This window comes from Prosthecobacter sp., from assembly GCF_044227185.1.
Lineage (GTDB): Bacteria > Verrucomicrobiota > Verrucomicrobiia > Verrucomicrobiales > Verrucomicrobiaceae > Prosthecobacter.
The window spans coordinates 230,687-287,446 of sequence record NZ_JBGAFO010000002.1 but is presented as its reverse complement, the minus strand read 5'-3'; the positions used below and the strand labels follow the sequence as shown (position 1 = coordinate 287,446).

Below are 56,760 nucleotides of genomic sequence, written 5' to 3'. Positions count from 1 at the left end.
CTGATGTTTGAAATCGCGGGCGGTTCATCCGGCGACGCCCGCACGCTGGAGCAGATGGCGGATTCGCTGTGCGAGCAGGGAGAGTGGGAGCGTGCCATCAAGCTGCTGGAGCCCGTCCTGCCCCTGCACCCGGCGGACTATCGTCTCCATTACCTGCATGCCGTGGCGCTGGAGGAGAGCGATCACCGCCCCGCCGCGGTCAATGCCTTCATGCACTTGCTCGAAATGCATGAGGAGCTTCCCGCCGTGCTTGCGGCCGCCGCCGCCCGCTCCGCCACGGCACAGCCCGCCAGCTACAGCGGTGAAATACGCGACCTGCCCGCCGGAGCCGCCGAATGGATGCAGCTCCCTCGTGTGGCGCACCAGGCCTATGAGTACCGGCAGAAGCAGATGCGCGGAGGGTATGCGAAGGTCGGCAGCGGCACCTTGTATCTTGGCTCGGGTTTCAATCCCTCGGCCGCGACGTCATTGCCCGCCGGCTGGCTTCAGCAGCCGGCCAATGTCACCAATCTTTCCGCCTTCGCGCTCTATCACCTTGTGGAGATCGGGCAGGGACTGGGGGCGGAGGAGAAAAAAGCCCTCATCGCCGGTCTGGACGCCGCGGGTCTGCGCGACTCCGCCCTGCTGCTGGAGGTGCCGGTATATCAGGGGCAGATGGGCATACCGCTGGACCTGCTGGAGCAGCATCCGCAGCACGCGGCGCTGCATGCCCTGTGGCTCATCAATCAGTCGATGATCACCCCCGACACGCTGCCAGTGCTGCAGCGCTGCATGGACATGTTCAAAACCCGCCATCCGCTGCTGGCCTTCCAGGTGGGCATGCATGCTCTAGTGTTGGATGAAAAGGAGGCCCTGGCTCTTGTCGGCGATGCGCTGCAGGTCGCCGAAAACATCCGTGCGGACGACCCCCACGCCTTGTCGATGCTCCTAAGCGGCCTCACACGCTCCGGCTCGCTGCAGCGCAGCGAGCCTCTGCCAGAGACAGTGATGACGCGGCTTGTCAGCCTGGGACGTCAGTGGTTGAAGGCACCTGGCCGCGTGCTGAGGCCGAACCAAGTGGACTACACCGGCCTGCAGTTCATCCAGGCTGTCAGCACCCTGAAGCGCTGGGATGATCTCGCCGGCGTCCTTGAGGAGGACAATGCACGCATCCTGAAACTCCCTTCCACGCCGCAGCCTGCGGCCATGATGTTTTACTCCGGCGGCTATGGCGGCTACTCCCAGGTGCAGCCCCAGCCGCTGCAGCCTGCATGGAGCGGACTGGACGTCTCCGCCCATCACGCCGCTGTCATCGCCTCGCTGCAAAATGCCAGCGGCGCTTATGCTGCCATGTATCAGAGCGGGATCGAAACAGGCGTGGTGCCAGATGAGCCTGAAATCCGCGCGGGGCTTCTGCGCACTGCGGCACGGCTCACCGTGCCGGGCCTGAAGACCGTCATGAATCTGCGCCTTCATGACATGGCCGCTGTCAACACCGCTGTGGAGACCCTGCTGAAGTCGCCCGGACTGGGGGTGGACCACTGGCTGTTTGCCGCATGGCTTGCCCAATCGCAGGGCAGTTGGGAGAAAACCATTTCTTTCCTGCATGAAGCCTCCAGGCTGAAGGCCGCACCGGCTCAGCGGCGCGGCATCGACAGCGCCATTCTCTACGCCGTCACACGCATTCCGGGGGAAAAGACTCCCGAGGTGCGCTCCGCCGTGCAGGCCTGCATCACCCGCATGCTGGTCGGCTCCATGCAGGTCCAGGAGCGCCAGATTCTGGCCGGCATTGCCACTCAGGCAGGTCTCGCTGAGCAAGCTGCCGAATTGCAGAAAGCCATTGGCACCTCCCGTGTGCCGGTGTCGGCGGCGGCCAGCCCCTATTCGCGCAATGTCGCCTCCCAGCGCGGCTCAAACGCCGCCGCCACCATTCCCCGCCTGCTCTCCACAGGCAGGCAGGATGCCGCCTTTGCAGAGCTCAAACGTCAGATGAAACTCCTCGCCGCCGAGTGGCTTGGTCAAAACTGGAGCGGCGCCATGAACAATGCGCACAACCTCCGTCAGACTCTGGAGTCCAAACAGATCAACATGCGCTTCTTTGAGCAGCTCGAGGCTTCTGCTGGCCCCGGCTGGCATCAGCAGCTCGAGCTCGGCGCGTTTTTTGAGCTGATGGATCAGGACGACCGCGCGCGCGCATGCCTTCAGCGAGTGGTGAAGGACAATCCGCGGTCATGGGTGGCGCATTTGAGGCTGGCGGTGCTGCTCGCCTCGCAGGATCAGTCCTCGGCCTTGAGCCATCTCATGGCCATTCCAGACACCGAGATACGTCAGTTCATCCAGCGCCTCACGTATGAGGCGGGCCGGTCGCACATGGAGTCTTCCTCCTTTGAGCAGCGTCTTGCCTTGATCAGGCTCCTCTCCGTCTGGATCGAGCGGCACTTCAATCCCAAAGTGCGCATGGATCCCATGCTGGCGCAGCTTCTCATGAACCTGCCCCAGCAGGTGCAGCAGGGGGAATGGAATGACCCGCTGCGCTTTCCGGCGCTGTATGATCTCATGAACAGCTTTGGAGAAATCACCCCCGCAGGCAAAAAAGCACAGGCACAGCTCCGCGCCGCTCACGACGAGCTTTGCAAGGCCATGATCCACGTTCCGGTGCTGGCGGAAGGCGGATTCGCTCCTCTTGCAGGTCTCGTCGAGAAAAACCGGGAGCCCCTGGAAGCGCTGGAGCCTCTGGCCCGTGAGGCTTTGGAGCGTCAGGCATGGTCGCGCCGCAGCATGCCTGCGCTCGGCTACTGGTACGGTCGTTCTCAGCGCCGCTTTGCCGGCGGCAATCAGATCGCGCTGCCGCATCCGGAAGATGTCCTGCTGCGCGCGCTCGCCCAGAAGGGGCAGATGGACCGCCTCGAAACAGATCTGCTCCCTTTGATCCAAAACGCCCAGGGCGCCGCCTCGGTGAAACAAACCCGTGCCTACGCCAGCCTCTTCACCTGCACAGAAAAGGATTTTCCCCAGGCTGCGAAGGAGTGGATGCGGAGCCAGGCACCTTACCCCGACTCCAGCAGCGGCCAGGAGATCACACGCATCTGGGCCCAGCGCAAAATCGGCGCCCCGATCCACGACTTCTTCATGGACCGTCTGCGCAATCCGCAGCTCGGCGTCAACACCAATGAACTGGCCGGTTACGTGCAGATTCTCAGCGAAAACGGCCATCAGGACGAAGCCGTCGCCTTTGCGCGCCAGTTGCGCGACCTGTGGCTGGGCAGGGATGTGGAAAAACGTCGGCAGGTGCTGGCAGGTCACTTCAAGGAAATGACGGGCGGGCGCCGCAGCTTTGGCTGGATGGGCATGTCACAGCAGGGGCCACGGCCGGAGATGTATGTCTCCTTCCACAGTGAGCTGCTCAATCAGCGCTGTTTTGTTGCCATCGAGCTGGCGGAGGAGGACCACTTGCTCGACGAGCCCTTGGTCTTTCAACAGCTTTCGCTGGCAAACGATGCATTTGTCAAAGGTTCGTCAGAGAAGTTTCTTGCCTCGCTGGATGCGCTGAAGCTCCTCGCTCCGGCGCCCTCCTGCCGCTTCTGGTTCAGCCAGTCAGACCGGGCTCACACGCATCTGGGGAGAGTCCTGGACAGGCTGGGCAGCTCAAATGCCAAAGAGGAGCGTGAACGCCTGATAAAGTTGATCAATGCCCGGAAGCCGCAGACCTTTGGCGCTGATCTGTTTGTGTCATTCCTGGAGGAAGACTATCAGAAGAGGGCGGTCGTGCTGCCTCAATTTCTGAAACGCCGTGCCGGTGAGCTTTCGCAGCTCTCGGCTCCCGCCAAACGTGAGCTCACGGCTTTCCTGCGCCAGCACGTGCGTGGCTACCCCGGCATCCTTGATGCCGAGACCGCGCGCCTCATCGCGCCGCTTCAGGCCGCCGAGAATTCACAGTCCGAAGAAACGGCCGATCGCATTCTCGCCGCCAGCACCGTGGAGGGGGCGGGCGTCGAGGAGTACCATTTCCCAAGGCAGGTGACGAAGATCATTGCGGAGCTGGCGCGCACCGACCGTGAGAAGGCCGTCAGGCTGCTGGAGCACAGCATCAAACTCATGAAAGGAACGCAGCAGTACCTGCAGTCTCTTCGGCAGCCGGGCAGCGGCAATGCTGTGGCCGAAATGATCAAGGCCATGGGCCGGGCGCCGCAGTTGATGAATGAAGTCGTCGCCCTCGCTGAGAAGGAGCATCTGCCGGAGAGCTGGCTGCGTGAGTTTGGGTATGCCATGGAGCAGGACAACGCCCTGGCGGACAAAGACCACGTCCTCGCGCTGTTCACCAGCACGCCCTTTGTCGCTGAAGCCGGAGCTTTTCGCAGCTTCGCCATCCCTGAAGGCTCCCTCCTTTCACACCTCACCTCCAGTCTGGGCAGCGGCAGTCATAAAGCGGCCCGTGATGCGCTGCAGGCAGACCTCAAGGCCCGCCAGCCGCAAACCTTTGGCGTCAGGCTGTCGCTGGCGCTGATTTCAGGGGCAGGCGCTCAGAGGGACGCCTTTATCAAGGAAAGCTCCGCCGACTTTGCCAGTCTCAATCCTCGGGAGGCCGTCGGTCTGTTGCAGACTTTTGCCTATCGCGAATCCAAGTTCCGGCACCCTGAACAACTGCCAGCGGATCTTCAAGCCGCGCTCGAGCCCCTGCTGAAAGCATGCGCGGCCAGCGATGAGGAGCTGCGCCGTGCCCTGCTCGCCTCGACCACGCCGATGGCTTACAATGACATTGAGGGCCTTGCCGCTCTGCTGCGTCGCATCGCGCAGCGCGACCGTGCTCCTGCCGTGGAGCTCTTTGACAAGGTCACCCTGCTGGTTCTGGCCGGACACCGCGGCCAGAACTACGGCGGCTCAGGCGCCGGCCTCCTCGGTTACTGGCTGCGCGAAGCCGCCGGCATCCCACAGATCTTCAGCCACGCCATGAAGGCGGCTGAAGCTCAGGGCATCCTGGGAGAGCGCGACTGGATGCAGGGGGTCGGCAGTGAGATCACCGAAGACAGCCAGTTGCAGAATGCCGGCACCGTGCGCATGTTCATCGACGGCTCCGCCATGATGGCGGACATCAAGGACTTCCGTTCTTATGTCATGGAGAAGGATGCAGACGGGTCGATCCTGGGCCGCATCGCCCGCTATGTGCGTAGCCGCAAGGAAGTGCAGGCGGAGATCAGCACACATCTGACTCAGCTCAAGCCGGCCACCTTCGGCAGTGAGCTGCTGCTGGCCATGATCCAGGACCAGCCCCAGCCAGCGCTTGTGGGGTTTGTGAAAAAACACACGGCGGAGATTTCCTCCATGCCAGCGGAGCAGAGTGACGGCTTGACGATGGCCCTTGAGCCCGCCCTGACCCCGCTCAGCATCTATGCACGTGGCGTCCCGGCGCTCGAAACCATGCTCAAAACCCAGGCGCAAAAAGCCAGGGACGCCGCGGACACCCTGCTGGCCTTCAAGAACGTGGACAGCCTGCATCGGAACGGCAACAGCGACGAACAGTTTGCGCGTTCACTCGCCCTCATCGCCCAGCATGAGCCTGCACGCGCACGTGAGGTCTTCGCGCACCTGCTCAAGCTTTACGACAGTTATCCCGACACATCCTCCAGCGGAAACCCCGCCTACACTTATCCGGCCCGGTTCTTGTCCGCCCTTTACATCGATCCCGGCTTGTGGCCCTTGCGCTCACGCGAGGCCACGGCGCGCAAACTTTCCTCCGACCGTGACTGGCGCGCCGGCCCCTCCTGCGATTCCTGCTTCAACGGGCATGAGACGGACGCTGTCTTCATCATCGACGCCTGCACCCGGGCCGGCTGGTTTGCTGACGCCGCCGCCTTTGACCCTCTGCCTGGCTGTGGTGGCATGACTCATGAAAGCCTGCTTTCGGCGTTTCTGGACAGCCTCTGGAAATCGAAAAAACGTGAGCCCATCCGCGCCATCCTGCGCAAGCACATCGATGCGCAGACGAAGCCCGCTTTCGGCATGGCCTTCATTCGTGCCATGGTGGATGAAAACAGTCCCGCGGGCATGAAGGCCTTCGCAGACGCGCATGCGGCTGAGTTTGCGCAAGTCCCCAGGCCGGCGCTTTTCGCGCTGTATGACATCGCAGCCAGCCGCTCCGGCGTGCTCGCTGATCCATCCATGCTGCCCGCACCTGTCCGCGAAGCCCTGAAGCCCATCCACGCGGAGCGCATCAAACAGGAGGAATCCTTCCGTGATCAGGTGCTGCAGTCCAGGCCCTTCTCCAGCTTCAAGCTGAGCGAGAACGGCTTCGTCACCGAGTGGCGCAAGGCGCTGGCGGAGCGGCTGCGTGCCAGTGATTGGGATGGCGCGGCGGCCCTCTTCAACAAAGGCATGCAGATCATGGAGGAGCAGCAGCTGGAAAAAGGCTGGGGCAGCGGTGGCAGCAACAACGGCTGGACCCTGCGTTCCGGCCTGCTGGAGGACTTCTGCCAGTCCAGCCTCACCGGCAACGTCGTCGGATTTGCGCTCAAACTCTTTTATGAGGATGAGTCCACACGCCTCCAGCACAGCGGCTGGCATACCAAGTACGGCTGGGGCCGCTGGATGGAGATGCGCTGGACCACTTTTGGCGGACGGGCGGATCCGGGTGCCGCCGCTGATGCCCTGATCAAAGAGCTCACTCCGCTGGTGCCTGCGGAGCGCACCGCGCTTCTGGCCCTGGGATTTCACAATTTCCTCACACGCCTGTGGAAGTCTGATGCGAGTGCCGTCGTCGCCTGGGCCGAGCAGCAGCGGGCTTCTGGCGCGCGGCAGGCGCTGCTGCGTGAACTGGCCACTGCGGGAAGGCTTTATCTGGAGGCGGATCCCTCCGGCATGCCGCCAGATGCCACCTGCGCCATCGGCAGTACTCCGGTGCTGGATCTGCTCTGGAAGCACTACCGCAAAGCCATGACGGATGAAAAGCTGCCGCCACGCGTGCGTGTGGCGCTGGGCCATCATCTCTGCGCCACTTATCCCCTTGCCGTGCCGCCGGAGATCGTGCTGGCCGCCGCTCGCGTGACTGCGAGGGAAAACGAAGTCGTGCATGCCGTGCATGGCTACAATGTGGCGCATATCGGCCGCCGCTTTGCGCTGCTGCCGGTGAATGCCGAGTGGCACGAGATCGCGCAAAACTTCTGGGATGGATGGGTGCGCCGGATGAGCTTCCAGCAGCAGCCCGCCAACCGGGGCCAGTTCTACGGCGTGTACAATGAGCCCTTGTTCGCCATGCTGCAGATCGCGGCGCGTGCCAAAAAAGACGCCTGGATCGACCGTCTGCTCAATGAAGACGCGCCCAGTCTCAAGTCCATGCGCACCACCATCGCGGTTCTGGCTCTCGCCGGCGCCGAAGCCAGGGCCGCCGAACTTCTGAAGAAGCACGCCGCTGAAATGACGGACTGGAACTCCGCCATCTACAGATGGGAGCCCTCCATGCAGCCGCACATTGCCACTCTGGCGAAGGCCTGTGATGATCCCGGCCTCGCATTGTTTGGAGAAGTCATCCTTGCCGAGGCGCAGGACTGGAAGCCCGCCCTGGTCAATGCATTCAAATCTCCCACCACCTTCGAGCAGCGCATCGCCGCCCTGGCTCCCCGCATTGCCTCCACTTCTTTCTCATCGGAGGCCCTGCGCGTCCAGGTGGCCAGCATTGTCGCCAATTATGCTCCGGTGGCCGCCCGCGATCATCTCAAGGACCTGCTGAGCGCCGCCGCGCAAAAGCAGCCCGTCGTCGAGCTCGCGGACATGCAGCGAAACGGAGCACGAATGCACGCCTCCTATGTTCACGGTCTGGTCATTGCCTCCCGTGCGGCCGCAGGTGATGACGGCGCCGCCAGACGCGCCTTTGACGACCTCGCCGAGCTCAAGTCCGACGCCAACAGCCACCTCATCGCCTCCGCCCGCAACGACCTCGCCAGTGCCTTGAATGATGCGGTCACGGAATTCTGGAAGAACGGACAGGCCAGGGAGATCAAGCTCTGGCAGCCCCTGTTCGAGCATCTCCTGCAGCAGCGCGGTCCTGCGGACGACCACAGCGGTTATGCCGCCAGCCTGCTCATGGCCCTGCTGGCTGCCGCGCCGGATGACACGTCGAGCGCCTACAACCAGCAGCTTTCCCAGGAGAAAAAGACCGTGTTTGTGAAGGCGCTCAGCCGGAAAAACACCGTGATCTCCGCCACCGCCGCCCTTGCGGGCCGGGAAGGCTCTCCCGCGCGCCTGCCTGCTGTCCGCCGCGCGCAGTTCGTGATCAATCTTCTCAATAATCCCTTCATAGGCCGCATCGGCCAACCCTTCCAGCTCATGATCCGTGAGCATCGCATCCTTACGCCCCAGGAAGCCACGGCTCACGCCTCCGCCATTGCCCTCGCCTCCCCGCGGGAGGGGCGCACAGCATTGGAGCTGGCTGACTACGCGGTTGAGGCAGGCAAGCCGGATCTCGCCTTTTCGCTGCTGACCAAGGCGGTCACGGACGCCGCGGGCGCCTCATCCACCACCTTCAACATTCTAGTCCGCCGCCTCTGCCTGGAGATCCGCCAGCACAAAAAACAGGAGGCCGCCGAGACGCTGCAGCAGGTGCTCAAGCATGACCTCGCCGCAGGGCGAAAGATGGAGCTGGCGTCCCTTCAAAAACTTGCCGCCGCCATGAAGTGACAGGATGGAATCTCAATCTCGTGAGGGTCGCAGATCGCCCAGCATCTGCGAGACCGGCCTGTCCGACAATCGTTGCGTCTCTGCCTCCATCAGGCGCAGTGGTTTGAGGACACGCGCATCGAGGTCCAGGCTGTGTCCGAACAGGCCGGTCCACAGATCTTCGACATTGAGACGGAAGTGATTCATCTCGCCGTGTTCCGGGAGACGGAAGTATGGTGCGCAATCCAGCAAATCTTCGATCACATCCTCCTCATTCGGATGTCCTCCACAGAGCTGGCGCACCCGGTGAAACGCGCGCAGGTCTTTCGTGGAGAGGCCTTCCTGCTCCGGAGTACGTGAACGGTGTAATTTGCCGATCAACACGTCGCGGACATGAGGCACGATGACTTTCACTCCATGCCGGGTCTCCACATGCGCGCGCTGGAGATAGTGGGCCGTGGTGCGGAAGAAATGACGCGGGCACAATTGCAGTGTGAAGGCAGGGCGCAATCTCCCACCCGCGGCAGCCTCCAGCTTTCGGGCGATTGCACGCAGGTGTGTTGGGTCGCCTGAAACCATGATGTCGGCATCGGCACTGGTAAAAGCATCATCCAGGCAAAGCTGGATGGGGACGGAACCAAACAAGGTCAATGGGTCCGCGAAGCCCGGCAGTTCGGCGTGCAGGCCGGCAAAAAAGGTGTCCAGCACTTGTCCTGCGGCACATGACCAGTTCGGCAGCGGCAGAGGCCAGTTCATGAAGAGATTTTTGCCCTTCGAGGTTCAATCGAAAGCCAGTGCATGGCCTGCCGGACAAGGCGGTCTTCCACGGTGGGATCAGCCGCCAGGCTCCTCGCCACATCGCACCACTTTCGACGCTGTTTTAGTCTCTGGCTCATCAGCACCCGCGCCACCAGGCGCGCCAGGCGCTGTGGTGTGTCCAGGCCTCCTGCGGCTGAAATCCTCTGCAGCCGCTCCAGCACCTGGGCGGCTGCAGACTTTACAGCAGGCTGCTTTTGCATGCGGATAAGTAGCCCCTGAAAACGCTGCCATCAAGCCCGGCTCGGGATGCTGATGCATCAAACCGGGTGCCGGCTAGTGCGCCTGCAGCCAGTTCAAACCCGTGCCGGCTTCGACTTCTGACGGCACGCCTTCCAGGGGCAGTGCGTTTTGCATGGCTTCGAGGATGATGGCTCTCGCCTGCTCCACTTCGCCTTCCGGCATCTCGAAGAGCAGTTCGTCATGCACCTGCAGCAGCATCCGTGTTTGCAGGCCCGCCTTTGTCAGAGCGGCGTCCACGTGGATCATGGCCAGTTTGATCATGTCGGCGGCTGTTCCTTGAATGGGAGTGTTCATGGCCACGCGCTCGGCGGCGCCGCGCACCGTCGCGTTGCTGCTGGTGATGTCGCGGATGATACGACGCCGGCCGGTGAGGGTTTCGACGTACCCGCGTTTCCTCGCGTCTTCGACAACCCTCTCCATGAAGCGCTTCACGCCGGGGAACTGTTTGAAGTAGTTGTCGATGATCGTGGCGGCCTCGCCACGTGGAATGCCCAGGCGCTGGCTGAGGCCAAAGGCGGAGATGCCATAGATGATGCCGAAGTTCACCATCTTCGCCGTGCGCCGCATCTCGGGCAGGACGCCATCGAGCGGCACGCCATACACACGCGCGGCGGTGGCCTGGTGAATGTCAAGGTTGCCGGCAAAGGCTTCGATCATCGCCTTGTCTCCGCTGAGCGCGGCCATCACGCGCAGTTCGATCTGCGAGTAGTCCGCGCTCATCAGCACCCAGCCCTCATGGCCGGGCACGAAGGCCTTGCGGATCTCCCGCCCCAGATCCGTGCGGATGGGAATGTTCTGCAGGTTCGGATTGGTCGAGGCCATGCGGCCCGTTGCGGCCATGAGCTGGTGAAACGTGGTATGCACCCGGCCGGTGACTTTGGAAACCGCATGCGGCAGTGCTTCGACATACGTGCTGTTGAGCTTGGTCACCTCCCGGTAGTCGAGAATGTCCTGAATGATCGGGTGCAGGCCCATCAGGGACTGCAGCACCTGCTCGTTCGTCTGATACTGGCCGGTGGCGGTTTTCTTGGGTTTCTCCAGGAGCTTGAGCCGGTCAAACAAGACCTCCCCGAGCTGCTTCGGGCTGTTCAGGTTGAAGGGGGCGCCAGCGCTCTCCTGGATGCGCCGTTGCAGCTCCTGCGCCTTCTTTTCCAGCTCCAGCCCGTATTCCCGCAGCGCCTGCACATCAATCTTCACCCCCCAGTTCTCCATCTTCGTGAGAACTGGCAGCAGCGGAGACTCCACCTTCTCGAAAACATATTGCTGATCTTTCAATTCAGGACGCATCTTCGTGGCGAGCTGCCACGTCACGTCGGCATCTTCCGCGGCATAGTCCGCCACCTTGCGGGCGTCCTGCGCCGCCACATCGGCCATGGTGGCCTGGCTGAAGAGGTCGTTCTTCTCCGTGCCAATGAGGCTGGTGATGGGAATCGGGGTGTAATGCAGGAAGGATTCCGAAAGATAATCCATCCCGTGGCGCTGCTCCGGGTCGATGAGCGAATGCGCGAGCATGGAGTCGAAAAACGGGCCGCGCACTTCGACGCCGTGCGCCAGCAGCACGCTCAGGTCAAACTTGAGATTGTGGCCGATCTTCTCGACACCTTCGCGGGTGAACACCGCGCGGAATTCTTCCAGCACAGTCTTCGCCGCGGCCTTCTCGCGTGGAAAATGCACGAACCAGCCTTCATGCTCCCGCCATGAAAACGCGATCCCGACGATCTCCGTGTCGCGCGGATCCAGTCCCGTCGTTTCCAGATCGAAACAAAAAGCGCCAAGGGAGGAAAGCTCCGCAAGGAGCTTTTGTCGCTCCTCGGCCGTCTGCACGAGGTGATAGGTGTGGGACGTGTCCTCAATGGTGTTGAGCCTGGCCGGCGGAGGGGCGAGAGCGACTGGAGGCGGTGCGGCAAAGAGATCTTCCGCGGCAGACGTCTGCGCGGGCTGGCCGGCCGCCTGTTCCATTTTGCGGCTGCGCCCGGCTTTGAAGTCGTCGCCGAAAAGACGCCGGCCCAAGGCGTTGAATTCAAACTCGGTGAAAAACGCTTTCAAGGCCTCATCGTTGTGCGGCTTGATGACGAGGTCCGCCACCTGAGGCTCGTATGGGGCGTCATGGAAAATGGTCGCGAGTTTCTTGGAGAGCACCACATCATCCCGGCTCGCTTCGAGCTTCTCCTTCTGCTTGCCTTTGAGCTGCGCGGTGTTCGCCAGCAGATTTTCCACGCTGCCAAACTGCTGGATGAGCGCGGTGGCGGTTTTTTCGCCGAAGCCCTTCACGCCGGGGATGTTGTCCACGGTGTCTCCCATCAGCGCGAGAATGTCGATCACCTGCTCGGGCCGTTCGATGCCCCAGCGCTCGCAGACTTCTTTGACGCCGAGTATCTCCACATCACTGCCCTGGCGGCCGGGCTTGTAGATTTTGACGTGCTCGGAGACGAGCTGGCCAAAGTCCTTGTCCGGCGTGACCATGAAGGTCTCGATGCCTTCCTTCTCCGCACGCTTGGCCATGATGCCGATGATGTCATCCGCCTCATAGCCGTCGCGCACCAGGATGGGCACGTTCATGGCCGCCATCAGGCGTTTGATCTGCGGGATGGCCATGCTGATGTCCTCGGGCATTTCCTCGCGCTGGGCTTTGTAGGCTGGAAACATCTCATGTCGCGGTGTGGGTGCGGCGGTGTCCAGCGCCACGGCCAGATGGGTGGGCTGCTGATTCTTCAGGATGTCGAGCAGCGTGTTGGCAAAGCCGTAGAGCGCGGAGGTGTTCACCCCGTCGCTGGTGCGGATGGGGGCTTTGATGAAGGCGAAGTGCGCGCGGTAGAGCAGCGCCATGCCGTCGAGGAGGAAGAGACGTTGGGACATTTGACCTCAAACTAGGCGGGCAGGGCGGCTGCGCAAATGCTGCTCAAGCCCCCTGCAGCGTGATGGCCGCATCCTCCATCGCGCGGCTTGCCTCAGTCTCGTCGTTCACCACCTGCGTGGCGCCCAGGCGCTTGAGGCGCTCCACGTCCGAGCTGAAGCGCGCCCGCGCCAGCACGGAGATGTCCGGACGGTGCTCGCGGATCATCGCCAGCGCCTGGGCATTGACCGTGGCGTCCGGGAACGTCAGGGCCACCATGCGCGCATGTTTGAGCTGGGTGAGCTCCCAGGTTTCCTCGTGGCTGGCATCGGCAAACAGCACGGCCTGCCCCTGGCGCTTGAGCTTCTGCACTGTCTCGGCGTTCAGTTCCACCACCAGCGTGCGCACACCGGAGTCCAGCAGCGCCTTGTTGAGCTTTTCACCCACCGGTCCGTAGCCGCAGATGATGGCGTGGCCGGTCAGGACGCTGATGCGCTGGCGCAGGTTTCCGGAGTCGATTTTGACGGGCTTGCCACGGCCCCAGCCGCGTTTCACCAGCCAGTCGCCCAGAGGGATGCCGAATTTCAGCAGGGCAGGGAGCAGGCCCATCGAAAGTGCGCAGCCGGCCAGGAGCGTCTGCTGTGTGTCATGGCTCCAAAGATGGGCGCCGCCCGCGTTTTGCAGCAGCACCAGGGAAAATTCGCCAGCGCTGCACAGGCCGATGCCCGCCATCAGCGCCTGCTTGTGCGCGAGGCCGAGATAACGCGCGATGATGGTGATCAGGCACGCCTTGCTGAGCACCAGCGCCGTGGTGAGCAGACAAATTGGCAGCCACAGCGTCATGGCCGTCTTCACATTGATCATCAGTCCGACGGACACAAAGAACAGCGTGAGAAAGAGATCCTTCAGCGGCATCACGTCGGCCAGGATTCGGTGCTTGAAGATGGATTCGCTCACCGCGAGTCCCGCGACAAACGCGCCGAGTGCCAGCCCCAGTCCCAGCAGTCCCCCCACAAAGGCGAGGCCGACACAACTGCCGATGACCGAAAGCGTGAAGAGCTCCCGGCTGCGGGTGCGCGTCACCGCGTTCAGCAGCCAGGGAATGACCCAGCGTGCGGCCACCCCCGCCAGAATCACAAACGCGCCCCCGCGCAAAGCCAGGGAGCCAAGCCTCGGCATCAGCGCCGTGTCCGTGCCCTCATGCGGCAGCAGCAGCGGCAGGAACAAAAAGAACACGATGATGAAAAGGTCCTGAAAAATCGCCACGGCCAGCGACATGCGCGCGCCGGGGCTGGCCTCCAGTCCGAGATCCTGGAAGCTCTTCAGGCTCACCGCCGTGGAGCTCAGGGAAAGCGCCACTGCAAGAATCACTGCCCCCTGCCAGGTGCTGGAATGCAGCGCGCTCGACACCGCCGCTGCCACCAGTGCGCACAGCCCCATCTGCCAGCCTCCGCCCACAAAGGCCAGCCGCCGCAGGAACCGCAGCTCTCCGAGAGAGAACTCCAGCCCGAGCGTGAACATCAGCAGCACCACGCCAAACTCCGCCATCTGCGAGACCTGCACATGCGACTCACCCCCGCCCAGCAGCTCCAGCACGCCCGAGTTCGCAATGAGCACGCCGCAGATAAAATAGCCCGCCAGCATGGACTGGCGCAGGTGCAGCAGCAGCAATGAAACCAGCACCACCCCCGCAAGCATGAGAGCCAGGAGCGCAAACAGAGGCGGGATGGCGGAGGCTGCGATGGTGGGACCGAAAATCATGCGAGATTTTCCCTTCGCAGTTCAGGCACGGCTTATCAAGCCCGGATGCTGCCGCGCGCTTCAAAAAGACCGCGTGAAATGGTGTTAAAGATTTCATTTAACACCACCCCACGCCATGCGGAAAAATCAAATCAGCCCTCCTGCCGTTCGTCGCCGCTGTACTGCAGATTGTAAAGGTTCTGATACACTGCGTTGCGTCCCAGCAGTTCCGCATGCGTGCCGCGGTCAAGGATCCGCCCCTGTTCCATCACAATGATCTGATCCGCCTCCAGAATCGTCGAAAGACGGTGCGCGATGGCCACGACGGTCTTGCCTGTGGAGAGGGTGTGGATGGCGTCCTGGATGATCTTTTCACTCTCCGTATCCAGCGCCGAGGTCGCCTCGTCGAGCAGGAGCACCGGCGCGTCCCGCAGAATCGCCCGGGCGATGGAAATGCGCTGCTTCTGGCCGCCGGAGAGGTTGCACCCGCCTTCGCCCACGACCGCATCATAGCCATTGCTGATCTGCTCGATGAACTCGTGCGCGTGCGCCTTTTTCGCCGCCTCAATGATCTCCGCTTCGCTCGCATCCAGACGGCCATAGCGGATGTTTTCACGGATGGTGTCGTGAAACAGAAACGTGTCCTGGTTGACGATGCCGATGTTCCCGCGCAGCGACCTCTGGGTGAGCGAGCGGATGTCCCGTCCGTCCAGCATGACCGAGCCTTCATCCGGATCGTAAAACCTCAGCAGCAGGGAGAAAAGCGTGCTCTTGCCCGCGCCGCTGCGGCCCACCAGGGCGTAGAATTTGCCGGGTTCGAGATGCAGGTTGATGCCCGCCACCGCGGGGAGCTCCTTCTTTTCGCCGCTGCTTTCACGGTAGTACAGTGCGCAGTTTTGGAACGTGATCTCCCCGCGTGAGCGGCCGGCATCCGCTGCATTGGGTGCATCCTGAATGTCCGGGCTGCGTTCGAGCAGCTCAAACACCATCCCTGCCGCGACGGCGGTCTTTTGCAGCATCATCTGCACACGGCTCAGCTCCTTCACCGGCGGATAGATCTGCGTGAGCGCCATGACGAGCAGGAAAAAATTCTCTGCCTCCAGTCCGCGGTCCCACGCATACACCAGACCTCCCGCAATGCCGAGTGAGGCGATGGTCTCCACGCACGGTCCCACAAACTCGATCGCCTTGGCCCAGCGCACCATGTTGCGCGTCATGCTGGCGTTGGTTTTGTCGAAACGCTGCTCCGCATGCTTTTCCCCGGCATATGCCTTGACCAGCCGGATGCCCGAAAAGGACTCCTGCATGGCCACCATCAGCTCCCGGGAGTCGTATTCTTCACGCGCTCCCGTTTTACGCACCCGCTTGCCGATCCGGATGATCGGCAGCAGACACAGCGGGAACACCACCAGCGACATCAGGGTGAAAATCCAGTCCTGGGCAAACAGCACCACCAGAATGGAGATGATCGTCAGCGGACGCTGCGCCAGAATCTGAACCATCTGCATGGCATTGCGCTGGACCACCGCCGTCTGGCTCGTGACCGTCTGCATCAGCTCGCCGGTCTTGGCGGAGTTGAAAAAGGCCGGGGACTGCCGCATGACGCAGTGAAAGGCCTCGTTGCGAAGCTGATAGGCCACCTTGCTGGTGACCCAGGCCTGCATGTAGCTCGAAAGGTAGCCAAAGAAGCCACGGAGAAAGATCAGCACCGGAATGAAGGAACAGGCCAGCATCACCCCCGTCAGGCCAATGGGCGCGTCGGCATCAAGACCAAAGATTTTTGCCAGATTGACCTCTCCGACCAGAGGGAGGTTCGTGGCCTCCCCCAGCGTCCGCGTCTTGCCCTTCAAAACCAGCGAGAAAATGAGCTGAAAACCAATCAGCATGACACCGTTGAAGACGGCGCTGAGCATTCCCAGCACGATGCTCAGTGCGAAGCGGCCCCGGTAGGGGAGCACGTATTTCCAAATGGAAGTGAGCGTTTTTTTGGCCAGGAGTGCGAACTGCGGATCTGCCAGGTTGTACATGATCGGGTAGGAGTGGCGGGGAAGGGGGCGCTGCGTGTGTGGTTGAATTTACGAGTCGCCCAGGTGTTGACGATAAATGGCATCCAGCCGGTCGAGCATCACCGCCAGGCTGTGATGGTTCGTCACGAGCTGCTGGCCGGCGCTGCACATGGCCTGGGTCCGGGCTTTCTGCTCCAGCGTCTCGCGGATGGCGGCGGCCAGGGCGGCGGCATCATGCGGTGGCACCAGCCGGCCGGTTTCTCCATGGCGGATGATGCTGGGAATCCCGCCCACGTCGCTTGCCACCACGGGAACTCCCATCGCCAGCGCCTGCAGGCCCGACTGCGGAATGGCTTCGTGGAAGGAGGGAATCGCCACGATGTCGAGAGTGCGCATGATTTCAGGCACATCCTCTCGATGGCCCAGAAAGGTGAACTGATCTCCCACGCCAAACTGTGCGACCATCGAGTGAACATACCCCACCGAGGGCCCCTCTCCGGCGATGACACAGTGAACATGAATGCCGTGCTGGGTTTTGAGCAGTTGCACAGCCTCTGCCAGGACTTGAATGCCTTTGGCGGCACGGATCACCGTGATCATGCCGACGCGCGGCGTCTGCGCCGGCCCTGCATGGGTGGAGTAGTCTGCTTTGGGCCCCTCCGGCGTGAAGCGGTCCAGATCCACGCCGGTGGGCAGCGTGGTGATTGCAGCCTGATCCAGCTCAAAGGTGGAAGCCAGGGTGCTGGTGATCCTGGGGCTGGTGGTGATGATGTGCTGGCTCCACTCCTTGTACATCAGGCGGCTGATGGATTTGTTTGGAATGGGTACGTCGAAATGCCGGCTGCGGATGATCAGCGGCACGCGCGCGATGCGTGCCGCAATCGTGACCAGCCACCCGTCCCGCGAGCTGTGCGGATTGGCAATCTCGATCCGGTGCCGGTGCAGCCACCAGGCCAGCTTCAGGATGTGAAAAGGCAGCAGATGGCGCTGGTCAAAGCGCTGCGCCACCACCGGCACACCCGCCTGCTCCGCACGCTGATAGATCTGGCTCTCCATGGGCGCGATCAGCCACACCTCGCTGCCACGGCGGCGGAACCCGTTGATCTCCGCCAGAATGCGGTGTTCCTGCCCGCCCCAGCCAATGGAGGCTTCAGAGTGGGCGATACGCCAGATGCGCTTGGGGGGGATTGAATCTGCCATGAACTCCTGCTGCTCTATTACTCAAGCAGCAGGGAGCCAAATCCTTTTTTCAGGAGCCATGTTCATGCAAACACCGGCTTGGTGTGCGGCAGGGCATTTTTGCCTGAGCGTTCAAGATGCCGCGCATAGATCTCGTCGAGGCGGTCCAGCATGGCGTCCAGACTGTGATGCTTTTCCACCAGCTCGCGTCCGGCAAGGCACATCTTCCGTGTTTGCTCACGCTCATCGATCGCCGCCGCGATGCGCCCGGCCATGGCGTCGGCATTCCCTGCTGGGAAAACGCGCCCGGTGCTGCCATCACGGATGATCTCCGGGATGCCGCCGCAGTCACTGCCCACCACGGCGGTGCCGCTGGCAAGAGCCTGCAGACCGATCTGCGGCACCCCTTCATGCTTGAGGGAGGGGATGCACAGCACATCCAGTGCGCGCAGCACGTCAGGCACGTCCTCACGGTGCCCGGTGAACTTCACGCAGTCTTCCACGCCGTGGCTCCGCGCCATGGCGGCATAGACTTCCACAGGCGCGCCCCCGCCTGTGACCACATACTGAAAGTCGCGGCCTGATTCGCGCAGAAGGCGGGCTGCCTCGAAGAAGGTCTGGTGGCCTTTCCACGAGCGCAGAACGGAGACCATGCCGATTACTGGTGGTGCGCCGGTTCCCCTGAACACCGGCAGGTCGGCCTTGGGACCTCCAGGGTGGAACTGACCCACGTCGATCCCGGTGGGCAGCGTGGTGGCGCGGTTTTCCGCCAGGTCGAAAGTGCTGCGGATGTAGCGGGTGATTTTGTCACTTGTGGTCAGGGCATGATCCGCCATCAGGGTAAACTTGTACCGGCTCACTCTTGGAGTGCGGTCGATCACATCGATGTGCCGGGTGCGGAGCAGCAGCTTGGTGCGCGCCAGCCGTGCAGCCATGCCCACCAGCCAGCCATCGCGTGAACTGTGGGTGTTGACCACCTGAATTCGCTCACGCCTGAGCAGGAGCGCCAGGCGCAGCACATCATAGGCCATCAGCCTGCGGTCATAGGCGCAGGCATGGGTGGTGATGCCTGCCGCCTGCGCCCGCGCCATGATCTGGCTTTGCGGGTGCGCGAGCAAAGACACCGCGCAACCGCGGCGCTGGAATCCGCTCAGCTCCGCCATGACGCGGTGCTCCTGCCCGCCCCAGCCGAGAGAAGCCTCGGAATGGAGGATGCGCCACTGCCGGGGTCTGTTTTCAATCATGGTGTAAAGCATTGATGAATAATTCGCTGCGCGGGGAGGCTCTGCGCGTAGTGAAATGCCAATTAATTCATTAATTTCACCCGTTTTATGGTATGATGCCTAAAACTACAACATCATTGTTTTGTAATGGTGAGTACTGCAATGCTCTTGACTGCGTTTTTTTTGTGCAGCGCAATCGCCGCGCAGTTTTAGGTAATCATCACAGGATGACGAATAGCATATTCGCGTCATGGTAAACGCCTCATCAGGTAGGCTGTTTTCCTTTTTGGAAAAAAAGTTCTGGCATGCTCCCTGCCTTGCCTTCATATCCAATTTTTTCTTCCACCTCCGACCTTCCTACATGACGTCATCCACCATCGGCATCATCGGCCTGGGCTATGTGGGCCTGCCATTGAGCCTTCAGTTTGCCAGAACGGGCAGCACTGTGCTGGGATTCGACATTGATCCCGCCAAAATCAAATCCCTCGAGGCCGGAGAGAGCTACATCCTGCACATCTCCGCGGAGGCCATCCGCACGCAGCGGGATGCCGGGCGTTTTTCCGCCACCACGGACTTTTCCCGGGTGCGTGAATGCGAGGCCATCATCATCTGCGTTCCCACGCCGCTGGCAAAGCACCGCGACCCCGACCTCACCTACGTGCTAAACACCGGCAGGGCCATCGCCCCGCACCTGCAGCCCGGCCAGCTCGTGGTGCTGGAGTCCACCACCTACCCCGGAACGACCGACACCGAGCTGCGCGAGGTGCTGGAGGCGGGATCCACTCTCAAAGCCGGCGTGGACTTTCATCTGGCCTTCTCGCCGGAGCGCGAGGATCCCGGCAATCCTCAGAGTGACGTGGCCGTGATTCCCAAGATCGTCGGCGGTTACACCCCTGAATGCCGCCAGCATGCGCTCAGTGTCTATGGCCGCGCCATCAAAACCCTGGTACCCGTGGAGTCCTGCCGTGTGGCGGAGGCGGTGAAGCTCACCGAAAACATCTTCCGCGCCGTGAACATCGCCATGGTCAACGAGCTCAAGGTCGTCTATGCGGCCATGGGCATCGACATCTGGGACGTCATTGAAGCGGCAAAGACCAAGCCCTTTGGATTCATGCCTTTTTATCCGGGCCCCGGCCTCGGCGGTCATTGCATCCCCATCGATCCCTTCTACCTCACCTGGAAGGCACGTGAGTATGGCCAGGAGACGCGCTTCATCGAACTCGCCGGCGAGGTCAACACCGCCATGCCGGCCTACGTGATCAAGCGCGTGTCAGAGGCCCTGGCCTCCCTGCATCTCACCATCCGGGACAGTCGCATCCTCATGATCGGCATCGCCTACAAGTCGAATGTGGACGACGATCGTGAAAGTCCGGCCTACGTGCTCTGGGACCTTCTGGAGCAGCAGGGCGCGGAGGTGGACTATCACGATCCCCACGTGCCTGTCATCCGCCCTTCGCGGGAGCATGCTCATTTCGCAGGTCGCAAAAGCGTCGCGCTCGCGGCCGCCTCCCTGGCGGATTATGATCTCGTCCTCGTGGCCACCAATCACAAGGCCGTGGATGTGGCGCTCATTGCTGAGCACGCACGGCTCGTGGTGGATTCGCGCAATGCCCTCAGCGCCTTGATGAAGGGAAAACCGAACTATTTCAAAGCATAAGCATGAAAGCTCTCGTCACCGGTGGTGCAGGTTTTATCGGCTCCCACATTTCCGAGGCGCTCTGCCGCAAGGGGGCGGAGGTCATCGTGCTGGACAATCTTTCCCTGGGCAGTCCGGCCAACCTCAACTGGAAGCAGCCGGGCGATAAAATCGACCTCGTCGAGGGAGATGTTCGCGATCCGGCCATCCTGGCCAGGCTCATGCCCGGTGTTGACTGGGTTTTTCATCAGGGGGCGCTTCCCTCGGTGCCGCGCTCGGTCGCCGCTCCTCTGGAGAGCAATGCGAACAATCTCGACGGCACTCTGAATGTCCTCCTCGCCGCCAGGGATGCCGGCGTGAAACGGCTGATGTTTGCCTCCTCCTCCTCCATCTACGGCAACGCGGATGTTCCCGCCAAGCATGAAGGCCTGCCCGTGCAGCCGCTCTCGCCTTACGCGCTGCAAAAGTACGGCGGCGAGCGCTACTGCCAGCTCTTCCATCAGCTCTACGGGTTTGAAACCGTCGCGCTCCGCTACTTCAACATCTTCGGGCCGCGCCAGGCTTTTGATTCACCCTACTCCGGTGTCATTGCAAAATTCTGCACCTGCATGCTGGCCGGCACCGCCCCCGTCATTTTTGGGGACGGCAGCCAGGCGCGTGATTTCACCTTCGTGGCCAATGCCGTTTCCGCCAATCTGCTCGCTGCCGAGGCGCCTGCGGAAAAGGCCGCGGGGAAGGTCTTCAATGTCGCGGCCGGTCACTCCATCGATCTCCTCCGCCTGGTGAAAGACATCAATCACCTCACCGGCCAGCAGTTGCAGCCGCGCTTCGAGCCCGCCCGTGCCGGCGATGTGCTTCATTCGCTGGCGGACATCAGCGCCGCCCGTTCCTGCCTCAACTATGAGGTCCAGGTCGGCTGGGAGGAAGGGCTGCGCCGCACGCTGGAGTTTTACAAAACCACGGCTGACACCTGATTCATTGGGCAGTCTGATCCTCCCATGAAATCCAAAGCCCGCATCATCCTGGACGCCTACAATGGCCTGCTGCGCGCCTGTGGGAACAAGCTGCGGGTGACTCCGGCAGAAAATGCCTCCGGGGTTCTGGAGCGCCGGGTGCTGCTTCCCGCAGGGGAGCAATCCGGCGTGAACCCGCTGGAGCTTCACTTCAACGGCCCGGAAACCGCCAACTGCGACTCCAAATGGCCCAATGCGGAACTGTTTCGGCTCAAGGACGTGTGGCTCACCGGGGATCAGGGGCAGGTGTTCCTGGACGATGGTTCGCTCTTTGACCCCTGGGTGTGGCCTTATGAGCTCAGAGTGCTCAAAATCTACCGGCCTCTGAAACTCGGTGCCAGACGCTGGAGCGGCCCGCCTCTGTTTCACCTGACGGGGAGAAACCACGACAACCGCGGGCACTTCATGATCGAGCATCTGCCTCGGCTGATGGCGGCGCGTGACTATCTCCGATCTCTGCCAGACTACCGCATTCTCACGGCTCCCGGGCATGGGCGCTGGCAGTCACGCTACGTGGAATTTGTGGGTCTGGACCCTGCCAAGGTCATCGAAGGCACGCAGGGCACCATGCGGGTGGACGAGCTGATCTTCGTGCCAAACATGTTTACCGGTGGCGGGCTCTGCGCTCCGCATTTCTATGCGGAGCTTTCCAAATGCGCCGCCACGGCGCCTGTGCCAGACGGGCCGGGCCGCGCGCTGTTCATCACCCGCAAGGACGCCCCGGACAAACAGCTCCTGAATGAAGACCGCATCGTCGAAATCCTGCGCAGCCGCGTGGGTGATGTGGATGTGATCAGCCTGGGAAAATACTCCATGGCGCAGCAGATCGGCATGTTTCGCTCCGCCCCGCTCATCATGGGCCCCATCGGCCAGGGGTTGTGCAATGTGCTTTTCACTCATGATTCACTCTGCGTGATCCTGACGCCCGGCTCGGTCGAGCATCCTGTCCACGGGACCGCTCATGCCTCCCAGCTCGCACGGTTGTGCGGCAGCAGCTCGCTGACTTTTCTTTCGGGTGAAACCCTGCCCTCCAGGGCCAACTGGAGCTTTCCCGAGCAGCGCTTCACCGAATTGCTGGACCAGATGCTTCAGCGCCCGGAGGCCGCCCGGCTCAAACACCCCTGCCGGGAGTGACCGGCCCTCGGCTGTCCGGCCGCGGTCGCACGGCTGCTTGTTGCGAGCGGAAGAATGGATCACGAATTGAGGTTGCCTCGGGGGGGGAGCGGGTCTCTATTCGCCATCCAAATTTCAGTTTTTAATGGAGTCAGACATCCGAGCACTAAAAGAAAAAATCATTCGAGCGGCCAGCGTTTCTGGTGAGGGGCACATCGCCAGTGCTTTTTCCATTCTCGACATCCTCTGGGTGCTGTATCACAGCATCCTCCGCAACGATCCGCGCAACCCGCAGGACCCCATGCGCGACCGCTTTGTGCTCAGCAAGGGACATGCCTCCCTCGGCATCTACGGCATTCTGGCTCAGCGCGGCTTCTTTCCGCTCGAGGAATTAAACACCTTCGCCTCCTCCAGCGGCAGGCTGGGCGGCCACCCTGACTCGCGCAAAGTCCCGGGTGTCGAAGCCTCCACAGGGTCCCTCGGCCACGGCATGCCTATGGCGGCGGGCATGGCGCTCGGATTGAAGATCAATGCCTCCCCCTCGCGCGTTGTCTGCATCGTCGGAGATGGCGAGTGCAATGAGGGCGCCGTCTGGGAGGCCGCCCTCCTGGCCGCCCACCATCAGCTGGGTAATTTCACCTGCATCGTGGATTACAACCACTCCGGAGACCGCGCCCTCATGCTCGGAGACCTCTGCGCCAAGTTCAGCTCCTTCGGCTGGGAGGCCATCGAGATCGATGGTCATGACCACGCCCAGATCAAGGCGGCGCTCGAAGCTCATGGCGGCTCCGTTCCGCGTGCCGTCATTGCGCGCACCATCAAAGGCCGCGGCTGCAAGGAAATGGAACACAACCCGGCCTGGCATCACAAGGCTCCCAAAGCGGACGAACTGGAGGCGCTGCTGGCCCAACTCACATGAGAAAACAGTTTGTCACCACCACGGAGCGTCTGCTGGACGAAGATCCGCGCCTCGTCGTCCTGCTTGGCGACATTGGCGTCTTCGCCTTCCGCAACGCCTTCAAAAAACACCCCCAGCGCGTCATCAACATCGGCATCCTCGAGCAGGCCTCGGTCAGTGTCGCGGCCGGCCTTGCCAAGGAGGGCTTCATTCCTCTGTTTCACAGCATCGCCCCCTTCGTGGTCGAGCGCGCCTTCGAGCAGATCAAGGTGGACTTCGGCTATCAGGAGCTGGGCGGCAACTTCGTCTCCGTGGGCGGTTCCTACGACTACGCCGCGCTGGGCTGCTCCCATCACTGCCCGGGGGATGTGTCCCTCATGCAGGCCGTTCCTGGTGTGGAGATCATCGTGCCGGGGCACCCCGCCGAGCTTGATGCGCTGATGTCGCAGACCTACGCCAGCGGTCATCCCACCTATTACCGCCTCTCGGAGCGCTCGAACCGCAGTGCGCAGCCTGTCACCTTTGGCCAGGCCCAGGTCATCCGCGCAGGCTCGGGCCCCGTGGTCGTCACGGTCGGGCCGTTCCTGGATCGCGTCGTCGAAGCCCTCGAAGGCACCGATGCCACCATCCTCTACTACACCACGCTCACCCCCTTTGATGCCGCCACGCTGCAGCAGCATGCCGGGGACGGCCGCATTCTCTGCGTCGAGCCCTTCTACGAGGGCACCCTGGCCGCCAGCGTCACGCAGGCTCTGCGTGGAAAACGCATCGCTCTCACCAGCATGGGAGTGCCGCGCCAGTTCCTCACCTCCTACGGCAACGCCGATTACCACGATCGTGCCTGCGGCCTTCTGGCGCCAGACATCCGCGCCCGTTTTGACGAGCTTCTCCATGTCTAGTTCCTATTTCCACGAAGATGCCGGCATCGCCCTCGACGGCGTCCCCCGCGAACCCTTGCAGGACGCACGCGTCCTGCTCACCGGCGCCTCCGGCGTGGTGGGCATTCACATGGCAGCAGCCTTTCGCCGTCTGATTGCCGAGGGTTCCAAACTCCGCCTGCAGGTAACCTTTCAAAGCCCCGTGACGGGTGTCATCGCTGAGATGCTAGACCACCCGCAGATCTCCATCCGCCGCGGCGACCTCACAGATCCCACCTTTCGGCGCAGCCTGGATCAAGCCGAGGTCATTTTGCACGCCGCAGGCTACGGCCAGCCCGGGCGTTTCCTGGAAAATCCCGGCAAAACCATCCGCCTTAACACCGAGGCCACGCTCGACCTGCTGGAGAAGGTTCCCACCGGCGGCCGCTTCCTCTTCGTCAGCACCAGCGAGCTTTACGTCGGCCTGCCCGTCGGCGAGCCAAACCGCGAGGACAGCATCGGCACCACCAACACCACCCACCCCCGCGCCTGCTACATCGAGGGCAAGCGCTGCGGCGAGGCCGCCTGCAATGCCGCACGCGCCGGAGGCATCCAGGCCGTGTCCGCCCGCCTCGCGCTCGCCTACGGCCCCGGGGCACATGCCCATGACCGCAGGGTGCTCTACACCTTCATCGAAAAAGCTCTCAAGCAGGGCGAGATCGCCATGATGGACCACGGCGATGCACGCCGCATCTACTGCTACGCGCCGGACGCCGTGCGCATCATGCTGCGCGCCGTGCTCGAAGGCCGTGAACCCATCTACAATGTCGGCGGTCGCGGTGTGCTGCTCATTCGTGAAGTCGCGGAGAAAATCGGGGCGCAGCTGGGCGTGCCTGTGCGTCTGCCGGAGACCGCCCGTCCGCTCGAAGGAGCACCGCCTGAAGTGGGCCTGGACATGGGGCTGTACGAGCGGGAGTTCGGCCCCCTCAAATACGTTGACTTTGACGAGGGACTTCGTAGAACCATCGCATGGCACCGCCGGGAGCAACCGGTGGCTGCATAATTTTTATGGCCCGTTATCTCGTCACCGGCAGCGCCGGCATGTTAGGTTCCTCACTTCGCCGCCTGTTGGGCGAGGAGGGGGCGGTGTATCTGACGCGGGAGGATGCCGATCTCACCAGTTTTGAGGCCACCGCGGCCCTCTTTCGCACGCACAAGCCCGAGTTCGTCATCCACTGCGCCGCCGTCGTCGGCGGCATTGGCAGCAACAGCGTCCACTCCGGCGAATACTTCCGGCACAACATCCTGATCAACCTCAACGTCCTCGAGGCCGCGCGACAGGCCGGCGTCAAACGGCTGATCTCCTTCATGTCCACCTGTGTCTTCCCGGACAAGACGGAATACCCCCTGACCGAGAAGAACCTGCACAACGGCGCCCCGCATCCCTCGAACTTCGGCTACGCCTATGCCAAGCGCATGCTGGAGGTGCAGAGCGCCGCCTACCGCAAGGAGTGGAACTGCGACTTCATCGTCGCCATTCCCACCAACATGTACGGCCCCGGCGACGACTTCGCCCTCGAAGGCGGCCACGTCATGCCCTCCCTCATCCACCGCTGCTTCCTGCGCCAGCAGGAGGGCGCGGATCTTCCCGTCTGGGGCAGCGGCACCCCGCTGAGAGAGTTCGTTTACGTGGACGACATCGCCCGCCTGGCCCTCTGGGCCCTCGAAAACTACCACGAGGAGGAGCCCATCATCTTCTCCTCCGGCATCGAGCGCAGCATCAAGGAGCTCGTCGAAATCGTGGCCGACAAGATGAAGTTCACCGGCAAGATTGTGTGGGACTCCACCAAGCCCGACGGCCAGTTCCGCAAGCCCTCAGACACCACCAAGCTCCGCAAATACCTCCCCGACTTCCAGTTCACCTCGCTCGATGAAGGTGTCGAAAAGAGCGTCGCGTGGTTCAAGGCCAACTATCCCAACATCCGCCAATGACCGTCCAAACCATCCAGCCCGCCGACCTCGAAGCCATCCTGGGCGAGCCCGTCAGCGAGCGTCTCAAGCAGCGCCTCGCCGAATTCGACCTGCGTTTCACCGAAATCACTCCGCAGGAGCGCGACCAGTACATCCTCGAAGCCGTGCGCGCGCTGGTGAACCCCGAACTCAAAGTCGCCGGCGAGCATCGCATCGACGACTGGGAGCGTGGCTGGGGCGAAAACTTCGACATCTTCTGCAAAACCGGCAACCCGGACGCCGCCGTCCCCCTCTACTTTGGCAAGCACCCCATCGTGCGCTGGCGCAGGCGCTGGGTGCGCCCGGTGTCCGAGTCCTTCGATTACCGCATCATCTGCCTCCTGGTGGAGTATGCCATGGAGCGCTACATGAAGGACGCCGCAGGCATCTATGAGTTTGGCTGCGGCCCGGGCTACCACCTGCTGCGCGCACGCAAGATCAACCCCACCGCCCACCTCGTGGGCCTGGACTGGACCACCGCCTCGCAGAAAATCCTCAACGGCATGGCCGCCAGCGGCATCGATCCCAATCTCGAAGGTCGCAATTTTGACTTCTACCATCCGGACGAAACCCTCGAGTTCCTGCCAAACAGCGTGGCCTACAGCGTGGCTGCTCTGGAGCAGGTGGGCCCGCGCCATGAGGCCTTCATCCAGTTCATACTGCGGAAGAAACCGGAGCTTGTGGTTCACTTTGAGCCGATCGACGAAGTGCTGGAAAAGGACGACCTGCACGATCAGCTTTCGGTCCTCTACTCGAACAAGCGCAACTACCTCAAAGGCTACCTGCCACGTCTGGAAGAACTGGAGCGCGAAGGAAAGCTCACCATCCACCGCAAGCAGCGCGTGCACAGCGGCAGCTTCTTCATCGAAGGGCATTCCCTCATCGTCTGGTCCCCCAACCGCTAAGCCTTTCCATGAGCGATTCATTCAACGTCGTCAATTTCGCCTCCGCTGATGAGCGGGAACGCCGCAAGGCCATGACCAGCCTCATCGCGCAGTGCCCCATTCCCCCTGAGGAGCGCATGGACAACATGGGTCTCTTTCTCAGCTCCAAAACCTGGGCGCGCCTGAAGTTCATGGACTTCATCTACCAGAAGATCGTGGAACTGCCCGGCGTCGTCATGGAGTTCGGCACCCGCTGGGGGCAGAACATCGCCACCTTTGCCGCCCTGCGCGGCATCTACGAGCCCTTCCACCGTCATCGCAAGATCATTGCCTTCGACACCTTTGCCGGCTTCCCGCACACTGCCAACCAGGATGGCGACGGCGGCATCATGCGCCAGGGCGGCTATTCCGTGACCGAGGGCTACAAAGAGTACCTCACCAAGATCATGGAGTTCCATGAGGCGGAAAATCCTCTGGGCCATATCCGCAAATTCGAACTCGTGCAGGGAGACGTGTGCGAAACACTGCCGGTCTATCTCGAAAAGCATCAGGAGACCATCGTCGCCCTGGCTTATTTCGATCTCGACCTCTATGCGCCGACGAAGAAATGCCTCGAACTGCTCAAGCCGCGCCTGACCAAGGGCAGCATCCTCGGCTTCGATGAGCTCAATGAGCATGCCACGCCGGGGGAAACGCTGGCGGTCATGGAGGCGCTCGGCCTGGGGAACATCTCCCTCCGTCGCCTGCCCTACACTTCCCGAACGAGCTACTGCGTCATTGAGTAACCTGCCTCCGAGACCATGACGGACACCCAGCTGGACAGCGCCTTCACGCTCGTCGTCCCTTCGTGCGATTTCTACTCGGACACCTGGCCTTACTTTTTCCACTTCCTGTTCAAATACTGGCCGGACGTCCCGACGCCGGTTTACATCGTCGCCAATCACCTGAGCTACGACGACCCGCGTGTGCACACCATCAAGGTGGGGGATGACCGCCAGTGGGGAGACAATCTGCGCGCGGCTTTGCCCCATGTGCGGGGAGACGTGTGGCTCATGCTGCTGGATGACTTCTTCCTGAACCGGCCGGTTGTCAGCCAGGAGGTGCAGGCGGCGGTGCAGCAGTTCCGCCAGCGGCAGGCTTGCTACCTGGGGATCGATCACTTCAGCGTCCAGGGTACGCCGGTGCCAGAGTCCACCTGGCACGCCATTCTCCCGGAGCCTCCCTGCGTCGGGCTGAATGCGACCATTTGGAGCGCCAGCCAGTTGCGCGCTGTCGCGGCCGCGCCCGGCATGAACATCTGGCAGGCGGAGAACCGCTCCAAGCAGCTCGCTCGTGAGAGCCCGGAGGGCCACTACTACATCGGCCCGGAAGGCAAGGCGCTGCTGACCTACCAGGAGTCCATCAAAGGTCTGTTCTGGAAGCCTTCCACCCTGGAGTTTTTCAAACGGGAAAACGTGCCGCTGAGCGCTTCCCCCCGCCCTTGCCCGCCCCAGGGGAAGGACTTCGTTTCCAAGCTCATCCGCAGTTGGAAAAAGCGCAGCTTCAGGAGCTGGCTGCGGAGGCGCTCTGAAAAGACGGCCCGTGCCGGAGGCGGAACGGTCAAACCGCTGAATATTCATGCCTGAAGCCTCGCTGGCCTTGTGTCCCGTTTCTTACTGATTTGAAGATTCTATTCACCAAGTTCAAACACATTGGCGACGCACTGCTGCTGACTCCCACAATCGCCGCGGTGAAGCGTCAGTATCCCGATGCGGAGATATGGGTTTGGGTGCGTGCAGGGACGGAGGGAATCCTGGCTGGGTGTGAAGGCATCGACCACTTGCTGACCAGTGCGCCGACAGGCGGCGGGAAGCGCTCCCGCAGCAAGGTGCTGGTGGATGACATCCGCAATCTGCTGCTGGTCCGGCGGCAGAAGTTTGATTTTGCTTTTGATTTCAGCGACGGGCGGCGTGGCCTGTGGATGGCCGGAGTGAGTGGCGCCCGGTTCACCGCTGTTTCCTCCGCGGACGGGATCTCCGCGGTCTGGAGCCATGTCTTTGATGTCTGCCTCCCCTACAGCGAATGCGGCTCTCATCGCGTGATCAAAGATTTCAATCTCGTGCGGGATGTCCTGAGGCTGGATGGGGACATCCCGCCGCTGCAGTTCACGCGCGGCAGGGCTGATGACGCCTGGGTGAAGGAGCAGAGGCTGAGCGGCTGCACGGTCATACACCCGTCCACACGCTGGAAGCGCAAATCCTGGCCGCTGGAGCGCTGGATTGAACTATGCAGCGGACTGGAGAAAGCGGGCCATCGCCTGGTGCTCAGCTCCGGCCCCAGCCGTGATGAAGTGGAATTTTGCGAACGCATCAGGTCTGGAGCAGGCCTGAATGTCGTGCTGACCCATGGAAAGCTCACATGGGCGGGCATGGCCGGGTTGCTTTACGCGTCCAGGCTCTTCGTCGGGGTGGACACCGCTGCCATGCACCTGGCGGCTGCGTGCCAGGTCCCCATTGTGGCGCTCTTCGGCCCGACGGTGGAGCAGGTCTGGCGGCCCTGGGCTTGTGAGCACCGGCTGGTCATCCCGCAGTACGAGGAGAACGAGCTCGTCCGTCCAGATGGCTATGTGGACACACGGCTGCGCTCCATGGATCGCATCCGTGTGGCGGAAGTCGCCGCCGCCTGCCAGGAATTGATGCAAAAGAACCATCATGAAGGTCTTCTTCGTCATTAATCAGCATGTGTTCGATGGTTCAGCGCACGCGCTGTACTGCTATCGAAACTGCTGGTGGCTGGCCAGGACAGGGGCGGGCCGCAGCGTGGAGCTGCTCGTGCCAGGAACTCTATCCCTGGCCCGGGATGTCTCCGCCGCATGCGCGGAGCATTTTGATCTCCCGCCTCTGGAAAACCTTCGGGTCACGGCTTTGCCCGCGCTGCGCAAAGCCAAGCGTGAGAGGGGCGTCACGCTCAATGTCATTTTTCATGCCGCGGCCTCCTGGCATCTGCGCCGCCATGCGCGGAAGGGGGATGTGCTGCTGACCGCCAGCTTTCCGAAGCTCTTTGCCTTTCTGGCTGGCAAAAAGACGCTCAAATCAAAACTCAAATGTGTCTATGAGGTGCACCAGTTGCAGGAGCTGGACGGGCACAAGGACCAGCCGAAATCCGTGCGTGAGCACCGCGTGCTCGCCTTGGCAGACGGGCTGGTGACGACCACCGATTCACTGAAGGCGCTGCTGCAAAAAAATCACCCGGCCACGCCGCTCATCAATATCGGGCTGGCATGCGCTGTGCCGAAGACGCTGCCTGCGCCCGCCCCTGGCGCCACGCCCTTCGTTCTGGGGTATGTCGGCTCGCTGTATCGCGGGCAGGGGATCGACTGGTTGATCGAGTACTGGGAATCGATTTCCGCCGCATTGCCACGAGCCGCGCAGTTAAAGATCGCGGGGGGCAGTCCGGCGGAAATCGAAAAGCTGCGCGACCAGATCAAGGACGGCATGCACGATCACATCAGCTTCGTCGGGCAGGTGCGCCAGTCTGAGCTGAACGGCTTCCTTTCGGGAGTGGACGCTTTGGTGATTCCTGCCTTGAACCAGGGGCGCATGCCCTGCGTGGCCATCACCAAAGCGTATGATTACCTGGCCTGTCAGCGGCCGGTGCTGGCCAGTGATCTGCCTTCCATTGTGGAGGTCATGCGGCCGGAACAGGAAGCGCTCGTGTTTGCTGCGGGAGATGCCGCGGCTCTGGCGGCCCAGCTCCGCAGGCTCATGTCAGCGCCTGAGCTGGGGCTGGAGTTGGTGCAGTCTGCAAATCAGCGGCTGCTCACTTTGGGCTGGGAGGCCAGAAACTCCCGCTACTGGCCGTTTTTGCAGGCCTCTCCAGATTGAATGAAGTGAAGCCTCAGGCGGTTTTGGTCATCTCAAAGATGCCGCAGCCATATTTGCATCCAAAATTGCCGCCTATGCCGGCGGCTGTCAGCTCTTCATTTGTATGCAGGCTGCCGCGATCATCCACATACGAGAATTGATCGACGACGTAATGGCTCTTAAACTGGTTCAGAAGATACTGAACCGAGAAAACGCGGTGGGCATTGAACTCAATGCGCTGCGGACCGATCGGGGTCGAAAAATAAAACTTGCCGCCGGTCTTCAGCAGCGCGCCCATGTTCTTCAGACCGACCAGATGCCCGTCATGCTGGATCGGGTCTCCATAGCGGCCCAGGCCAAAGTGCTCCAGGGCATGCAGGCACGACATGGAGTCATAGGAGCCCTGCAGCGCCTTGTCCATCGGCTGCATCAGATCCGCCTGCACGAAATGAATGTTGGGGATTTCATTGGAGAGCGGGCGGATGTCCATGACATCGATGGCACGAAACGAAGCCACGTGGGCCACGAAGCCGTCGATCCGTGAGCCGATGTCCAGATGTTTTTCCGGGTTGTTTTGAAACACCCGGCGCGCCACCAGCAGATCCTGGTGGAAATAATGGCCGCGGGCCGTGCCGCCTTCGGCGTAACGATCCTCCAGGCAGGGAATGTTTTTCGTGATGGGGAAATCTGTCGCGCCCGCCAGTTGCCGGCGCAGAAGCTTCAGCTCCTTGAAATAGGTCGGCAGGGTGCGGGCTGTCTGCGCCGTCTTGCGCGTGTTGACTCCAAAGAGCTGCAGGATTTTGGAAAGACTGGGCATGGTTCGTGGCGGTGTCAGCGGCTTTGCCGCAATCCGGCGGCGTCGAGATCTTGAATGATGGTGTCGGAGACCTTCCGGGCAAAGGCGTCAAAGCCAAATGACTCTGCCACACTGCCGCGCAAAAAGTGACAGATATTTTGCTGGCAGGTCACAAATTCATCCTCACTCATCGTCTTCATGCGCTGATACACTTCGCCGGTGTCCTTGAACTGCCGGCGGTCCAGGAAGCATCCGGCGGGAATGCTTTCGGTCACGTTGCTGGCGCCCCAGTAAACGGGCACGCAGCCTGCGGTGAAGCTGTCGAAGATCTTCTCCGTAAAATAGCCCGGCAGGCCCTGCATGTTTTCATAGCAGATTGAAAAGCGCGTCTCCTGCAGCGTGGCATGCTTGTGCTCGAGCCTGCCGCGGTAGGAAGGAAACGGTTTCACTCCCAGCGGCTTCAGCACATGGCGCCAGAGGTTTTTTTCCAGCTTTCCCAGCAGCCCGCGCCTGCGTGGCGGCGAATCCCAGTTCGTGCCATAGAGGTCAAAGTCTCCTGGCGCATGCTTTTCGAACCACCGGATGGTCCGCAGCCTTTCGCTGTACAGTTCCCCCGGGTCGGTGAGCCGGGACATTTTATTGCCGGAAATCAGGCAGCAAAGCCGCGGACGCCCGGTGAAGCCGGTCACCTCGGGGACGCTGACCTGGAAGCACGGCAGGTTGTATTTGATCACCTTTTCGCCATCGACGAGCGCATCGTTCCAGGCAAAGATTTTGCGATACCGCGCCCGCATGCTGGAGTCCAGGCGGTTGCTCGGGCAGATGGCGGGCGTCTCAAACAGCATGAGATAGGCCGGAGCGCCGGGCACCGTGAGCTGCTGTGCATCCAGGTGCAGCTCAAAAGCCACGGGCGCGCCCTGATTCACATCCGAAGTGTTGAGCTCAATGCCATGTTGCAGCAGGCGCTCACGCAGCAGAATCCACGGCGCGAACACCGAATCTCTGTTGCGGGGATGATCTGCCTGGAAAAGTTCGTTGCGGCCTATCCAGGAAACGACAAGGCTGGCTTTGTGCATAAACGCTGGTGTCTGCGCGGGGCGGAAGGTGGGTCAGGGTGGGGGTGTTTGTTCTCAGTTTGCCGGACGGGCCTGGTCGAGCGCCAGCCATTTGTTCAGCACGACGAGCGACCAGATTTTCTGCTCATTGCCCGCGCCCTGGTGGAAGCGTTCGAGTTCAGGTCGCGCCGCCTGGTAGTCCAGATGACTCCAGACGGGTGCGGTGGCATCCGCGTGAATCTGCCTCACCTCCGCAGCCAGCGCCCCCTGCCGCAGCCAGTGTTTCACGGGCATCTGAAATCCCTGCTTCGGCAGGCTCCAGAGATGGGCCGGCAGCAGGTCCCGGTACGCATCGCGGAGGATGCGTTTGCCACGCCCATCCGGGCTGATCTTCCACTCCAGCGGCAGCGAGCGGCAGAACTTCACCAGCGCATCATCCAAAAAGGGCGCGCGCACCTCCAGCGCCACATCCATGCTCGCGCGGTCCATTTTCACCAGCAGGTCTCCACGCAGGTAATGGGTGTAATCAAAGTCCGCTGCTTCAGCCTCGGTAAAAACAGCCGGCGCCAGCGGGTGAAAATCATGACCGGTGAGGCGGGAGGCCTCTGCCGGGGTGAAGACGCAGCGCAGCGCCTGCCACAGTTGCCATGGATCCGGGTGGCGGCGCGCCAGCTTCCAGGCAGAGAGTCCGTCCCGTATGCGTCGGCGTTCCGCACGCGGCAGCAGCCCCGCCGCTGCGTGCATGAGGTGACGCCGCACATTTCCCAGGGCATCCTGGGGCGCATGCAGGGCGCGGTGAAAGCTGCGCAAATGATTGTAGCCGGCAAAGGCCTCATCCCCGCCGTCTCCGCACATCGCCACCGTGACGTGGCCGCGCGCAGCGGCGCAGACCTGGCGTGTGGCTACAATCGAGGAGTCCGCCAGCGGTTCATCACATGCCGCCAGCGCGAGGTCCAGGCTTTGATCGGCCACATTCAGGTCGATCTCCTGCTCGTGATGTTCAAAGCCCAATGCGGCGGCGGTTTGGGCCGCGGCGGCACGTTCATCACTGTGCCCGCGGAATCCCAGCGTGAAACTCCGGTGAGGTCCGCCGGTCTGGCTCATCTCATAGGCTGCGATGCTGCTGTCCAGCCCTGCGCTGAGCAGCAGCCCCAGCGGCACGTCGCTGACCAGACGCTTGCGCACGGCCTCGCGGATGAGATGACGGATCTGCTCCTGCGCTTCCTGGTAGCTCGCAGGCGGAGGATCTGCGGCTTCTCCGCCGGAATGCCACGCCGCATACATCCGGGTTTCCGGCTGCAGGCTGCTGTCAAAGCGCTGCCAGCATCCGGCGGGTACTTTGCGCATCTCCTGGTAAAGGCAGTTGTCATCCGCCACATAGCGGAAGCTCAGAAACTCGGCCAGCGCGCCCGCCTTCAGGCTCAGAGACTGGCCCGGCAGCGCCTTGAAGGCGGCGGCACTGGAGGCAAACCAGACGGCGCCCGGCTGCGGCAGCCAGTACAGCGGCTTCTTGCCAAAGCGGTCTCGCGCCAGGATCAAATGCTTCCGCTCCTCATCCCACAGGCCGATGGCAAACATGCCGTCCAGTTGCGCAAAGATCTCGGTGCCATATTCCCGGTAGCCATGCAGCACCACCTCGGAGTCTGAGTAGGAGAGAAATCGGTGGCCGCGGGCTTCCAGGCGCTGGCGCAGCACTTGGAAGTTGTAGATCTCCCCGTTCACGACCACCGCCGTCCGGCCGTCTTCTGCCACCAGCGGTTGTCCGCCGGTGTTGAGGTCGATGATGGCGAGCCGCTGGTGGTTCAGCGCGCAGTCAGCCCAAGTTTTTTGTCCGGCCCCGTCCGGGCCACGCCGCGCCATGCGCTGGCCGACTTGTTCCAGAATGGGTGCATGGGCCGCTGCCTGCCCCGGGCTGAAGACTCCAGAAATGGCGCACATGGTTTGTTAGAGAACTCCTTTCAGCAGTGCCTGCCAGCGGTTGAGTTGTTTCATAAGCGCTCGCCAGTTCTTCGGCGAGCCTCCCACGGCTTCGTAGCGCCGCGCACTCTGCCACAGCCGGCGGGCAAGGTCACGGCCGGGATTGAAAGCTTCCGCATGCTTCCCGGAACGGAAGGCCGCCTGCAGTCCTGTGAGGTATCGCATCCAGGTGTCCCATCCCTCGGCATCCGGGTGAGTTTCCGCCGTCCAGGCTTCCTGTTGATCGAACGAAGGATCGACATGGCAGCCCGTCAGCTGCTCGCGATATTTCTGCCTCATGCGCGCACGCGTGGCGGCAGAGCTGCTGCGCCGCGTGCTGCTGTTCTGCGAAGCATGCACGCGATAGTCCAGCAGCGTCTCCGGCATGTTCTCGATGCGGGTGCTGAAAAACAGCCGCATCCACAGGTCGTAATCCTGCGCGCATTCCAGGCTGGTGTCATATCCTCCCGCCGCGACGACCACCTCGCGGCGAAACACCACCGTCGGGTGATTGAGCGCGTTTGACCAGTTCATTCGGTAGCCGATCTCGCTGTGCTTGAGCGGAACTCGCGGCGGCCTGCCCTGGCTGCCGATCAGCCGGATCTGCGCGCCCAGCACGCCGAGCTCCGGCTGGCGGATCATCTTTTCGAACTGAAGACGCATCCTCTCAGGGTGCGCGATGTCGTCGCTGTCCATGCGGAAGACCAGGTCCGTCGTCAGCATGCCCAGTCCTTTGGCCAGGCACGCGGAGACACCCAGCGCCTTGTCATGCCGCACCACCCGCACCCGCGCATCACGCAGGCCCGCCAGGTACTCGCTCACATCCGGGGTGGCCTCGTCATCGAGGATGAGAAGGTCAAAATCACGGTGGGTCTGATTCAGCATGCTGCCAATCGCCGCCTTCACATGGGCCAGCTCTCCCCGGCACGGCATCAGCACTCCACAGCTCGGCTTCATGCATCCCCCCCGATCCGGATCCAGCCTTCCGGGATGAGATCATCCACCGGCGGTCCCTTCGACTCATCATTGAACCACCGCGCCGGCGTAAGGGTGATGCCATCCTCCGCTCCCAGCCAGGCTCCCCACCAGCTGAAGGTGCTGTTTGCCGTGACGTGGTGTCGGCACAGGCTCATCAGGCGCAGGTCCTCGTAGTGGTGATCCGCATCATTGAAGTCAATGAACACTTTTTCACCCGGAAAGGCCAGGTTTTCACGCGCCCAGGGGATGTCGTCTGAAAAAATGAAAAAGCGCAGGCCCGTTTCGCGCGCGCCCAGCTCCGCCGCGGCCTGATCATAATACTGGAGCGAGCAGGAGCCGTGTACTCCGTGAGTGTTCGCATTGCTGACGTAGTCCGTGCGGCGCACGTGCAGGGACACCGAGTTGCACCCGGAGATTTGCGCTCCCATGGCAGCGTTGGCGGCAGATGGCGGGGTTTTTACCTGGAACTCAGATTTGATCTGCGGGGCGATGTCCCGAAAATAGCGCGGGCTCTGCCAGTAGCCGTCCAAAAACAGGCTGCCGCGTCTGGCCAGCAGGCCTGGGTCATATCGCAGGCCCTCCTGCGGCACTCTTTCCAGCCTGCTTCCCCGGAAGACCGTTTTTGCCAGGAGTTTGTTCAGAAACGAACCTTTGCCGGTCATCTGGGCAACCTCCAGCGCGCTGGCCGTCCGGGCCTGAATGTTCAGATGGCCAAGCGCATAGGTTCGCAGTTTGTAGGTGTCAAATCCGCTCACATCCAGCAGCAGCTCGGCATCGTTGAGCTCTGCCAGGTGTCTTGCCGCCGCATACTGAAACATCTGGTTGCCCAGGCCGCCGGAGAGATTGACGAGAATCGTGTTCACGGAGAATCAGCTTCTAAGGACGTTGCAGCTCTTTTCCCGCAGGAAGGACTGATAGGTCTGTGCCAGCCCTTCTCTGAGCGGAATAAGTGGCTGCCACCCGAGCTGATGGATGCGCGAGTTGTCCAGCAGCTTGCGCGGCGTGCCGTCCGGCTTCGTGGTGTCCCACACGATCCGGCCCGTGTAGCCCACGGTCTCGGCCACCATCTCCACCAGCTCCCGGATGGTGATGTCCGTGCCAAAGCCCACATTGACGAGGTCCGGCGGATTCTCCAGTTGCAGCAGAAACGCGCACGCGTCCGCCAGATCATCCACATGGAGAAATTCGCGCCGCGGGCTGCCGCTGCCCCACGCCGGCACTTCGCTCATGCCACTCTCCTTCGCTTCATGAAAGCGCCGGATCAGCGCCGGCATTACATGGGAGTTCTGCGAGTGGTAGTTGTCACCAGGACCAAACAGATTGGTCGGCATCGCCGAGTGATACACCACGCCGTACTGCTTGCGGTAGTATTCCGCCATTTTCACCCCGGCGATTTTGGCGATGGCATACGCCTCGTTCGTTGGCTCCAGCGCTGACGAGAGCAGGCTCTCCTCCTTGATCGGCTGCGGCGCCAGCTTCGGGTAGATGCAGGAGCTCCCGAGAAACAGCAGCCGTTTCACCCCCGCGGTCCAGGCACTGTGAATGCAATGGCTGGCAATCGCCAGGTTTTCATAGATGAACTCGGCGGGATAGGTGCTGTTGGCGTGGATGCCCCCCACTTTGCCTGCCGCAATAATCGCAGCATCGGGTCTTTCCGCCTGGTAAAAGGCTTCCACCGCCGCCTGGTTCGCCAGATTGAGCTCCTGCCGCGTGCGTGTGATGATGGTGACGCCGGAAATCTTTTCAAAGCGGCGCACCAGGGCGCTCCCCACCATGCCTGTATGACCGGAAATAAACAGCTTCATCGTTTTCAGAGACTTTTCACCCTGGCCTCGTGTTCAGCCAGCTTGAGATCTGCATCCACCATTATTTTCACCAGATCCTTGAACCGCACCTTCGGCTCCCAGCCAAGCTGCCGGTGCGCCTTCGCCGGATTGCCAATGAGAAGATCCACCTCCGCGGGGCGCTCATAGCGCGAATCATGCATCACGTATTTCTCCCAGTCCAGCCCGAGCAGGGAAAACGTCTCCTGGCAAAACTCCCTCACGCTGTGGGTTTCGTTCGTGGCGATCACATAGTCATCCGGCTGCTCCTGCTGCAGCATCAGCCACATCATCTCCACATACTCCCCGGCAAAGCCCCAGTCCCGCTTGGCGTCCAGGTTGCCAAGGTACAGCTTCTCCTGCAGCCCCATCTTGATGCGCGTGGCCGCGCGCGTGATCTTGCGCGTCACAAACGTCTCCCCGCGGCGTGGTGACTCGTGATTGAACAGGATGCCGTTGGAGGCATGCAGCCCGTAGCTCTCGCGGTAGTTCACCGTCAGCCAGTGGGCGAACACCTTGGCGCAGCCATAGGGCGAGCGCGGCCAGAAGGGCGTCTTCTCCGTCTGCGGCACCTCCTGCACCTTGCCAAACATCTCCGAGGACGAGGCCTGGTAAAACCGCGTCTTTTTCATCAGTCCCGTCTCGCGGATCGCCTCCAGAATGCGCAGGGTGCCCAGGCCGTCCACGTCTCCCGTGTACTCGGGAATATCGAAGGAAACCTTCACATGCGACTGCGCGCCCAGGTTGTAGATTTCATCCGGCTGCAGCTCATAGAGCAGCTTCACCATCTGCACCGCGTCCGCCAGGTCGCCATAATGCAGGTGCAGCCGTGCGTCATCCACATGCGGATCCTGGTAGATGTGGTCGATCCGCCCCGTGTTGAAGCTGGACGAGCGCCGGATGACCCCATGAACCTCATAGCCCTTCTTCAGCAGAAGTTCTGTAAGATAGGAACCGTCTTGTCCGGTGATCCCGGTGATGAGGGCTGTTTTCATGAGTGGTGGAACCTGTGTTGGTAGAGTGATTTTAAAGGGAAGCCAGACAAAATTTGCTCCAAATCAGCCCTTTACGCTCCCCCTGGGACAACACCGATTTTCTAGCCAAACGAGTCCTTGTCTGCCTTCCCCAGCCGCACAAAGTCAGGAATGGCTGAAAACGAAACCGACCACGAATCTTATGCACTCCTCGACAGCGGCGGCGGCCGCGTGCTGGAAAAGCTCGGCGCCCTCGTGTCCTCCCGTGCCAGCCATGCCGCCTGGTGGCGACGCAGGCTTCCCGGCGCGGAGTGGCGCAGGGCCGTGGAGCTCAAGCGCGAGCTCAAAGAGCCGCTGAAGCTGCGCATCGGCACCCTGCGCTTTCTGCTTTCTCCTCAGGGCAGCCTTCGCGCTCTGGCCCCCGAGTTGGAGGATCTCTGGGAGCAGGTCTGCGCCCAGTGCGTGGCCTTCGCGGAGCAGCAGCGCCGTCCGGCCCGCGTGCTAAACCTGTTTGGCGGGGCGGGCGGCTTCACGCTTTCAGCTGCCCAGGCCGGGGCGGCGGTGGCCCATGTGGATGCCTCTGCGGACTCCATCAAGCGCGCCCGCGAGCACGCCGCCATCAACACCCTCACCAATCGCGACATACGCTGGGTCGTGGACGATCCGGTGAAGTTTGCCCAGCGCGAGCGCACCCAGTCCACGCGCTACGATTTGATCATCATCGACCCCCACACGCCCAAGGACGCCAAACGCGGCGGCTTTGAGCTGGAGCGCGATCTCGGCCCCCTGCTCGGCACCGTCAGTGGTCTGCTGTCGGACAAACCCGTCGGCGTGCTGCTCTGCTGCCGTCAGGGCCCTGTCTCGCCCACCACCCTGCAGCATCTCATGCGGCAGGAGTTCAGTGTTTTCGGCGGCAGTGTCGAAAGCGGGGAGATTCTCCTCACCGGCGCCGAGGGGGTGCCGTCGGTTCCGTTTGGGGTGTTTGCCACCTGGCAGAAAACCGCCTGACCGGAGTTGGCGCTCGGCGCCTTCCCCCTCATTGGAGGGGGGCGGCGCCAGCGCATCTGAACCTACGTTCAGTGGACACGGATGAAGCCGGGCGGAGCTTAGCCGGTGGAAAACGGCAGGGATGCGGAATCCTTCAACCATGCCCTCTTCCTCGCGTCCATGAAAGCAAACCATCCGGATCGCCGCCTTTCGGGGTTCAGTCTGATTGAACTCCTGGTCGTGCTCGTGATCATTGGTTTGATCGCCGCCATCGTCGTGCCAAATCTGGGTTTCATCACCGGAGAAGCGGACAAGGTGAAGGACAAGCGCAATGCTCAGACCATCATGCTCGCTTATTCCACGGGGGCCGCGGCCGGGGTGGTCTGGCCTGACGGCGATGTGGCCACCCAGGTGGCCGCCGTCGTCGAGGGGCGGAAACCCGCCGGCGGTTCGCTGGCCAGCATGACGTTTCAGTCCTCCGTAGCCGCTGACAAAGTTCCCGGCACCTACATGTACATCGGTGTTCGTGCCACGGGCGAGCTGTTCTTCGACTCTTCCGGCGGTCAAAATGCCAGCGGACATTGACCGGCACCGCATCGGCGGGCTGCATCTCTTGGTTAAAAGTTCCGTGGTTCTGCGTTTATGCTGCTCCATGAAATATTTTCTCCTCTTCTCTCTCTGCGCGGTGGCGGCTCATGCTCAGCTCGGACCCAATGGCGCCACGGCCTCCTTCAGAGGCAGCCTGCCACCGAAGCCCGCCGCTCCGCTGTCAGCAGAGCAGGAGGCGGCCCTTGCCGCGGATCTCGCGGCAGTGACCAAGTCCTTCCAGGCCGTGAAGAAACATCCCCGCGCTGCGGATGCGGACATCTTTCTCAAGGCCGTCCGCTATGCCCTGGAGTTTCACGAATGGTATGACAAGAAGCCCGAGGACGGCATCAAAAAGGCCGCCGTGCTGCTCGATGAAGCAAAGAAGCGCATCGCATCCCTCGCCAAAAACGAAACGCCCTGGATGAATGGCAGCGGGCAGAAGGTGCTGGGCTTTTATTCCAAGATCGACGACTCACCGCAGCCTTATGGCGTGGAGGTGCCTGAGGGTCTGGAATTTGGCGCAGGAAAAAAGCCCGTGCCCATGTGGATCTGGCTCCACGGCCGCGGAGACACCTCCACGGACCTGCCCTTCGTGTATTCAAAGCTGATGGCAAAGAAGCCCGGCCAGTTTCAGCCCGCGGGCACCATCGTCATTCATCCCTTCGGCCGCTACTGCAACGGCTGGAAGAGCGCGGGCGAGACCGATGTTTTTGAATGCCGCGATGACGCCATGAAGCGCTTCAATGTGGACACCAACCGTGTCGCGCTCGCGGGTTTCAGCATGGGCGGCGCGGGCGCCTGGCACATCGGCGCGCACTACCCTGATCAATGGGCCTGCGTGCACACGGGCGCGGGCTTTGCGGACGTGAAGCGCTATCAAAAGCTCACGCCGGAAAAATACCCTGCCTGGTATGAGCAGGCGCTCTGGGGCGTCTATGACGTGCCGGACTACGCGCGGAATTTTTTCAACGTCCCCCTCATCAGCTACAGCGGCGAGAAAGATTCACAGCGCGACTCCGCGGAGTACATGATGGAGGTGCTTGCAAAGCAGGACATCCATCCGCCTCATCTCATCGGCCCTGACATGCCGCACAAATACCACCCCGAAACCATCAAGGAGGTGCAGGCCTGGATCGAAAAAGCCGTCGCCAAAGGCCGCGACCTTTTTCCCGACGAAGTCCACATTCAGACAAAGACGCCCTTCTATGGCCGCGTGAAATGGCTCAATCTCCACGGCATGGAGGAGAGCTGGAAGGAGGCCCGGCTCGATGCCAAAGTCGTGGACGGCCAGACCATCGAGATGAAGTCGCAGAATGTCACCCGCATCGTCTTCTATCCGCCGCCACAGGCGCGCAAGGGCGGCGAATCGCTCACGCTGAAAATCGACGGCGCCACTTTGAAACTCAAGGTCGGTCCGGTGGCACCGCAGTTCGAAACCTTCCTGAGCTCCGGCCCCAAGGTGCCCGGCGCCTTCTGCCGTCTGATCAAGGAAAACGGCGCCTGGCGTGACTTTGGCAATGCCGAGCCGTTTCAGCATGAGGGCCCCGCCGGCGGCAAGCCCGGCGCGCATCCTGGACCCATGGACGCCAGCTTCATGAAGCGCTTCCTCATCGTGCTGCCAGACGGCAAATCCTCTTCACCTGCGGTGGACGCCTGGGTGAGCGCGGAGTCCGCGCATTTCATCCAGCGCTGGAAAGGTCTCATGCGCGGTGATGCACGTGTGGTGAAAGCCTCCGACGTGGGAGACATTTACGAAGCCGGCAAAACCCAGAGCCTCATCCTCTGGGGCACCCCGGAATCCAACTCCTGCCTCAAGCAGCTCGCCGCTTCGCTGCCCGTGAAATGGGATGCAGAAAAAGTAACCATGGGAGACCAGTCCTTTGACGCAAAGACCCACGTGCCGCTGCTGACCTACCCCTGCCTGAAATCACCGGGCTTTGAAGTGGTGGTCAACTCTGGCCTCACCTTCCGCGAGGCGCATGACCGGACCAACTCCCTGCAAAATCCCAAGCTTCCCGACTGGGCCATCCTCGACATCACCCAGCCGCCGAATGCCGAGACTGCCGGCAAGGTGGTCGCCGCGGACTTCTTTGATGACCACTGGCAGGTGAAGAAAAAGTAAGCTCATACCGAGCGGTTGCGCGGCATGCAGGGGGGCAGCGGCGGGTACAGCATGTCCAGCGTGGACTCCCGCAGCCACCCGCGCAGAGACGGCTGGTTCACACCCAGCCGTTGGGCGATGTCTTTGCAGCTTTCTCCACGGCGCATCCGGTCTCGGGCGGCGGTGACGATGGCTTCTTTTTCAGCAGGGGAGTAACGTGAGGGGCGGGGCATGGTGTTTGTGGGGTGAAGGGAATGACGCGTCGCCCTTCCGTTCAGCAAATCCCAGCCCACCACCTGCCGTTTCCCAGTCCCCAAATCACGCAAAGCCGACGCTATTTGTGCAGCGCACTCATCCCGCCGTGCGCAGTGCGGCAGCGCTGCATTCCACCATCTCCACGCCGGTGAGATCCGCGCCGCCGAGGTCGGCTCCCAAAAGATTCGCCCGGATCAGGCGTGTGCCGCTGAGGTCCGCGCCGCACAGGTTCGCATTGGCAAAATTCGCCCGCCGCAGGTCTGTGTCGTGGAAATTCACGCGGCGCAGGTCCGCTCCCAGAAGCCGCACGCCGGTGCATTTCGCGCCGCGCAGGTCCGCGCCCTCCAGGTTCGCCAGACTGAGATCTGCCCCATTCAAATTCGCCCCCCGCAGATCAGCCAGGCTGAGGTCCGCGCCTCGCAGGTTCGCCAGGCTGAGATCGGCCCCGTTCAGATTCGCCAGGTGCAGGTCCGCCTGGGCCAGGTTCACCCGGCGCAGATCCGCGCCGCGCAGGTTGGCCTCGCTCAGGCAGGCCGACTCCACCCCTTCGTCCAGAAGGAAAGCATTCCAGACATAGGGGCCCTGTTTCAGAACTTCCAGACAGGTGTTCTTTTCCATGCGGTAATTTCTACACAGGGCGAAATCCGGTAAAGGCAGGGATTGTAATGAGTTTGTGTGCGGCTTACGCAGCCTTCACAATTGGAGCCGTCCCGGGGGGGCGGCTACAAAATCAGGCGCGTTTCGCAGGTGCGCCATGCGTATCTATGCATCATGCTTCCCCTGCATTCTTCATCCACCATGAACACACTCACACGCCGCTTCTTCCTTCCCGCGCTCGCCGCCACGCTGCTGCTTGGCACCGCCGGCGCACGCGCCGCTGCTGCTGGCATCCAGGATGACGGAGCCTTCTTCTCCGAATTCGCCAAGGTCAACGCCACCGGCACCATCAACGACGTCGCCACCCGCCTGCACAAGGACATCACGGTGCAGACCTTTGCCTCCGTGCCCGAGGACATGAAGGCCGCCGTCCTTCACACTGACAAGGCCGCCACCAACCGCGGCTTCAACCAGTGGGCGGAGCAGCTTGCCCGCTCCAAAAAAGTGAACGGCGTTTTCATCCTCCTCGTCAAGGAGCCCGCGCATCTCCAGGTCGTGCTGGGCACGGACACCCAGCGCCAGGCTTTTACCCTGGCAGATCGTGCCACCCTGGTGCAGCGCATGCTCAGGCAACTGCACGAGAAAAAGAACGATGATGCTCTGATCGACGCCGTGAATTTCATCTCCACCACCATGCGTGCTCACCGCGGCGCCAGCGCGGCGGTCGCCGGCTCCAAATCATCCTCCACCCAGCAGCTCGGCTCCCCGTGGATGCTCATCGGCATCGTGCTCCTGATCTGGCTTGGCTTCAGCCTCATTCGCGGCCTCTTCCGCTCCATGTCCGGCGGTGGTGGCGGCATCGGTGGCGGTGGCATGGGCCAGCCTTCGTATGGCGGCGGCGGCTTTTTCCAGAACGTGATGAGCAGCATGTTCGGCGCTGCGGCCGGCATGTGGATGTATGATCACTTTTTCAGCTCTCACAGCTACGGTGCGCCTCCCATGGACAGCTCGCACATGGGCGGCGACAACGGCGGCGGCGGCTTCACCGGCACGGACACCGACTACACCAGCTCTGGCGGAAGCTTTGGCGATGGCTTCGGCGGTGGTGATTCCGGCGGCGGTGGGGGCGATTTCGGTGGTGGCGGCGACTTTGGCGGTGGCGGCGATTTCTAATCTGCCACCCGTCCAGCCATGAGCCGCTATGCCAGCAACCAGGACGTCGTGCGCTTCTTTGCCGACCACGGCATTGAAGTCACCCACGTCCGCCGCGAAGGCGCTGTGCGTCACCTGCGGGTCCAGCAGCGGCCGCTCACCCTGCCCATGGACGCCAGCCCGGACAAGTGCCTGCGCCTTGTGCGCGAGAGCATGACGGCGGCGGAATCTTCCGGCACCCAGCAGGCCTCACATCAGGCTCAGTAGAGCTTCCCGGACCTGGGTCTGCCATTTGCCAAAATAAGCCAGCCGCGCCTGCAAATGCTGCAGGTCGGTCAGGGCGGTGCTGTCCCCCGCGTTCAGGCGGGCGTCAAAGGCGGGCAGGCTCTCGAGCAGCCGGGTGCGTTCTGTGTCCAGCGTTGCACCCAGCTCCTCCAGTTGCTCGCGCAGCCGCATCTCATCCGGCGCCAGCAGCGCCTTCGCCAGGGCGGAGGTGGCGGCCTGCTTGCGCTTCAGGAAAACCGCCACGTTTTGCAGCGTGGAACCCACCCGGCCAAAGAGGCCCATCATCGCTTCGTCGATCGGCACCGTGCGCCAGGGCACCTCATGCAGTTCCAGCAGATGCTTCAGGCGTTTCTCAGGGGCCTGCAGCGTCTCGTAGGCGCTGTTGATCTCGGCGGCTTGCGCCGCGTCGCCCCCGGGCTGGTCAGGGTGCGCGCTGCGGCTGGCAGCCAGCCAGGCCTGCTGCAGCGCCTCCTCATTGAGCGCGGCGATCCGTGGCAGACCGAGAAGAGCAAAGGCGTTCGGCATCGGTCTCAGGCGGAGAAGCTTTCGCCACAGGAGCAGGTCACCACGGCGTTCGGATTCTTCACCTTGAAGCCTCCGCTCTGGATGTCGTCGCTGTAGTCCAGCTCGGACCCCGAAACAAACAGCGCGCTCTTGGGGTCGATCACCACCCGCACCTCGCTGGAGGTGACCATGATGTCGCGGTTCGCCGGGCCGTCCACGAGGTCCATCTTGTACTGCAGCCCGGAGCAGCCGCCGCCGACCACGGCCACGCGCAGCGCCCCGTGTTCTGCACGGCCCTGCTTTTTGAGCAGGCCTAGCAGACGGTTGGCGGCGTTCGGCAGCACCTTGATGAGCTTTTCATTGCCGATTTTGAAACTGGGGGCGGCGGCGGTCATGTGGGAAAGAAGAAAGATGGATAGCGCAGGGATGGAACGAAGGAAAGGGGCAGGGGGGCGCTATTTTGATGGCTGTGTGGATTGTGCTTGCCTCATCAGCCGATTTTTGAGACCTAAGGGGCACAACTCCAATATCTCCATGAGCGAACTCGAGGTGCTTCCTCTTCCCCTCCAACTCTTTACCCTGAAAGATGGCGTCGTCGCCAGTGACAGCGGCCAGGAGGCCGTAAACAACTACGCCGCGGACTTTCAGGGCCTGCGCCACTTCGGCCTCAAGGTGGGCGAATGCCTGGAACTCGGCGCTCCCTGGATGGGCACGCTGCAGGAGGAGGACTTCACCCTGAACTTTGCTTATTTTGACGCCGGTACTGATGCCCAGGATCCCGGCGCCGGCGCCCTCATCGGCGAACGCGTGCCGATGTTTGAACTCCTCACCCGCGCCAACTCCCTGGAGGCATAAACCATGGCTGCATCCATCACCCCTTCGCTGCGTTCCGCCCTCGAGCGTCTCAAACACGCCGGTTCCGTCAATGGCCTCCTCCTCTGCTGGCGGCGGCAGATTTTGATCAACCTGCTCCCTTTCGAAGAATTCCGCGCCGAGCGCCTTCTTCAGGCCCTGCATGATGCCCGCGCGCATTTCGCCAGCGGTGGCGACCGCGATGTGGGCACCTTCTGGTTTGGCTATGAAGGCGTGTTTGTCCTGGCCTTGTTCCAGGGGGAGTGCCTCCTCGTCACCCTGCACACCCATGCTTCAGAGGTGGACTTCATGCGCCGCGCCGGCCTGACCTTTTTGGATGACACCCAGCTCCTCGTGCAGACGCTGCTGCAGCCCTCGCCGGATGATGAAATCAGCCGCGTGGAAACCCAGCCTCTCAGCGGTTTGGACGGCGATGGCCACCCGCCGCAGTCCTCCGGCCCCACCAAGATGATCCCACGCCTTGGCAGAGCAGAGCCTGGATCGATTCATTAGCGGCTTCCTAATGATCTGAAAAATGTTGTGGTTTCAATCTGGCCTTTCATTGAAAGGTTTACTGTCTCCGTGCCGAAATCTCAGCTAGTCTCCAACCCCCTCAGCCCCATGTCCGACCCTGCCGTCTCCACGTTCTCGCGCCGTCGTTTTCTCAATGCCAGCGGTGGTGCCATCCTCGCTCCGGCTGTTTTGACCTCCGCCGGCTCCCTCCTTGCGCAGAAAAAGGCGGACTCCAATGAGACGCTGAAGATCGGCCTGATCGGCTGCGGCGGGCGTGGCACCGGCGCGGCGGCTCAGGCGCTCGGCGCGGACTACAATTCGAAGATCGTCGCCATGGCTGATGCCTTCGACACGCAGATCGAGAACAGCATCAAAAACCTCTCCACCAGTTTTCCGGATCGCGTCGATGTGAAGCCGGACAAGAAGTTCACCGGTCTCGATGCCTATCAGAAGCTCATCGACTGCGGTGTGGATGTGGTGCTCCTCGCCACTCCTCCAGGCTTCCGTCCTCTCCACCTCACCGCTGCCGTCGAGGCCGGGAAGCACATCTTTTGCGAAAAGCCCATGGCCGTGGATGCTGCGGGGTATCGCGTCGCGCAGGCCGCCGTGGAAAAGGCAAAGCAGAAGAAGCTCAATCTCGTGGCCGGCTTCTGCTGGCGCTACTCCACCAGCCGTATCGAGTGCTACAAGCGCCTGCATGACGGCCAGATCGGCGACATCACCGGAATCCTGGCCACCTATTACGCGGGCCCGGTCAAGGTCATGCCGCCTGCCGCAGGCCGCCCCGCCGGCATGGGCGATGTGGAGTGGCAGGTGCGCAACTGGTACAACTTCTCCTGGCTCAGCGGCGACAGCGTCGTGGAGCAGGCCGTCCACAGCCTGGACAAGATCTGCTGGGCCATGAAGGACGTTCCCCCGCTCAGCGTCATGGCCACCGGCGGCCGCCAGATTCCCGCGGAGGACGGCAACATCTTTGACCACTTCCACTGCGCCTATGAGTGGGAGGGCGGCATTCTCTGCCAGCTCACCAACCGCCAGATCAACGGCTGCCACAACGAAGTCATCGACAACATTCACGGCACCAAGGGCCGCCTCGTCATCGGCAAAGGCCCCGCGCCCTTCATCGACGGCGAGCAGCGCTGGCGCTGGCGCGGCGAGGAGAAAAACATGTACGACCTGGAGCACCAGGCCCTCTTCAACGCCATCCGCAATGGCGAGGTCATCAACGACGGCGACCGCATGATGAGCAGCACCCTCATCGCCATCATGGGCCGCGAGGCCGCCTACACCGGCCAGAAAATCTTCTGGAAAGGCGACTCCGCGGAGCCTGCGGGCAAAGATGCGAAGCAGGATAAAAAGAGCCCGCGCGCCTCGCTGGTCATGCTGGACTCCCAGCAGGACCTCGCACCGGACACCCTGCAGTTTGCCGACAAGTTCGAGCCCACGCCCATGCCCCGTCCGGGCACGACGAAGTTCGTCTGAGGCTCAGCGTCTGCTCCGCAGTTCCTGGCGCAGTTGCTCCACCTCATCGAGCAGTTGCGTCAGCAGCTTCAGCCCGTGCAGATTCATCTCACAGGTCTCGCGCAGATGCTCGATGCGCCGCAGGGCCCGCACCGTGTCATCATCGTACTGGGAGGGCAGCAGGCCATGCTCCTGATACTGCACGATTGTCTGTGTGGAGACACCAGTCGTCTGGGAAAGGATTTCCAACGAGTAAGTTTGCGGGCTCATGTCAGGCGCGTGGGTTGAAGGTGGAGGTGCTGCGCAGTTGTTCCCACAGCTTGCGTTCCGCATCGCTGGTCTTGTCCGGCAGGACGACGTTGAGTTTTACGAAGAAGTCACCGCGCTCCCCGCTCTTGCCCTTTGGCAGTCCGCGGCCCCGCACACGCAGGCTCTGGCCGTTTTCACTGCCGGCGGGAATGCGCAGCTTGATGGAGCCGTCCAGCGTCGGCACGATGACTTCGGCGCCCAGCACCGCCTCCCACGGCGCCAGGTCCAGATCGTGGTGCAGGTCCGCCTCCTCCGTGGTGAATTCCGGGTGCGCCGCATGCCGCACGCGCAGGTACAAATCTCCCGCTTCACCGCCGTTGCGTCCTGTCTCGCCCTGGCCCGGCACGCGGATGCGCCGGCCGTCGGTGGCGCCGGGCGGAATCCGCACCTCGAACTGATGCGTCTCCACCTCGCCGGTCTGGCGGTTCATGGTTTGCAGGGAAATCGGCCGCTGCGTGCCATGCATGGCCTCCTCCAGCGTCACAAGGATGTCGCCTTCGATGTCATGGCCGCGCCGAGGGCGGCCTTTTTTCGCGGCACCGGCCGGCATCTCTTCCTCAAACCCCTGGGGGAAGCCGTAGCGGCTGCCACCGCTGAAGTACTGCTCGAAGAAGTCACTGAAGCCGGTGCCACCAAAGTGGAACTCCTGCTCATGGCCGCCTGCTCCCGGCGGTGGTGGCTGGAAGTTCCCCTCATCCTGCCACCGCGCGCCCAGAGTGTCGTACTTCCGGCGCTTCTCCGGGTCGCTCAGCACCTCGTTCGCCTCGTTGATCTCCTTGAACTTCGCCTCGGCCGTCTTCTTGTCCTTCGCGGTGTCGGGGTGGTACTGACGGGCCAGTTTGCGAAAGGCCTTCTTGATGTCCTCCGCGCTGGCGTCACGGGAGACGCCCAGCACGGCGTAGTAGTCTTTAAATTCGGCGGCCATGGTGGGATACAATTACGTCGCGCAGCGACATGTCGTTGTGATTCGTCCTGCATTCCTTGAGCGGATGGCAGGACTTTCAAGGCCAGAAGGCGAGAATGGCCCCGCCTCCTGCCACCGACAGCAGCAGGCCCAGCAGGGCATGTTTGATGTAGGTCCGCGAACCGAGCGCGATCACGAAAAACATCTTGAAGCACAGGTTCGCCATGCCGCCCACCAGAATCATCCGCCATGCCACGGACGTTTCCAGGTGTCCGGTGTTGACCAGCCGTGAGGTGGAAAGCGTGATGGCGGACATGTCCGGCAGTCCCGAAAGAAACGCGGCCATGTACAGCCCGGACGCACTGCTGTGCTGTCGCGTGTGGGCCACGAGCACCAGCACCACTGCATACAGCAGGCCCAGCATGACCGCATGCTTCAGCTCGGACGGCGGGTGCTCATCCACCGGTTCGGAGTCGGCGTTCTCCGCCAGCCGGTGCGCCACCGCGGCGATCAGCCCCACCCAGAACATCATGGCCACCAGGGGTGGCAGCAGTTCACGGATGTGGTCTGTCGCCACGATCATCACCTCCGCCAGCAGCCGCACAAAGGCCACCGCGGACGCGATCAGCGCCATCGCCGCGAGTGAAAGGCCCCCTGCGCTGGAGATCTTGCTCCGCCGCGCACTGCTGGCCGTCGTCGCCGTGCTGGAGACCAGCCCGCCTAGGACCCCCGCCAGAGCCGCCCCTTTGGACCCGCCCAGGTACTTCTCCGCCATGTAGGCCGCCAGACTGATGCCCACGATGAGCACCACAATCAGCCAAATGGCAAAGGGGTTCAGCACGCCGAGATAGCCCATCTCGCGGTTCGGCAGGGCGGGCAGAATCACCAGGCCCACCAGCACCAGCCGGGCGATCGCCCGCAGATCCTCTTCGCCGAAATGCCGCACCATGGTGTGCAGCGCCTTCTTGCTCTGCAGCAGCGCCATCACCCCTCCGGCGATCATTACCGCCAGCAGCCGCTCGCCCATCATGGCGATGATTCCCGTGGCAAACATCACCAGCATGGCCATCTCCGTGGCCAGGCCGGAACCCGGCGCGCGTTTTGACTCACGGACCCAGCTCCCCAGCACCACAATGCAGGCAAAGGCGATGAAGCCCGCGGCCAGCACCCAGCTTCCATAGGCGTTCCCCAGCAGCCCCGTCAGCGCGCCAAAAAGCGTCAGCAGCGCAAAGGTGCGGATGCCGGCCACGCGGTTCTTCGCCCATTCGCGCTGCAGCCCCACGAGAAGCCCCAGGCCTGTGGCGGTCCCGAGAGATAGCAGCAGTTCCGGGGTGTCGGGCAGCGGGGTCGGCATGGCGTTAAAACGAAGTCTGCACGGGACTTTACACGGACTTGCCATCCGCGCCATCCCAGTCCAAGAAAAGGGTCTCCAAGCCCCCAACCATGTCCATCTGGAACCACGCCAACCCGCAGCTCAAAGACCTCGTTGCCTACGAACCCGGCAAGCCCATCGAAGATGTGGCCCGCGAACGCGGCCTCAAGCCGGAGGACATCATCAAACTGGCCTCCAATGAAAATCCGCTTGGCCCCTCGCCAAAAGCCATCGAGGCCATGCAGCAGGCGGTGAAAGAGGTGAACATCTACCCGGACGGCGCCTCGTATAAGCTGCGCAACGCCCTTGCCGACAAGTTTGGCCTCGAGATGGGCAACATCATCATGGGCTGCGGCTCCAATGAGGTCATCGAGTTCATCGGCCACGCCTTCCTCAAGCCCGGGGACAACATCATCACCGCCGAGCACGCCTTCGTGGTGTACAAGCTCATGGCCAAAGTCTTCGGCGCGGACACCATCGAGGTGCCAGACCCCGGCTACGTGCATGATCTGGACGCCATGGCCGCCGCCATCACGCCCAACACCAAGGAAGTCTTCATCGCCAATCCGAACAACCCCACCGGCACCCTCGTCACTCAGGAGCAGATCGACCGCTTCATGGCCAAGGTCCCCGAACACGTCGTCGTCGTGTTTGACGAGGCCTACTATGAGTTCCTCGACAATCCGCCGGACACCCTCAAGTACGTCCGCGAAGGCCGCAATGTGGTCGTCCTGCGCACCTTCTCCAAGATCCAGGGCCTCGCCGGCACGCGTGTGGGCTACGGCATCGCGAAGAAAGAACTCATCGATGTCCTGCAGCGCACCCGCCAGCCCTTCAACATGAACTCCATCGCTCAGGCTGGCGCCCTCGCCGGTCTGCTTGATCAGGAGCACCAGAACAAGACCAAGGCCATCACCGACGAAGGCCGCGACTACCTTCAAAAGCAGTTTGGTGAAATGGGCCTCGAATACATCCCCAGCTACGCCAACTTCGTCCTCGTCAAAGTCGGAGATGGCAACGCCGTCTTCAAAGACATGATGGACAAAGGCGTCATCGTCCGCGCCATGGCCGCCTACAAGCTCCCCGCATGGGTGCGCATCAGCGTCGGCACCATGCCGCAAAACGAGCGCTGCATCGCTGTGCTCAAGCAGGTGCTGGGGAAATAGGGCCTTGTCAGCAGCAGCCGGAGACGGTAAGTGTCCTGCATGAGCATTTGGGCTGACATTTGTGCGGACAAGTCCCTGCAGGACTTGCCTTACAAAATTGAGACCAATCGCTTTGACCAAATTGTCATGAGTCCTGCATCAGCCTGGCACAGTGATTATCAGGGGGAAATCGGATTCACTCTGAAACGCCTCATGCCGGAGGGAAGGATTCTTTCCGAAGCCGCCATTCAAACGACGGATGGAATCAAGGTGGCCGATGTTGCCTGGATCAGTCGTGAGCGTTTCGCCCCGCATCGCCGTGAGGCGAATCTTCCCGTCGCGCCCGAAATCTGTGTGGAGGTGGTTTCCCCTGGCAACCACCGCTTCGAGGTGACAGATAAGGTGCGTCTCTATTTCGCCAGCGGAGCCGAAGAGGTCTGGATGTGTGACAGGGAAGGGCGTATGGAATTCTTCTTGCGGGACGGTGACGGACCTGTGCCGCATTCGCGCCTCTGCCCGGATTTCCCTTCGCGCATTGAGTGGGAGTAGTCTGCTCCCGCCACGAACAGAAACTTGTGAACGCCGCAAATGCGGATTCATTGCCGCATGCTGTCGAATCTCTCTCCATCGCAGGGCTCATGGATGCTTGGCGTTTTCACTTTGCTTGCGGTCAGTCTTCCAAAAGTCATTCTGGCCCAGGCAGAGACGGTGAAGCCCGCCATTCCCACCGTTGAGCCCGGTTTGGAGCAGGCGGTGAAATGGCCCTGGCAGGTGGAGCCTTCGGATGCTGCAGCCTTCGGGCTCCCCATCGATGCTCCGGCTGCAGTTGCCACAACCCAGCCTGGAGCGGTGCCGACGGCCCAACCGCTCAAGCCTGGAGCGACCACACCTGTCGAAGTCAAAGCCGCCCTCAAAGGTCCGCCTCCCGCCATGCTGGAGCATGTCGTGGTGAAAGGAGATTCCCTCACCAAAATCGCGCACGCCAACGGTGTCACTGTGGATCAGCTCAAGATCTTCAATGACATGAAAAACGACCGCATCGTCATCGGCCAGGTGGTGAAGGTGCCCGGCGAGAATGACATCAAGGCGATGATCGCGGCGGCTGCTCCTGCGAAGGAACCCGCCAGAGAGGAGGCTCCGAAGAAAGCCGCGGCCGCGCCGGAGAAAAAGAAGAAAGCGCTCTCTCCCGTCAAAGAAGAAGCTCCGGTGCTCATCGCCACCAAGCCCCATCGCCCTATCCCTCCGGCAGCCTGGGGCGCTTCTCAACTGGTGCTCATCCAGGCCTTTTTGGACCGCCAGGGCTTCACCATCGGCCCCATCGATGGCACCGCTGGCCCGGTCTATGACGCCGCCTACAAGGCCTTTGAAAAAGCCCATCCCGGCGAGCTTCACACACCCGAAGGCCAGCCTTCGCCTGCCATGAAGTCCATCGGCGGTCCCTACGTCGAATACACCCTCACCGCGGCCGACATGCGGTGGATCTCACCCCGCCCGGGCGCTCCCCCTTCCGGCAAAGGGAAAACCAAGACCATCGTCGAGCCGCCTCCCACTTTTGAAGAGCTCACTCACGAAAGTTTCATGGCCTACCACTCCGGCTGGGAGTTTGTCGCCGAGCGCTTCCATGCCGCCGAGTCCTTCCTGCGCCACATCAACCCCGGTCTCAAAAACCCCAATGTTCCCGGTGCGGTCTTCCTCGTTCCAAACGTCCTGCCTTTCGAAATCGAAAACGCTTTCACCGAGCCCCTGCAGCCCGCTGCCGATCCTGCCGCGCCCGTCACCGCCAGCATGCTCGGCGTCAGCCGGCTCATCATTCGTCGCGGAGATCAGATCATCGCCAGCATGCCCGTTTCCTCCGCCCGCCCGGGACTGCATGGGCGCAAGATCTGGAAGATCCTCGAAGTCATTCCACGTCCCCGCCTCTTGAGCATGGGCGATCCTGCTGCTCCCATGACCGTCCCCTACCGCCTGTCTGCTGGCCCCAACAATCCCACCGGCATCCTGTGGATCAATCTCGCCAAAAGCGGCGATCCCAAACCTCTGCCCTACGGCCTGCACGGCACCAGCATTCCCGGCACCATGACCAAACAGGAAAGCCTCGGCGGCTTCAGGCTCACCAACTGGGACATCGCCCGCGCCGCCCGCCTCCTGCCCGTGGGCACGGAGTTGAAGTGGGAATAAGGGGAGGCGTGTGCCATCGGGTGCCCACCACTTTTACTTTTCGCGTTCCCTCAATCTCCGCCTCCGAATCGCCAGCACATCCCGCGTCATGCGGATGGAGTCGCGGATCAGATGCACATGCCCGCCGGGTGTCTCATGCCATTCAATGGCCACCTCGTCAAAGTCGCAGCCGGTGTCATGCAGCGCGGCCAGCAGTTCCACATCAAAGGCAAAGCCGCGGATGACCAGCTTCTGCGCAATGCGCAGATACGCCGCGCGCGGCACCAGCTTCAGCCCGCACTGGCTGTCATGAACAGGAATGTGCAGCAAGGTGGACACGAGGGTGCCAAACACCCGCCCCATCAGCCGCCGCTTCCACTGCCGGTGCACCCGGGAGCTTGTCTGGTCCCAGCGGGAGGCAAACACCGCCCTCAGCGGTCTAGGTTCCTGCCGCGCCCGGCGGACGAGATACGCCACCTCGGCGGCGGAGCATGAGCCGTCCGCATCCACAAAGGCCAGCCAGTCCACCTCCGGTGCCTGGTCCCACCCGGCATACACCGCCCCGCCTTTCCCCTGGTTCTTCGGCAAAAACAGCGGCGCCTGGAGGTGCGCGTGCTGTTCGCATAGCGGAGCGATGAGGGCCGCCATGCGCGCGGCTTCAGCCGCATCCGAGCCGTCCTCCACCACGCGTATCGTCACTCCTCCCAGCTCATGCGTCACCTCGCACAGTTCCTTGAGGAACGGGCCGATGCGCCCGCTTTCCTGGTAGCAGGGAATCACGAGATGAACGGTGGCTGGAGGCATTAAAGGAGCAGGTCGCGGATGTTCGGCGGAATCCACTGGAGGTAAACGCATAAATCCATGGCCGCTGCGCATCTTTCGTATGCTCGCGGAGTTATGGCATTGCGCTGCGGGCGGGTTTTGTGTCTTTATCGCTGCCTCCGTCCGCCATGCGCTTTCTGCATCCTCTTTTCGTTCTGCTGCTGGTGCTGCTGCCGGCCTGCAGCTCGACGAACCGCATGCTCAAAGCGCAGCCCGCCGCTCTCTCTCCGTTTTTCGAGCAGCCCTGGCTGGCGCAGGATGCCCGCGCGCAGCTCGGCTTTCAAAAAATCTGGATCACGCCGGACCCCAGGGTGCTCGCCGCAGGAAAGGCGAAGCGAAAGCTTTTCATCGCTCCGGTCACCTTGCATTTTCTGCGTCCCCTCAGCCGGGGGCTCGCCTCCAGCGAGGTCGCCTGGGGCGGCGTGGAGCGCCGGGAGGCGGATGTTGCGGCGCGCCTGCGGGAGGAGTTTGTCGCCGCATTTCGCTCCTCGCCCGCACCGCTGTACCAGCTCGCAAACCGCCCGGGCAGGGACACGCTCACTTTGCAACTGGCCATCACCGAGCTCAATCCCACCAGCCCCAAAGGAAATGCCGTGGTGACCGTGCTGAAGATTGTGGCCACGCCCATGATGGGGTTCGCAGCCTACCTCACCAAGGGCAACATGGCCATCGAAGGCAAGGTGCTCGACTCCAGTTCCGGCCGCGCTTTCTTCCAGTTTGCGGACAACGAAAGTGACCAGCTCACCCTCATCAATCTGCGCGACTATCAGCCCTATGGCCACGCCATGAACACCATGCGTCACTGGGCCCGGCAGTTCGAGCAGGTGACGCGCAGCCCGCGCGGACTGAAGGTGAAGGATTCGAGCTCCATCACCCTGCGCCCCAACTGAGGCCTGGTCACCTCCTGCCGAACAGTCTGGCAAAAAAACCGCGCTTCGGCGCGGGCGGTGGCGGCGGGGCCACCGGCTTCGCTTTCGCCACAATGACCGGGCGCGGTTCTGCCGCAGGCCCTTCAATGACCACTGTCATCCCCTGTGTGATCTGCTTCACCAGGCGCACCACGTCCCAGTTCGCCGTGCGCATGCAGCCATGGCTGGAGGTGCGGCCGATGTTCTGCGGCGAGTTCGTGCCGTGAATGCCGATGCCGGGCCGGTTCAGCCCGATCCACATCACACCCACCGGATTGTTCGGCCCAATGGGCAGCTCGTAATAGTTTCCGCTGCGCACTCCGTACTCCAGCACGCTCTTGTCCCAGCGAAACGTCGGCATCTGCGTGATGCCCAGGATGCGCCAGGTGCCCGGCGGTGTGGCCAGGTGGCCGGTGCCGGGAGTGATGGGCACGCTCGCGATCAGTTTCTCCCCATCCCACACATCGAGCACTTTTTCACGGGTGTCGATCTTGATCACGCGGTTCAGAAATTCAGGCACCTCCGGCAGTTTCGGTATCTCTGTCAGCTCCTCGATGAGAAACGGCTGCACCGCCGGCACCTTCACCACATCCCCCGGCTTCAGCGCATCCATCTTCATCGGCTTGTTGATGAACTCCAGCAGCTCCGGCGCGCAGTGAAAACGCTCCGTCAGAAACTCCAGCAGCGAATCATAGGGCAGGTACTTCTTTTTGCTCTGCGCCGAAGGCTGCCGCGGCACCTCGCCCACAAACTTCAGGTCTTCCTCGCGGATCGTGTAGTTCGTGTACAGCTCCGGCACACTGGAAAGGTCCAGCGTGTTGTTTTCCACCTCCGTCTCGGGCAAACCGTGAGATTTTTCATAGCGCTTCAGGGCCTTGGTGGTGAACTCGCCTGGCCGGCCATCAATCTTTCCGGGGCCAAAGAGCTGGCCGTCGAGAAAGATTTGGAGCCGCAGAATGTCATCCACCGGCTCCGGCGCCTTCGGGAGCGGATCAGGAATCACCGCCTGCGCGGAGGCACAGGCGAGAAAGAGCAGGGGAAGAAAACGAACAGACGGAGGGTTCATGGGAAACAGAAATGCCATGCGGAAGATCCGAAGCTTGCGGTGGTTTCGGCCGCCACAAAAAGAATGGGGACGCCGATCCTGCAAGCGAAGAACCATGCGCGCAGGAAGAATGCCATGCCGGAGGCCGCGCTCTCGGGATGCGATGTTCCCGCGGCCCCTTTCACCCCCGCACCTGTCCGCTGCCATCCACCAGATACTTGTAGCTGCACAGCTCCGCCAGCCCCATCGGCCCGCGCGCATGCAGCTTGTCGGTGGAGATGCCGATCTCGGCGCCAAAGCCAA

The 56,760-nt window shown here is 62.2% G+C and carries 49 protein-coding genes (2 of these 49 only partly in view); 25 read left to right on the top strand and 24 right to left on the bottom strand.

The features are described from left to right. Positions 1-8,646, top strand: the 3' portion of a protein-coding gene (locus ACILSQ_RS05680; RefSeq protein WP_395742619.1) for a hypothetical protein. 2,577 nt of this gene lie to the left of the window's left edge; only the last 8,646 of its 11,223 coding nucleotides appear in the window; its start codon lies off the left edge, out of view; the stop codon is at positions 8,644-8,646. A 12-nt stretch (positions 8,647-8,658) separates the two neighbouring features. On the opposite strand, the gene ACILSQ_RS05675 is transcribed toward ACILSQ_RS05680, so the two are convergent. From ACILSQ_RS05675 to ACILSQ_RS05645, 7 genes are all read right to left on the bottom strand, one after another. Beyond that, positions 8,659-9,381: a hypothetical protein gene (locus ACILSQ_RS05675; RefSeq protein ID WP_395742618.1), complete on the bottom strand. Its 723-nt coding sequence runs from the start codon at positions 9,379-9,381 to the stop codon at positions 8,659-8,661. Further along, positions 9,378-9,644 (bottom strand): hypothetical protein, encoded by a 267-nt coding sequence (locus ACILSQ_RS05670; RefSeq protein ID WP_395742617.1) that lies wholly within the window; start codon positions 9,642-9,644, stop codon positions 9,378-9,380. The genes ACILSQ_RS05675 and ACILSQ_RS05670 overlap by 4 nt, the downstream gene beginning before the upstream one ends. Positions 9,645-9,717: 73 nt before the next feature. Continuing rightward, positions 9,718-12,540, bottom strand: a complete 2,823-nt coding sequence (polA, locus tag ACILSQ_RS05665; protein ID WP_395742616.1) for a DNA polymerase I — start codon at positions 12,538-12,540, stop codon at positions 9,718-9,720. 43 nt (positions 12,541-12,583) lie between these two features. Further along, positions 12,584-14,278: a cation:proton antiporter gene (locus tag ACILSQ_RS05660; RefSeq protein WP_395742615.1), complete on the bottom strand. Its 1,695-nt coding sequence runs from the start codon at positions 14,276-14,278 to the stop codon at positions 12,584-12,586. 131 nt (positions 14,279-14,409) lie between these two features. After that, the gene (locus ACILSQ_RS05655; protein ID WP_395742614.1) at positions 14,410-16,284 is read right to left on the bottom strand and encodes an ABC transporter ATP-binding protein; all 1,875 of its coding nucleotides are present in this window, start codon (positions 16,282-16,284) and stop codon (positions 14,410-14,412) included. 48 nt (positions 16,285-16,332) lie between these two features. Then, positions 16,333-17,463, bottom strand: a complete 1,131-nt coding sequence (locus ACILSQ_RS05650; protein ID WP_395742613.1) for a glycosyltransferase — start codon at positions 17,461-17,463, stop codon at positions 16,333-16,335. 62 nt (positions 17,464-17,525) lie between these two features. Further along, complete coding sequence (locus ACILSQ_RS05645; RefSeq protein ID WP_395742612.1) at positions 17,526-18,686, bottom strand: glycosyltransferase family 4 protein; 1,161 nt, start codon at positions 18,684-18,686, stop codon at positions 17,526-17,528. Positions 18,687-19,026: 340 nt separating this feature from the next. Between ACILSQ_RS05645 and ACILSQ_RS05640 the strand changes: the two genes are divergently transcribed. From ACILSQ_RS05640 to ACILSQ_RS05585, 12 genes are all read left to right on the top strand, one after another. Beyond that, positions 19,027-20,322 (top strand): nucleotide sugar dehydrogenase, encoded by a 1,296-nt coding sequence (locus tag ACILSQ_RS05640; protein ID WP_395742611.1) that lies wholly within the window; start codon positions 19,027-19,029, stop codon positions 20,320-20,322. A 2-nt stretch (positions 20,323-20,324) separates the two neighbouring features. After that, positions 20,325-21,275 carry an NAD-dependent epimerase/dehydratase family protein gene (locus ACILSQ_RS05635; protein ID WP_395742610.1) on the top strand — a complete coding sequence of 317 codons (951 nt, stop codon included), beginning with the start codon at positions 20,325-20,327 and terminating at the stop codon, positions 21,273-21,275. Between the two features lie 24 nt (positions 21,276-21,299). After that, a complete protein-coding gene (locus ACILSQ_RS05630) occupies positions 21,300-22,448 on the top strand; it encodes a glycosyltransferase family 61 protein (protein ID WP_395742609.1) in 1,149 nt (382 codons plus the stop codon). A 124-nt stretch (positions 22,449-22,572) separates the two neighbouring features. Then, positions 22,573-23,346 (top strand): transketolase, encoded by a 774-nt coding sequence (locus ACILSQ_RS05625; protein ID WP_395742608.1) that lies wholly within the window; start codon positions 22,573-22,575, stop codon positions 23,344-23,346. Next, positions 23,343-24,224, top strand: coding sequence for a transketolase family protein (locus ACILSQ_RS05620; protein ID WP_395742607.1), 882 nt, complete (start codon positions 23,343-23,345; stop codon positions 24,222-24,224). Before ACILSQ_RS05625 ends, ACILSQ_RS05620 begins: the two co-directional genes overlap by 4 nt. Then, positions 24,217-25,245 carry an NAD-dependent epimerase/dehydratase family protein gene (locus ACILSQ_RS05615; RefSeq protein WP_395742606.1) on the top strand — a complete coding sequence of 343 codons (1,029 nt, stop codon included), beginning with the start codon at positions 24,217-24,219 and terminating at the stop codon, positions 25,243-25,245. Before ACILSQ_RS05620 ends, ACILSQ_RS05615 begins: the two co-directional genes overlap by 8 nt. Before the next feature lie 5 nt (positions 25,246-25,250). Beyond that, positions 25,251-26,174 (top strand): GDP-L-fucose synthase family protein, encoded by a 924-nt coding sequence (locus tag ACILSQ_RS05610; RefSeq protein ID WP_395742605.1) that lies wholly within the window; start codon positions 25,251-25,253, stop codon positions 26,172-26,174. After that, positions 26,171-27,097 (top strand): hypothetical protein, encoded by a 927-nt coding sequence (locus tag ACILSQ_RS05605; RefSeq protein ID WP_395742604.1) that lies wholly within the window; start codon positions 26,171-26,173, stop codon positions 27,095-27,097. Before ACILSQ_RS05610 ends, ACILSQ_RS05605 begins: the two co-directional genes overlap by 4 nt. 8 nt (positions 27,098-27,105) lie before the next feature. Then, positions 27,106-27,861 carry a crotonobetainyl-CoA--carnitine CoA-transferase gene (locus ACILSQ_RS05600; RefSeq protein ID WP_395742603.1) on the top strand — a complete coding sequence of 252 codons (756 nt, stop codon included), beginning with the start codon at positions 27,106-27,108 and terminating at the stop codon, positions 27,859-27,861. Positions 27,862-27,876: 15 nt separating this feature from the next. Further along, complete coding sequence (locus tag ACILSQ_RS05595; protein WP_395742602.1) at positions 27,877-28,701, top strand: hypothetical protein; 825 nt, start codon at positions 27,877-27,879, stop codon at positions 28,699-28,701. Positions 28,702-28,736: 35 nt separating this feature from the next. Further along, positions 28,737-29,789: a glycosyltransferase family 9 protein gene (locus ACILSQ_RS05590; protein ID WP_395742601.1), complete on the top strand. Its 1,053-nt coding sequence runs from the start codon at positions 28,737-28,739 to the stop codon at positions 29,787-29,789. Further along, the gene (locus ACILSQ_RS05585) at positions 29,767-30,939 is read left to right on the top strand and encodes a glycosyltransferase family 4 protein (protein WP_395742600.1); all 1,173 of its coding nucleotides are present in this window, start codon (positions 29,767-29,769) and stop codon (positions 30,937-30,939) included. The genes ACILSQ_RS05590 and ACILSQ_RS05585 overlap by 23 nt, the downstream gene beginning before the upstream one ends. Before the next feature lie 13 nt (positions 30,940-30,952). On the opposite strand, the gene ACILSQ_RS05580 is transcribed toward ACILSQ_RS05585, so the two are convergent. The 7 genes from ACILSQ_RS05580 to gmd are packed head-to-tail and all read right to left on the bottom strand — an operon-like array spanning position 30,953 to position 38,521. Further along, positions 30,953-31,735, bottom strand: coding sequence for a DUF268 domain-containing protein (locus tag ACILSQ_RS05580; protein WP_395742599.1), 783 nt, complete (start codon positions 31,733-31,735; stop codon positions 30,953-30,955). 14 nt (positions 31,736-31,749) lie between these two features. Further along, complete coding sequence (locus tag ACILSQ_RS05575) at positions 31,750-32,790, bottom strand: glycosyltransferase family 10 domain-containing protein (RefSeq protein ID WP_395742598.1); 1,041 nt, start codon at positions 32,788-32,790, stop codon at positions 31,750-31,752. A gap of 54 nt (positions 32,791-32,844) precedes the next feature. Beyond that, positions 32,845-34,707: an asparagine synthase (glutamine-hydrolyzing) gene (asnB, locus tag ACILSQ_RS05570; RefSeq protein ID WP_395742597.1), complete on the bottom strand. Its 1,863-nt coding sequence runs from the start codon at positions 34,705-34,707 to the stop codon at positions 32,845-32,847. A gap of 6 nt (positions 34,708-34,713) precedes the next feature. Beyond that, positions 34,714-35,682: a glycosyltransferase gene (locus ACILSQ_RS05565; RefSeq protein ID WP_395742596.1), complete on the bottom strand. Its 969-nt coding sequence runs from the start codon at positions 35,680-35,682 to the stop codon at positions 34,714-34,716. After that, positions 35,679-36,566, bottom strand: a complete 888-nt coding sequence (locus ACILSQ_RS05560; protein ID WP_395742595.1) for an alpha-1,2-fucosyltransferase — start codon at positions 36,564-36,566, stop codon at positions 35,679-35,681. The genes ACILSQ_RS05565 and ACILSQ_RS05560 overlap by 4 nt, the downstream gene beginning before the upstream one ends. A 6-nt stretch (positions 36,567-36,572) precedes the next feature. Next, positions 36,573-37,508 (bottom strand): GDP-L-fucose synthase family protein, encoded by a 936-nt coding sequence (locus tag ACILSQ_RS05555; protein ID WP_395742594.1) that lies wholly within the window; start codon positions 37,506-37,508, stop codon positions 36,573-36,575. Between the two features lie 5 nt (positions 37,509-37,513). Then, positions 37,514-38,521, bottom strand: coding sequence for a GDP-mannose 4,6-dehydratase (gene gmd / locus ACILSQ_RS05550; RefSeq protein ID WP_395742593.1), 1,008 nt, complete (start codon positions 38,519-38,521; stop codon positions 37,514-37,516). A gap of 150 nt (positions 38,522-38,671) precedes the next feature. Here gmd and ACILSQ_RS05545 point away from each other — a divergent pair, with 150 nt between their 5' ends. The 3 genes from ACILSQ_RS05545 (at position 38,672) to ACILSQ_RS05535 (ending at position 42,197) form a co-directional block, all read left to right on the top strand. Then, a complete protein-coding gene (locus tag ACILSQ_RS05545) occupies positions 38,672-39,508 on the top strand; it encodes a class I SAM-dependent methyltransferase (protein ID WP_395742592.1) in 837 nt (278 codons plus the stop codon). A 159-nt stretch (positions 39,509-39,667) separates the two neighbouring features. Beyond that, positions 39,668-40,072 carry a type II secretion system protein gene (locus ACILSQ_RS05540; protein ID WP_395742591.1) on the top strand — a complete coding sequence of 135 codons (405 nt, stop codon included), beginning with the start codon at positions 39,668-39,670 and terminating at the stop codon, positions 40,070-40,072. Positions 40,073-40,139: 67 nt separating this feature from the next. Beyond that, on the top strand, positions 40,140-42,197 hold the full coding sequence (locus ACILSQ_RS05535) for a prolyl oligopeptidase family serine peptidase (RefSeq protein ID WP_395742590.1): 2,058 nt from the start codon (positions 40,140-40,142) through the stop codon (positions 42,195-42,197). A gap of 2 nt (positions 42,198-42,199) precedes the next feature. Here ACILSQ_RS05535 and ACILSQ_RS05530 read toward each other — a convergent pair whose 3' ends face one another. After that, positions 42,200-42,409 carry a transposase gene (locus ACILSQ_RS05530; RefSeq protein WP_395742589.1) on the bottom strand — a complete coding sequence of 70 codons (210 nt, stop codon included), beginning with the start codon at positions 42,407-42,409 and terminating at the stop codon, positions 42,200-42,202. 118 nt (positions 42,410-42,527) lie between these two features. After that, positions 42,528-43,049, bottom strand: a complete 522-nt coding sequence (locus ACILSQ_RS05525; RefSeq protein ID WP_395742588.1) for a pentapeptide repeat-containing protein — start codon at positions 43,047-43,049, stop codon at positions 42,528-42,530. A 180-nt stretch (positions 43,050-43,229) separates the two neighbouring features. Between ACILSQ_RS05525 and ACILSQ_RS05520 the strand changes: the two genes are divergently transcribed. Then, positions 43,230-44,201 carry a hypothetical protein gene (locus ACILSQ_RS05520; protein ID WP_395742587.1) on the top strand — a complete coding sequence of 324 codons (972 nt, stop codon included), beginning with the start codon at positions 43,230-43,232 and terminating at the stop codon, positions 44,199-44,201. 18 nt (positions 44,202-44,219) lie between these two features. Beyond that, a complete protein-coding gene (locus ACILSQ_RS05515) occupies positions 44,220-44,447 on the top strand; it encodes a hypothetical protein (RefSeq protein ID WP_395742586.1) in 228 nt (75 codons plus the stop codon). On the opposite strand, the gene ACILSQ_RS05510 is transcribed toward ACILSQ_RS05515, so the two are convergent. After that, the gene (locus tag ACILSQ_RS05510) at positions 44,430-44,990 is read right to left on the bottom strand and encodes a J domain-containing protein (RefSeq protein ID WP_395742585.1); all 561 of its coding nucleotides are present in this window, start codon (positions 44,988-44,990) and stop codon (positions 44,430-44,432) included. The two genes, ACILSQ_RS05515 and ACILSQ_RS05510, sit on opposite strands and share 18 nt — an antisense overlap. A 5-nt stretch (positions 44,991-44,995) precedes the next feature. Next, positions 44,996-45,364, bottom strand: coding sequence for a HesB/IscA family protein (locus tag ACILSQ_RS05505; RefSeq protein WP_395742584.1), 369 nt, complete (start codon positions 45,362-45,364; stop codon positions 44,996-44,998). A gap of 139 nt (positions 45,365-45,503) precedes the next feature. Here ACILSQ_RS05505 and ACILSQ_RS05500 point away from each other — a divergent pair, with 139 nt between their 5' ends. The 3 genes from ACILSQ_RS05500 (at position 45,504) to ACILSQ_RS05490 (ending at position 47,816) form a co-directional block, all read left to right on the top strand. Then, the gene (locus ACILSQ_RS05500) at positions 45,504-45,824 is read left to right on the top strand and encodes a hypothetical protein (protein WP_395742583.1); all 321 of its coding nucleotides are present in this window, start codon (positions 45,504-45,506) and stop codon (positions 45,822-45,824) included. Positions 45,825-45,827: 3 nt separating this feature from the next. Continuing rightward, positions 45,828-46,334: a hypothetical protein gene (locus ACILSQ_RS05495; protein WP_395742582.1), complete on the top strand. Its 507-nt coding sequence runs from the start codon at positions 45,828-45,830 to the stop codon at positions 46,332-46,334. A 108-nt stretch (positions 46,335-46,442) separates the two neighbouring features. Further along, positions 46,443-47,816, top strand: a complete 1,374-nt coding sequence (locus ACILSQ_RS05490; RefSeq protein WP_395742581.1) for a Gfo/Idh/MocA family protein — start codon at positions 46,443-46,445, stop codon at positions 47,814-47,816. Between the two features lie 3 nt (positions 47,817-47,819). Here ACILSQ_RS05490 and ACILSQ_RS05485 read toward each other — a convergent pair whose 3' ends face one another. The 3 genes from ACILSQ_RS05485 to ACILSQ_RS05475 form a co-directional block, all read right to left on the bottom strand. Then, positions 47,820-48,065, bottom strand: a complete 246-nt coding sequence (locus ACILSQ_RS05485) for a chaperone modulator CbpM (protein WP_395742580.1) — start codon at positions 48,063-48,065, stop codon at positions 47,820-47,822. A gap of 1 nt (position 48,066) precedes the next feature. Next, positions 48,067-49,029, bottom strand: coding sequence for a DnaJ C-terminal domain-containing protein (locus ACILSQ_RS05480; protein ID WP_395742579.1), 963 nt, complete (start codon positions 49,027-49,029; stop codon positions 48,067-48,069). Positions 49,030-49,105: 76 nt separating this feature from the next. Further along, entirely contained in the window at positions 49,106-50,362 is a 1,257-nt protein-coding gene (locus tag ACILSQ_RS05475) for an MgtC/SapB family protein (RefSeq protein WP_395742578.1), read from the bottom strand. A gap of 89 nt (positions 50,363-50,451) precedes the next feature. Here ACILSQ_RS05475 and hisC point away from each other — a divergent pair, with 89 nt between their 5' ends. The 3 genes from hisC to ACILSQ_RS05460 are packed head-to-tail and all read left to right on the top strand — an operon-like array spanning position 50,452 to position 53,703. Continuing rightward, positions 50,452-51,546 (top strand): histidinol-phosphate transaminase, encoded by a 1,095-nt coding sequence (gene hisC / locus ACILSQ_RS05470; RefSeq protein ID WP_395742577.1) that lies wholly within the window; start codon positions 50,452-50,454, stop codon positions 51,544-51,546. Positions 51,547-51,585: 39 nt separating this feature from the next. Continuing rightward, positions 51,586-52,074 carry a Uma2 family endonuclease gene (locus ACILSQ_RS05465; RefSeq protein WP_395742576.1) on the top strand — a complete coding sequence of 163 codons (489 nt, stop codon included), beginning with the start codon at positions 51,586-51,588 and terminating at the stop codon, positions 52,072-52,074. Between the two features lie 57 nt (positions 52,075-52,131). Beyond that, the gene (locus ACILSQ_RS05460; protein ID WP_395742575.1) at positions 52,132-53,703 is read left to right on the top strand and encodes a LysM peptidoglycan-binding domain-containing protein; all 1,572 of its coding nucleotides are present in this window, start codon (positions 52,132-52,134) and stop codon (positions 53,701-53,703) included. A 33-nt stretch (positions 53,704-53,736) separates the two neighbouring features. On the opposite strand, the gene ACILSQ_RS05455 is transcribed toward ACILSQ_RS05460, so the two are convergent. Beyond that, entirely contained in the window at positions 53,737-54,486 is a 750-nt protein-coding gene (locus ACILSQ_RS05455; RefSeq protein WP_395742574.1) for a glycosyltransferase, read from the bottom strand. 146 nt (positions 54,487-54,632) lie between these two features. Here ACILSQ_RS05455 and ACILSQ_RS05450 point away from each other — a divergent pair, with 146 nt between their 5' ends. Then, positions 54,633-55,394 (top strand): DUF3313 family protein, encoded by a 762-nt coding sequence (locus ACILSQ_RS05450; protein WP_395742573.1) that lies wholly within the window; start codon positions 54,633-54,635, stop codon positions 55,392-55,394. 7 nt (positions 55,395-55,401) lie between these two features. On the opposite strand, the gene ACILSQ_RS05445 is transcribed toward ACILSQ_RS05450, so the two are convergent. Together ACILSQ_RS05445 and ACILSQ_RS05440 are read right to left on the bottom strand one after the other, a co-directional pair. Further along, complete coding sequence (locus ACILSQ_RS05445; RefSeq protein WP_395742572.1) at positions 55,402-56,478, bottom strand: L,D-transpeptidase; 1,077 nt, start codon at positions 56,476-56,478, stop codon at positions 55,402-55,404. A 160-nt stretch (positions 56,479-56,638) separates the two neighbouring features. Next, a protein-coding gene (locus tag ACILSQ_RS05440; protein ID WP_395742571.1) for a glutamate-5-semialdehyde dehydrogenase crosses the window boundary here: on the bottom strand, positions 56,639-56,760 show its end. The gene runs 1,147 nt beyond the window's last position; only the last 122 of its 1,269 coding nucleotides appear in the window; the start codon falls outside the window, past its right edge; its stop codon occupies positions 56,639-56,641.

What these genes read in the sequence shown, in the direction of transcription:
- ACILSQ_RS05675 (WP_395742618.1), bottom strand. Translation starts at nt 9,381, where the DNA reads ATGAACTGGCCTCTGCCGCTGCCGAACTGGTCATGTGCCGCAGGACAA.
- ACILSQ_RS05670 (WP_395742617.1), bottom strand. Translation starts at nt 9,644, where the DNA reads ATGCAAAAGCAGCCTGCTGTAAAGTCTGCAGCCGCCCAGGTGCTGGAG.
- polA (WP_395742616.1), bottom strand. Translation starts at nt 12,540, where the DNA reads ATGTCCCAACGTCTCTTCCTCCTCGACGGCATGGCGCTGCTCTACCGC.
- ACILSQ_RS05660 (WP_395742615.1), bottom strand. Translation starts at nt 14,278, where the DNA reads ATGATTTTCGGTCCCACCATCGCAGCCTCCGCCATCCCGCCTCTGTTT.
- ACILSQ_RS05655 (WP_395742614.1), bottom strand. Translation starts at nt 16,284, where the DNA reads ATGTACAACCTGGCAGATCCGCAGTTCGCACTCCTGGCCAAAAAAACG.
- ACILSQ_RS05650 (WP_395742613.1), bottom strand. Translation starts at nt 17,463, where the DNA reads ATGGCAGATTCAATCCCCCCCAAGCGCATCTGGCGTATCGCCCACTCT.
- ACILSQ_RS05645 (WP_395742612.1), bottom strand. Translation starts at nt 18,686, where the DNA reads ATGATTGAAAACAGACCCCGGCAGTGGCGCATCCTCCATTCCGAGGCT.
- ACILSQ_RS05640 (WP_395742611.1), top strand. Translation starts at nt 19,027, where the DNA reads ATGACGTCATCCACCATCGGCATCATCGGCCTGGGCTATGTGGGCCTG.
- ACILSQ_RS05635 (WP_395742610.1), top strand. Translation starts at nt 20,325, where the DNA reads ATGAAAGCTCTCGTCACCGGTGGTGCAGGTTTTATCGGCTCCCACATT.
- ACILSQ_RS05630 (WP_395742609.1), top strand. Translation starts at nt 21,300, where the DNA reads ATGAAATCCAAAGCCCGCATCATCCTGGACGCCTACAATGGCCTGCTG.
- ACILSQ_RS05625 (WP_395742608.1), top strand. Translation starts at nt 22,573, where the DNA reads ATGGAGTCAGACATCCGAGCACTAAAAGAAAAAATCATTCGAGCGGCC.
- ACILSQ_RS05620 (WP_395742607.1), top strand. Translation starts at nt 23,343, where the DNA reads ATGAGAAAACAGTTTGTCACCACCACGGAGCGTCTGCTGGACGAAGAT.
- ACILSQ_RS05615 (WP_395742606.1), top strand. Translation starts at nt 24,217, where the DNA reads ATGTCTAGTTCCTATTTCCACGAAGATGCCGGCATCGCCCTCGACGGC.
- ACILSQ_RS05610 (WP_395742605.1), top strand. Translation starts at nt 25,251, where the DNA reads ATGGCCCGTTATCTCGTCACCGGCAGCGCCGGCATGTTAGGTTCCTCA.
- ACILSQ_RS05605 (WP_395742604.1), top strand. Translation starts at nt 26,171, where the DNA reads ATGACCGTCCAAACCATCCAGCCCGCCGACCTCGAAGCCATCCTGGGC.
- ACILSQ_RS05600 (WP_395742603.1), top strand. Translation starts at nt 27,106, where the DNA reads ATGAGCGATTCATTCAACGTCGTCAATTTCGCCTCCGCTGATGAGCGG.
- ACILSQ_RS05595 (WP_395742602.1), top strand. Translation starts at nt 27,877, where the DNA reads ATGACGGACACCCAGCTGGACAGCGCCTTCACGCTCGTCGTCCCTTCG.
- ACILSQ_RS05585 (WP_395742600.1), top strand. Translation starts at nt 29,767, where the DNA reads ATGAAGGTCTTCTTCGTCATTAATCAGCATGTGTTCGATGGTTCAGCG.
- ACILSQ_RS05580 (WP_395742599.1), bottom strand. Translation starts at nt 31,735, where the DNA reads ATGCCCAGTCTTTCCAAAATCCTGCAGCTCTTTGGAGTCAACACGCGC.
- ACILSQ_RS05575 (WP_395742598.1), bottom strand. Translation starts at nt 32,790, where the DNA reads ATGCACAAAGCCAGCCTTGTCGTTTCCTGGATAGGCCGCAACGAACTT.
- asnB (WP_395742597.1), bottom strand. Translation starts at nt 34,707, where the DNA reads ATGTGCGCCATTTCTGGAGTCTTCAGCCCGGGGCAGGCAGCGGCCCAT.
- ACILSQ_RS05565 (WP_395742596.1), bottom strand. Translation starts at nt 35,682, where the DNA reads ATGAAGCCGAGCTGTGGAGTGCTGATGCCGTGCCGGGGAGAGCTGGCC.
- ACILSQ_RS05555 (WP_395742594.1), bottom strand. Translation starts at nt 37,508, where the DNA reads ATGAAGCTGTTTATTTCCGGTCATACAGGCATGGTGGGGAGCGCCCTG.
- gmd (WP_395742593.1), bottom strand. Translation starts at nt 38,521, where the DNA reads ATGAAAACAGCCCTCATCACCGGGATCACCGGACAAGACGGTTCCTAT.
- ACILSQ_RS05545 (WP_395742592.1), top strand. Translation starts at nt 38,672, where the DNA reads ATGGCTGAAAACGAAACCGACCACGAATCTTATGCACTCCTCGACAGC.
- ACILSQ_RS05540 (WP_395742591.1), top strand. Translation starts at nt 39,668, where the DNA reads ATGAAAGCAAACCATCCGGATCGCCGCCTTTCGGGGTTCAGTCTGATT.
- ACILSQ_RS05535 (WP_395742590.1), top strand. Translation starts at nt 40,140, where the DNA reads ATGAAATATTTTCTCCTCTTCTCTCTCTGCGCGGTGGCGGCTCATGCT.
- ACILSQ_RS05530 (WP_395742589.1), bottom strand. Translation starts at nt 42,409, where the DNA reads ATGCCCCGCCCCTCACGTTACTCCCCTGCTGAAAAAGAAGCCATCGTC.
- ACILSQ_RS05525 (WP_395742588.1), bottom strand. Translation starts at nt 43,049, where the DNA reads ATGGAAAAGAACACCTGTCTGGAAGTTCTGAAACAGGGCCCCTATGTC.
- ACILSQ_RS05520 (WP_395742587.1), top strand. Translation starts at nt 43,230, where the DNA reads ATGAACACACTCACACGCCGCTTCTTCCTTCCCGCGCTCGCCGCCACG.
- ACILSQ_RS05515 (WP_395742586.1), top strand. Translation starts at nt 44,220, where the DNA reads ATGAGCCGCTATGCCAGCAACCAGGACGTCGTGCGCTTCTTTGCCGAC.
- ACILSQ_RS05510 (WP_395742585.1), bottom strand. Translation starts at nt 44,990, where the DNA reads ATGCCGAACGCCTTTGCTCTTCTCGGTCTGCCACGGATCGCCGCGCTC.
- ACILSQ_RS05505 (WP_395742584.1), bottom strand. Translation starts at nt 45,364, where the DNA reads ATGACCGCCGCCGCCCCCAGTTTCAAAATCGGCAATGAAAAGCTCATC.
- ACILSQ_RS05500 (WP_395742583.1), top strand. Translation starts at nt 45,504, where the DNA reads ATGAGCGAACTCGAGGTGCTTCCTCTTCCCCTCCAACTCTTTACCCTG.
- ACILSQ_RS05495 (WP_395742582.1), top strand. Translation starts at nt 45,828, where the DNA reads ATGGCTGCATCCATCACCCCTTCGCTGCGTTCCGCCCTCGAGCGTCTC.
- ACILSQ_RS05490 (WP_395742581.1), top strand. Translation starts at nt 46,443, where the DNA reads ATGTCCGACCCTGCCGTCTCCACGTTCTCGCGCCGTCGTTTTCTCAAT.
- ACILSQ_RS05485 (WP_395742580.1), bottom strand. Translation starts at nt 48,065, where the DNA reads ATGAGCCCGCAAACTTACTCGTTGGAAATCCTTTCCCAGACGACTGGT.
- ACILSQ_RS05480 (WP_395742579.1), bottom strand. Translation starts at nt 49,029, where the DNA reads ATGGCCGCCGAATTTAAAGACTACTACGCCGTGCTGGGCGTCTCCCGT.
- ACILSQ_RS05475 (WP_395742578.1), bottom strand. Translation starts at nt 50,362, where the DNA reads ATGCCGACCCCGCTGCCCGACACCCCGGAACTGCTGCTATCTCTCGGG.
- hisC (WP_395742577.1), top strand. Translation starts at nt 50,452, where the DNA reads ATGTCCATCTGGAACCACGCCAACCCGCAGCTCAAAGACCTCGTTGCC.
- ACILSQ_RS05465 (WP_395742576.1), top strand. Translation starts at nt 51,586, where the DNA reads ATGAGCATTTGGGCTGACATTTGTGCGGACAAGTCCCTGCAGGACTTG.
- ACILSQ_RS05460 (WP_395742575.1), top strand. Translation starts at nt 52,132, where the DNA reads ATGCTGTCGAATCTCTCTCCATCGCAGGGCTCATGGATGCTTGGCGTT.
- ACILSQ_RS05455 (WP_395742574.1), bottom strand. Translation starts at nt 54,486, where the DNA reads ATGCCTCCAGCCACCGTTCATCTCGTGATTCCCTGCTACCAGGAAAGC.
- ACILSQ_RS05450 (WP_395742573.1), top strand. Translation starts at nt 54,633, where the DNA reads ATGCGCTTTCTGCATCCTCTTTTCGTTCTGCTGCTGGTGCTGCTGCCG.
- ACILSQ_RS05445 (WP_395742572.1), bottom strand. Translation starts at nt 56,478, where the DNA reads ATGAACCCTCCGTCTGTTCGTTTTCTTCCCCTGCTCTTTCTCGCCTGT.